Source organism: Blastomonas sp. (genome assembly GCF_046294995.1).
In the GTDB taxonomy this organism is placed as follows: domain Bacteria; phylum Pseudomonadota; class Alphaproteobacteria; order Sphingomonadales; family Sphingomonadaceae; genus Blastomonas.
This window is the reverse complement of the sequence record NZ_JBKBOG010000001.1, coordinates 864655-920499: the sequence shown is the minus strand read 5'-3', so window position 1 is coordinate 920499 and position 55845 is coordinate 864655. Positions and strand designations below refer to the sequence as shown.

Annotated in this window: 57 protein-coding genes (1 of these 57 only partly in view); 26 read left to right on the top strand and 31 right to left on the bottom strand. The window is 63.9% G+C overall.

Translation table 11 applies throughout. The features are described from left to right. The 5 genes from ACK4R0_RS04300 to rplI all read left to right on the top strand — a co-directional run. Window positions 1–1358 carry the 3' portion of a phosphotransferase family protein gene (locus ACK4R0_RS04300; protein ID WP_409670667.1) on the top strand. The gene continues 40 nt to the left of window position 1, outside the view, so 1358 of the gene's 1398 nt are visible here — the last part of the coding sequence; the start codon falls outside the window, past its left edge; it ends in the stop codon at window positions 1356–1358. A 115-nt stretch (window positions 1359–1473) separates the two neighbouring features. Further along, window positions 1474–2622, top strand: coding sequence for a GGDEF domain-containing protein (locus tag ACK4R0_RS04295; protein WP_409670664.1), 1149 nt, complete (start codon window positions 1474–1476; stop codon window positions 2620–2622). Between the two features lie 183 nt (window positions 2623–2805). Then, window positions 2806–3165: a 30S ribosomal protein S6 gene (gene rpsF, locus ACK4R0_RS04290; RefSeq protein WP_054134459.1), complete on the top strand. Its 360-nt coding sequence runs from the start codon at window positions 2806–2808 to the stop codon at window positions 3163–3165. A 20-nt stretch (window positions 3166–3185) separates the two neighbouring features. After that, a complete protein-coding gene (gene rpsR, locus ACK4R0_RS04285; RefSeq protein ID WP_017670246.1) occupies window positions 3186–3410 on the top strand; it encodes a 30S ribosomal protein S18 in 225 nt (74 codons plus the stop codon). A gap of 12 nt (window positions 3411–3422) precedes the next feature. After that, window positions 3423–4043, top strand: a complete 621-nt coding sequence (gene rplI, locus ACK4R0_RS04280; protein ID WP_409670660.1) for a 50S ribosomal protein L9 — start codon at window positions 3423–3425, stop codon at window positions 4041–4043. Between the two features lie 102 nt (window positions 4044–4145). Here the strand turns inward: rplI and ACK4R0_RS04275 are convergent, their stop codons facing one another. Further along, window positions 4146–4697 (bottom strand): YbjN domain-containing protein, encoded by a 552-nt coding sequence (locus ACK4R0_RS04275; RefSeq protein WP_409670657.1) that lies wholly within the window; start codon window positions 4695–4697, stop codon window positions 4146–4148. 141 nt (window positions 4698–4838) lie between these two features. Here ACK4R0_RS04275 and ACK4R0_RS04270 point away from each other — a divergent pair, with 141 nt between their 5' ends. From ACK4R0_RS04270 to ACK4R0_RS04250, 5 genes are all read left to right on the top strand, one after another. Then, on the top strand, window positions 4839–6278 hold the full coding sequence (locus ACK4R0_RS04270) for an AMP nucleosidase (protein ID WP_409670654.1): 1440 nt from the start codon (window positions 4839–4841) through the stop codon (window positions 6276–6278). 37 nt (window positions 6279–6315) lie between these two features. Further along, window positions 6316–6693 (top strand): ArsR/SmtB family transcription factor, encoded by a 378-nt coding sequence (locus tag ACK4R0_RS04265; protein WP_409670651.1) that lies wholly within the window; start codon window positions 6316–6318, stop codon window positions 6691–6693. Window positions 6694–6738: 45 nt separating this feature from the next. Further along, window positions 6739–7410: a carbonic anhydrase gene (locus ACK4R0_RS04260; protein ID WP_409670648.1), complete on the top strand. Its 672-nt coding sequence runs from the start codon at window positions 6739–6741 to the stop codon at window positions 7408–7410. Between the two features lie 40 nt (window positions 7411–7450). Further along, window positions 7451–9073, top strand: a complete 1623-nt coding sequence (locus tag ACK4R0_RS04255) for a SulP family inorganic anion transporter (protein ID WP_409670645.1) — start codon at window positions 7451–7453, stop codon at window positions 9071–9073. A 173-nt stretch (window positions 9074–9246) separates the two neighbouring features. Then, complete coding sequence (locus ACK4R0_RS04250) at window positions 9247–9816, top strand: hypothetical protein (protein ID WP_409670642.1); 570 nt, start codon at window positions 9247–9249, stop codon at window positions 9814–9816. A 160-nt stretch (window positions 9817–9976) separates the two neighbouring features. On the opposite strand, the gene ACK4R0_RS04245 is transcribed toward ACK4R0_RS04250, so the two are convergent. The 12 genes from ACK4R0_RS04245 to ffh all read right to left on the bottom strand — a co-directional run bounded on the left by ACK4R0_RS04245 (window position 9977) and on the right by ffh (window position 20844). Beyond that, on the bottom strand, window positions 9977–11830 hold the full coding sequence (locus tag ACK4R0_RS04245) for a M2 family metallopeptidase (RefSeq protein ID WP_409670639.1): 1854 nt from the start codon (window positions 11828–11830) through the stop codon (window positions 9977–9979). A 64-nt stretch (window positions 11831–11894) separates the two neighbouring features. Then, window positions 11895–12662 carry an alpha/beta fold hydrolase gene (locus ACK4R0_RS04240; RefSeq protein ID WP_409670636.1) on the bottom strand — a complete coding sequence of 256 codons (768 nt, stop codon included), beginning with the start codon at window positions 12660–12662 and terminating at the stop codon, window positions 11895–11897. Further along, complete coding sequence (locus ACK4R0_RS04235) at window positions 12659–13309, bottom strand: 2-hydroxychromene-2-carboxylate isomerase (protein ID WP_409670633.1); 651 nt, start codon at window positions 13307–13309, stop codon at window positions 12659–12661. The genes ACK4R0_RS04240 and ACK4R0_RS04235 overlap by 4 nt, the downstream gene beginning before the upstream one ends. A 21-nt stretch (window positions 13310–13330) precedes the next feature. Then, entirely contained in the window at window positions 13331–14356 is a 1026-nt protein-coding gene (locus tag ACK4R0_RS04230) for an aspartate-semialdehyde dehydrogenase (protein ID WP_054134472.1), read from the bottom strand. Window positions 14357–14505: 149 nt separating this feature from the next. After that, window positions 14506–16359: a tetratricopeptide repeat protein gene (locus tag ACK4R0_RS04225; protein WP_409670629.1), complete on the bottom strand. Its 1854-nt coding sequence runs from the start codon at window positions 16357–16359 to the stop codon at window positions 14506–14508. A gap of 95 nt (window positions 16360–16454) precedes the next feature. Beyond that, window positions 16455–16844, bottom strand: coding sequence for a 50S ribosomal protein L19 (gene rplS, locus ACK4R0_RS04220; RefSeq protein ID WP_409670626.1), 390 nt, complete (start codon window positions 16842–16844; stop codon window positions 16455–16457). A gap of 10 nt (window positions 16845–16854) precedes the next feature. Beyond that, window positions 16855–17586, bottom strand: a complete 732-nt coding sequence (trmD, locus tag ACK4R0_RS04215) for a tRNA (guanosine(37)-N1)-methyltransferase TrmD (RefSeq protein WP_409670623.1) — start codon at window positions 17584–17586, stop codon at window positions 16855–16857. Further along, the gene (locus tag ACK4R0_RS04210) at window positions 17583–17957 is read right to left on the bottom strand and encodes a type II toxin-antitoxin system VapC family toxin (RefSeq protein WP_409670620.1); all 375 of its coding nucleotides are present in this window, start codon (window positions 17955–17957) and stop codon (window positions 17583–17585) included. Before ACK4R0_RS04210 ends, trmD begins: the two co-directional genes overlap by 4 nt. Then, window positions 17954–18217 (bottom strand): hypothetical protein, encoded by a 264-nt coding sequence (locus tag ACK4R0_RS04205; protein WP_409670617.1) that lies wholly within the window; start codon window positions 18215–18217, stop codon window positions 17954–17956. The genes ACK4R0_RS04210 and ACK4R0_RS04205 overlap by 4 nt, the downstream gene beginning before the upstream one ends. A 45-nt stretch (window positions 18218–18262) precedes the next feature. Then, a complete protein-coding gene (gene rimM / locus ACK4R0_RS04200; protein WP_409670614.1) occupies window positions 18263–18736 on the bottom strand; it encodes a ribosome maturation factor RimM in 474 nt (157 codons plus the stop codon). Window positions 18737–18847: 111 nt separating this feature from the next. Further along, window positions 18848–19297, bottom strand: coding sequence for a 30S ribosomal protein S16 (gene rpsP, locus ACK4R0_RS04195; RefSeq protein ID WP_409670611.1), 450 nt, complete (start codon window positions 19295–19297; stop codon window positions 18848–18850). A gap of 35 nt (window positions 19298–19332) precedes the next feature. Then, entirely contained in the window at window positions 19333–20844 is a 1512-nt protein-coding gene (gene ffh, locus ACK4R0_RS04190) for a signal recognition particle protein (protein WP_409670608.1), read from the bottom strand. A gap of 424 nt (window positions 20845–21268) precedes the next feature. Between ffh and ACK4R0_RS04185 the strand changes: the two genes are divergently transcribed. From ACK4R0_RS04185 to ACK4R0_RS04160, 6 genes are all read left to right on the top strand, one after another. Continuing rightward, window positions 21269–22960: a putative bifunctional diguanylate cyclase/phosphodiesterase gene (locus tag ACK4R0_RS04185; RefSeq protein ID WP_409670605.1), complete on the top strand. Its 1692-nt coding sequence runs from the start codon at window positions 21269–21271 to the stop codon at window positions 22958–22960. 71 nt (window positions 22961–23031) lie between these two features. Beyond that, complete coding sequence (gene dapF / locus ACK4R0_RS04180; protein ID WP_409670602.1) at window positions 23032–23835, top strand: diaminopimelate epimerase; 804 nt, start codon at window positions 23032–23034, stop codon at window positions 23833–23835. Between the two features lie 5 nt (window positions 23836–23840). Beyond that, the gene (gene mtaB / locus ACK4R0_RS04175) at window positions 23841–25196 is read left to right on the top strand and encodes a tRNA (N(6)-L-threonylcarbamoyladenosine(37)-C(2))-methylthiotransferase MtaB (RefSeq protein ID WP_409670599.1); all 1356 of its coding nucleotides are present in this window, start codon (window positions 23841–23843) and stop codon (window positions 25194–25196) included. Further along, window positions 25193–26119, top strand: coding sequence for a signal recognition particle-docking protein FtsY (ftsY, locus tag ACK4R0_RS04170; protein ID WP_409670596.1), 927 nt, complete (start codon window positions 25193–25195; stop codon window positions 26117–26119). Before mtaB ends, ftsY begins: the two co-directional genes overlap by 4 nt. Further along, entirely contained in the window at window positions 26116–26760 is a 645-nt protein-coding gene (locus ACK4R0_RS04165) for an inner membrane-spanning protein YciB (protein WP_409670593.1), read from the top strand. Before ftsY ends, ACK4R0_RS04165 begins: the two co-directional genes overlap by 4 nt. Before the next feature lie 224 nt (window positions 26761–26984). After that, window positions 26985–27608, top strand: a complete 624-nt coding sequence (locus tag ACK4R0_RS04160; protein WP_409670590.1) for a hypothetical protein — start codon at window positions 26985–26987, stop codon at window positions 27606–27608. Window positions 27609–27668: 60 nt separating this feature from the next. Here the strand turns inward: ACK4R0_RS04160 and ACK4R0_RS04155 are convergent, their stop codons facing one another. The 4 genes from ACK4R0_RS04155 to glmM all read right to left on the bottom strand — a co-directional run bounded on the left by ACK4R0_RS04155 (window position 27669) and on the right by glmM (window position 31319). Continuing rightward, window positions 27669–28292, bottom strand: a complete 624-nt coding sequence (locus tag ACK4R0_RS04155; protein WP_409670587.1) for a superoxide dismutase — start codon at window positions 28290–28292, stop codon at window positions 27669–27671. Window positions 28293–28422: 130 nt separating this feature from the next. Next, window positions 28423–29637, bottom strand: a complete 1215-nt coding sequence (locus tag ACK4R0_RS04150; protein WP_409670584.1) for a bifunctional hydroxymethylpyrimidine kinase/phosphomethylpyrimidine kinase — start codon at window positions 29635–29637, stop codon at window positions 28423–28425. 108 nt (window positions 29638–29745) lie between these two features. Continuing rightward, complete coding sequence (locus ACK4R0_RS04145; protein ID WP_409670581.1) at window positions 29746–29976, bottom strand: DUF1272 domain-containing protein; 231 nt, start codon at window positions 29974–29976, stop codon at window positions 29746–29748. After that, on the bottom strand, window positions 29976–31319 hold the full coding sequence (gene glmM / locus ACK4R0_RS04140) for a phosphoglucosamine mutase (protein ID WP_409670578.1): 1344 nt from the start codon (window positions 31317–31319) through the stop codon (window positions 29976–29978). Before glmM ends, ACK4R0_RS04145 begins: the two co-directional genes overlap by 1 nt. A 154-nt stretch (window positions 31320–31473) precedes the next feature. Between glmM and ACK4R0_RS04135 the strand changes: the two genes are divergently transcribed. Both ACK4R0_RS04135 and ACK4R0_RS04130 read left to right on the top strand, forming a co-directional pair. Next, window positions 31474–32694 carry a dicarboxylate/amino acid:cation symporter gene (locus ACK4R0_RS04135; RefSeq protein ID WP_409670575.1) on the top strand — a complete coding sequence of 407 codons (1221 nt, stop codon included), beginning with the start codon at window positions 31474–31476 and terminating at the stop codon, window positions 32692–32694. Then, entirely contained in the window at window positions 32691–33680 is a 990-nt protein-coding gene (locus ACK4R0_RS04130) for an aldo/keto reductase (RefSeq protein ID WP_409670572.1), read from the top strand. Before ACK4R0_RS04135 ends, ACK4R0_RS04130 begins: the two co-directional genes overlap by 4 nt. 173 nt (window positions 33681–33853) lie before the next feature. On the opposite strand, the gene ACK4R0_RS04125 is transcribed toward ACK4R0_RS04130, so the two are convergent. The 4 genes from ACK4R0_RS04125 to ACK4R0_RS04110 all read right to left on the bottom strand — a co-directional run bounded on the left by ACK4R0_RS04125 (window position 33854) and on the right by ACK4R0_RS04110 (window position 38955). Beyond that, window positions 33854–34534, bottom strand: a complete 681-nt coding sequence (locus ACK4R0_RS04125; RefSeq protein WP_409670569.1) for an NnrU family protein — start codon at window positions 34532–34534, stop codon at window positions 33854–33856. A gap of 62 nt (window positions 34535–34596) precedes the next feature. Beyond that, window positions 34597–35904 carry an amidohydrolase family protein gene (locus ACK4R0_RS04120; protein ID WP_409670566.1) on the bottom strand — a complete coding sequence of 436 codons (1308 nt, stop codon included), beginning with the start codon at window positions 35902–35904 and terminating at the stop codon, window positions 34597–34599. An 8-nt stretch (window positions 35905–35912) separates the two neighbouring features. Next, window positions 35913–37328: an amidohydrolase gene (locus tag ACK4R0_RS04115; protein WP_409670563.1), complete on the bottom strand. Its 1416-nt coding sequence runs from the start codon at window positions 37326–37328 to the stop codon at window positions 35913–35915. Between the two features lie 43 nt (window positions 37329–37371). Continuing rightward, complete coding sequence (locus tag ACK4R0_RS04110) at window positions 37372–38955, bottom strand: peptide MFS transporter (RefSeq protein ID WP_409670560.1); 1584 nt, start codon at window positions 38953–38955, stop codon at window positions 37372–37374. A gap of 153 nt (window positions 38956–39108) precedes the next feature. Between ACK4R0_RS04110 and ACK4R0_RS04105 the strand changes: the two genes are divergently transcribed. The 3 genes from ACK4R0_RS04105 (at window position 39109) to ACK4R0_RS04095 (ending at window position 41218) form a co-directional block, all read left to right on the top strand. Further along, window positions 39109–39702 (top strand): nitroreductase, encoded by a 594-nt coding sequence (locus ACK4R0_RS04105; RefSeq protein WP_409670557.1) that lies wholly within the window; start codon window positions 39109–39111, stop codon window positions 39700–39702. 68 nt (window positions 39703–39770) lie between these two features. Continuing rightward, window positions 39771–40385 carry a methyltransferase family protein gene (locus tag ACK4R0_RS04100; protein WP_409670554.1) on the top strand — a complete coding sequence of 205 codons (615 nt, stop codon included), beginning with the start codon at window positions 39771–39773 and terminating at the stop codon, window positions 40383–40385. Beyond that, entirely contained in the window at window positions 40385–41218 is an 834-nt protein-coding gene (locus ACK4R0_RS04095) for a sterol desaturase family protein (RefSeq protein ID WP_409670551.1), read from the top strand. Before ACK4R0_RS04100 ends, ACK4R0_RS04095 begins: the two co-directional genes overlap by 1 nt. Window positions 41219–41221: 3 nt before the next feature. Here the strand turns inward: ACK4R0_RS04095 and ACK4R0_RS04090 are convergent, their stop codons facing one another. The 3 genes from ACK4R0_RS04090 to ACK4R0_RS04080 form a co-directional block, all read right to left on the bottom strand. After that, window positions 41222–41485 (bottom strand): hypothetical protein, encoded by a 264-nt coding sequence (locus ACK4R0_RS04090; RefSeq protein ID WP_409670548.1) that lies wholly within the window; start codon window positions 41483–41485, stop codon window positions 41222–41224. Window positions 41486–41671: 186 nt separating this feature from the next. Then, window positions 41672–42004, bottom strand: coding sequence for a hypothetical protein (locus ACK4R0_RS04085; RefSeq protein WP_409670545.1), 333 nt, complete (start codon window positions 42002–42004; stop codon window positions 41672–41674). A gap of 37 nt (window positions 42005–42041) precedes the next feature. Then, entirely contained in the window at window positions 42042–42425 is a 384-nt protein-coding gene (locus tag ACK4R0_RS04080) for a hypothetical protein (protein WP_409670542.1), read from the bottom strand. Window positions 42426–42634: 209 nt separating this feature from the next. Here ACK4R0_RS04080 and ACK4R0_RS04075 point away from each other — a divergent pair, with 209 nt between their 5' ends. After that, window positions 42635–44173, top strand: a complete 1539-nt coding sequence (locus tag ACK4R0_RS04075) for a M20/M25/M40 family metallo-hydrolase (protein WP_409670539.1) — start codon at window positions 42635–42637, stop codon at window positions 44171–44173. A gap of 25 nt (window positions 44174–44198) precedes the next feature. Then, window positions 44199–45320, top strand: a complete 1122-nt coding sequence (locus tag ACK4R0_RS04070; RefSeq protein ID WP_409670536.1) for a zinc-binding dehydrogenase — start codon at window positions 44199–44201, stop codon at window positions 45318–45320. A gap of 331 nt (window positions 45321–45651) precedes the next feature. On the opposite strand, the gene ACK4R0_RS04065 is transcribed toward ACK4R0_RS04070, so the two are convergent. Then, the gene (locus ACK4R0_RS04065) at window positions 45652–46533 is read right to left on the bottom strand and encodes a LysR family transcriptional regulator (protein ID WP_409670534.1); all 882 of its coding nucleotides are present in this window, start codon (window positions 46531–46533) and stop codon (window positions 45652–45654) included. Window positions 46534–46673: 140 nt separating this feature from the next. Here ACK4R0_RS04065 and ACK4R0_RS04060 point away from each other — a divergent pair, with 140 nt between their 5' ends. The 3 genes from ACK4R0_RS04060 to mmsB are packed head-to-tail and all read left to right on the top strand — an operon-like array spanning window position 46674 to window position 49471. Further along, entirely contained in the window at window positions 46674–48173 is a 1500-nt protein-coding gene (locus tag ACK4R0_RS04060; protein WP_409670531.1) for a CoA-acylating methylmalonate-semialdehyde dehydrogenase, read from the top strand. 17 nt (window positions 48174–48190) lie between these two features. Next, a complete protein-coding gene (locus tag ACK4R0_RS04055) occupies window positions 48191–48595 on the top strand; it encodes a VOC family protein (RefSeq protein WP_409670529.1) in 405 nt (134 codons plus the stop codon). Further along, a complete protein-coding gene (mmsB, locus tag ACK4R0_RS04050; RefSeq protein ID WP_409670526.1) occupies window positions 48596–49471 on the top strand; it encodes a 3-hydroxyisobutyrate dehydrogenase in 876 nt (291 codons plus the stop codon). 181 nt (window positions 49472–49652) lie between these two features. Here mmsB and ACK4R0_RS04045 read toward each other — a convergent pair whose 3' ends face one another. The 6 genes from ACK4R0_RS04045 to ACK4R0_RS04020 form a co-directional block, all read right to left on the bottom strand. Then, on the bottom strand, window positions 49653–50582 hold the full coding sequence (locus tag ACK4R0_RS04045; RefSeq protein WP_409670523.1) for an electron transfer flavoprotein subunit alpha/FixB family protein: 930 nt from the start codon (window positions 50580–50582) through the stop codon (window positions 49653–49655). Further along, window positions 50579–51328, bottom strand: coding sequence for an electron transfer flavoprotein subunit beta/FixA family protein (locus tag ACK4R0_RS04040; protein WP_409670520.1), 750 nt, complete (start codon window positions 51326–51328; stop codon window positions 50579–50581). The genes ACK4R0_RS04045 and ACK4R0_RS04040 overlap by 4 nt, the downstream gene beginning before the upstream one ends. Before the next feature lie 193 nt (window positions 51329–51521). Next, window positions 51522–52721, bottom strand: a complete 1200-nt coding sequence (sucC, locus tag ACK4R0_RS04035) for an ADP-forming succinate--CoA ligase subunit beta (protein ID WP_409670517.1) — start codon at window positions 52719–52721, stop codon at window positions 51522–51524. A gap of 162 nt (window positions 52722–52883) precedes the next feature. Beyond that, the gene (locus ACK4R0_RS04030; protein ID WP_409670514.1) at window positions 52884–53195 is read right to left on the bottom strand and encodes a hypothetical protein; all 312 of its coding nucleotides are present in this window, start codon (window positions 53193–53195) and stop codon (window positions 52884–52886) included. 26 nt (window positions 53196–53221) lie between these two features. After that, the gene (ppa, locus tag ACK4R0_RS04025) at window positions 53222–53761 is read right to left on the bottom strand and encodes an inorganic diphosphatase (RefSeq protein ID WP_409670511.1); all 540 of its coding nucleotides are present in this window, start codon (window positions 53759–53761) and stop codon (window positions 53222–53224) included. Between the two features lie 58 nt (window positions 53762–53819). After that, complete coding sequence (locus ACK4R0_RS04020; protein WP_409670508.1) at window positions 53820–55610, bottom strand: M61 family metallopeptidase; 1791 nt, start codon at window positions 55608–55610, stop codon at window positions 53820–53822. Between the last annotated feature and the right edge of the window lie 235 nt (window positions 55611–55845).

Below are 55845 nucleotides of genomic sequence, written 5' to 3'. Positions count from 1 at the left end.
GCCGCGATCGGCTCGGCGGCGCCGGGCCAATGGCACAACTGCAGCGCCTTTCGGGCGGCGCGAGCATGCAGAGCTGGCGCTTTTCATGGGGCGATGAAGCGCTGATCCTGCGCCTTATGCCCGAGGGGCTGACCGGTCAGGATGCCGCGATCGATTCTGCGAGCCTCTCGCTTGATGGCCAGGCAGATGTCATCGAGCGCGCGGGCGCGCAGGGCGTGATGGTGCCCGCGGTGCGCGCGCGACTGCGTCCCAGCGACGGGCTCGGGGAAGGGTTCATCATGGCCTGCGCGCCCGGCGAAGCGCTGCCGCAGGTTCTGCTGCGGGACCCGACTTATACCGCTGCGCTTTCCGCCCTGCCCCGCCAATGGGCAGAACAGCTGGCGGCCATCCACGCAATCCCGGTCGACACCCTCCCCGCCGAACTCCCCTGCCGCACTCCGGCGCAAATGGTGGCAGAGCTTGAAGAGAAGTGGCGCATTCTGGGAGGCGTTTCGCCGATCTACGCGCTCGCCTTCGGTTGGCTGGAGCGCGCGCTGCCCGATCCCGTCAAGCCTGCGCTATGCCACGGCGACTTCCGCATGGGCAATCTGCTGATCACCCCCGATGGCCTGTCCGCCGTGCTCGACTGGGAGCTCGCGCATCTGGGCGATCCCGTGCAGGACCTCGCCTTCGGCTGCATCCCCAGCTGGCGTTTCGGGCGGTATGACAAGGTGCTCGGCGGCTTTGCCCAGCCCGAAGACATGCTGCGGCATTACGAGGCGCTGACTGGCACAGCGGTGGATCGATCCCGGTTTGATTTCTGGCTGGTCTATTCGTGCCTGTGGTGGGGGGTGTGCTGTCTGGTGATGGCCGATATCTGGCGGCGCAGCGAGCGCGAAGGGCCCGAGCGGCTGGTGATCGGGCGACGGGTGTCGGAGGTCGAGATCGACCTTTTGCTGATGCTGTCCAATAGCCTGCCACCGCCCGATGCGCCCATATCCTGGCCCGCGACGGAAAGCCCGCCCGAGAACGGCGTTCCGGGAAGCGCAGCGCTGATCGAGGTGGTCAGCGGCTGGATCGACAGCGCGGTTGCGCAACCGGCCAGCGGTCACGCGCGGTTTGAAGCCAAGGTGGCGATCAATGCGCTGGGTATGGCGGCGCGCGATGCGGCGCTTGGGCCAGGATTTGCCGCTCTGCAGGATCAGCGGCTGTCCGCGATCGGCCACGACCGCGCGTCGCTCGCTGCCCTGCTGCGCACCGAGCCTGCCGAGGCGACCTCAGCCATCCACCACCACCTGCGGCGTCTGGCGGCCGAGAACTGCCTGATCGACCAGCCTCGCTATGCCGGGCTGGATGTCGCCCGCCGCCTCTGGTGCTGAACAATTGTACCTGCAGCTGACAAAATCTTCTCGACGTCGATATTCCGCTTAAAGATGCCTGTGCCCGGTCGTTAATGCTGGTGAACAGTTGATTAAGGACGATTGGGCTCAACCGATGGCGGAACAGGTACAGAGGGTCAATTTCAGGGACCGGATGAAGCTCGCAGCTTCGATCCTGGCCGGCCAATCCCAGGCTGAAGATGACGGCCCGTCCAAGGATGCCGCGTTCGAGAATATCAGCAAGCTCCAGTACCTCAAGGTTTTCTCGTTCCTCGAGCAGGTCCAACTTGATCCACTGCCCGACCATTACCGGCTGGCATGGGAATACCTCAACGGCGGCAACAGGATGCTGCGCGAGGCGGTGAACCGCAAACTCGATACCAATGGCCGTCTGTCGGCCGATATCGTCGCGGAGATCCTCGACGAGTGCGAAGGCCAGATGAAGGTCAAGGACCTCAACGCGCTGGTCGCCGAGAGTGAGACATTGATCGCAGGTGGCTTCAAGACGCTCAACAAGAGCGGCAAGGAAAGCCAGGCCTATGCCGAGGTGCTCCAGTCGAGGCTCGACTGGATGCGCGACCTTGACCCCGCGAACCACGCCGACATGCCGATCGAGGCGCAGTTCAAGGCGCTGCTCAAGATCACTTCGCAGATGCTGCAATCGACCAAGAAGGCGAGCGAGAGTCTGGACCAGAGCACCAAGATGCTCAGCCAGATGCGCAACCGGCTCGACGAGGCGAACGACAAGGCGCAGCGCGACCAGTTGACCGGCCTGCCCAACCGCTGGGCGTTCGAACAGCAGTTCTCCGCCGCCATCATCCGCGCCAAGGAGCGGTTCGAGCCGCTTTCGGTGGCGTTCATCGACATCGACCATTTCAAGCAGGTCAACGACACCCACGGCCACGAAGCGGGCGACCGCGTGCTGCAATTGGTCGCCAAGACGCTCGATGGCTTTGGCCGTGGCAACTGCCACCTCGCCCGGCATGGCGGCGAGGAATTCGTCATCGTGCTCGAAAACACCGACACCGACGAGGCCAAGCGGCAGATCGACGCGGTGCGCGAGGAGCTTGCCGAGCGGTCGCTGGTCAACAAGGACAACGGCCAGAACATCGGCCAGATCACCTTTTCTGCCGGAGTCGCTCCGTTCAACCCGGGTGAGCCCAACCGCCAGGTGCTGCGCAATGCCGATGCCGCACTCTATGCGGCCAAGCACAGCGGCCGCAACAAGGTGCTGATCTTCAACGCCTCCCACGCCTCCAACTAAGCAGGAAACCTTGTCCGATGCCCCTTTTTCTCGTCACCACGCTTGCTTTCTTCAAGGCTTTGGGTATTAGCCCGCGCTTGCCTTCGGACGATTGACCGTCCGTAGGCATTCGAAGAAAGCCGGAGGGGTGCGTTGCATGGTGCGCGCATCAGCGATCGGCAGATGAGTAAAGGAAGCCAATACATGCCGCTTTACGAGCATGTCTTTCTGGCGCGCCAGGACCTGTCACAGGCCCAGGTAGACGCGCTGGCCCAGACCGCCACCGAGATTGTCGAACAGAACGCAGGCAAGGTCACCAAGACCGAGACCTGGGGCCTGCGCAACCTCGCCTACAAGATTCAGAAGAACCGCAAGGCGCACTTCGTGATGCTCAACATCGATGCCCCCGCCGGCGTCGTTGCCGAGCTGGAACGCCAGACGTCGATCAACGAAGATGTCATCCGCTATCTGACCGTGCGCGTCGACGAGCTGGAAGAAGGCCCGTCGGTCATGATGCGCAAGCAGGACCGCGAACGTCGCCCCCGCCGCGACCGCGACGCTTGAGCCAGGAAGGATAAAGACACATGGCACGCCCATTTTTCCGCCGCCGCAAGTCCTGCCCGTTCTCGGGCAAGAATGCTCCTGCCATCGATTACAAAGATGTGCGCCTGCTGCAGGGCTTCATGTCCGAGCGGGGCAAGATCGTTCCCAGCCGCATCACTGCCGTTTCCGGCAAGAAGCAGCGCGAACTTTCCAAGGCCATCAAGCGCGCACGCCACGTCGGCCTGCTGCCGTACATCGTGAAGTAAGGAGCAAGAGACATGCAGATCATTTTGCTCGAACGGATCGAGAAGCTCGGCTCGATCGGTGACGTCGTCACCGTGAAGGACGGCTATGCCCGCAACTTCCTGTTGCCCAACAAGAAGGCCCTGCGCGCCAACGAAGCCAACCGCAAGGTCTTCGAAGCCAACCGCGAGCGCATCGAAACCGAAAACGTCGCCAAGCGTGACGAAGCCGCCAAGCGCGCCGAAACCGTCGATGGCATGCAGGTCGTTCTGATCCGCGCATCGTCGAACAGCGGCCAGCTTTACGGTTCGGTCTCGGTTCGCGATATCTCCGATGCGCTGAACGAGGCCGGTGCCACCGCCGTCACCAAGGCGATGATCATCCTGGAACGCCCGATCAAGACGCTGGGCGTGTTCCCGGTCAAGATCGCGCTGCACCCCGAAGTTTCGGTCAGCGTCACCGTCAACGTTGCGCGCAGCGATGACGAAGCTGAACTGCAGAAGGCCGGCGTCGACGTGATGCGTCAGATGTTCGAAGAAGACCAGCAGCCTGCCGGCTTCGTCGAAAAGTTCGACCCCAACGCCGAACCGGGCCTGATCCCGCAGGACGAGCCTGAAGAAGCCGAAGGCGAAGTCGCAGAAGACGACGACGCCTGATCGGGTTCGATACGATCAGACAAAAAGGCCGGGTTCCTGACAAAGGAGCCCGGCCTTTTTTGTGATCCAAACCCTCCCCTGCAACGGAAGGGTCTTCAAGGTTCACTGCGCAGGCGGTGAAACCACTTCAGCATTGAACCGCTGGGCCAAAACCACGAAATTGGTCACCTCGCGGCGAAGCGTGCCGCGCTTCACGCCGAAGTCGCTGATCAGGTACCGCGCCACGAACGGTTCTCCTGCCACCGACACGCCCGCCTTGCTGAATTCATAGAGCCGGTTGAAATCGCCTGCCGCCTGGGTGAGGTTGGCCAGGTTGCGCTCGGCCGGCTTGGGCCAGAAGGCGAGCAGGTACAGCCCCTGGCACTGGCCGGGCTGGCCCGGCGGGCATGCGGTGAAGAACATGTTGATCTTGAGTTGCCCGAAGCTCGCCTCGACGAAGGCGCGGCCTTCGGGGGTCTGGCGATCGGCGATGGTGATGCTGGTTCCGAAGGAGGACAGGATTTCGCGCACGCTGGTGGGGGTGAAGGCATTCACTTCGATCAGGTCGTCGGCATTGGCCGCCGGCTGGGCGATCGCCGCAGCCTGGAATCCCGCCAGAAGGACGCCTGCGAACAGCCCGGCTTTCAACGCTTTGATCCTGTCGTGCCCGTGCATGCCTGTCTCCTGCCCCACTGCTTTTTTACTGGGCGTCATCATAAGCGCTGTTTCGCGATGCTTGCAACCTCCTGAAATCGCCCGTCCCAGGCGTCATTTTCCGGTAATGACACTGTCGCGCAAAGCCGTTAAGCGACAAACATGAAAACTGTAGAGCACATCATCGCCGCGTTGACCGCCCATTATGAGCGGTCTGTAAGCAATCTTCAGGCCGCCATTCGCGCCTATGTCGACCATGGCACCGTGCCCGACCCCGAGCAGCGCCGCGCCGGCAGCTTCAGCTACCCTTTGCTGCGGATCGAGTATGACGGCGGCGACCGCCTGTCCTCGACCAGCCTGTCGTTTGGCCGTCTCAATGCGCAGGGCCTGTATACCACCACCATCACCCGCCCGCGGCTGTTTGCCGACTATCTCACCGAGCAGCTGACCTTGCTGCGCGAAAATTACGACGTCGAAATGTCGGTCGAAGCCAGCACGCAGGAAATCCCGTTCCCCTATGTGCTCGATGGCATCGCGGGCATGGATCTGGGCGGCATCACCCCGCTCGAACTCGCCCGCCACTTCCCGACCACCGAGCTCGCCGATATCGGCGACGAGATCGCGGACGGGTTCCTGCCGTTCGGCCAGAGCCTCGATCGCCCGCTGTCGCTGTTCGACGGCCTGCGCACAGATTTTTCGCTGGCGCGGTTGCGGCATTACACGGGGACACCGCCAGAGCATGTCCAGCGCTTCATCCTGTTCACCAACTATCACCGCTATGTCGATGAATTCGTTGGCTGGGCTTGCAGTCAGATTGGCGAGGGCCATTACACCGCTTTGTCCGGCGCGGGCGGCCTTTATACAGACCAGCCCGGATCGGATCCCAGCCAACTGGTCGCCGATAGCGCGTGGCGTCGGCACCAGATGCCGGCCTACCATCTGATCGCACCCGACTTTGGCGGGATTACGCTCGTCAACATCGGCGTTGGCCCATCCAACGCCAAGACCATTACCGATCACCTTGCGGTTCTGCGCCCTGAAGTGTGGCTGATGATCGGCCATTGCGGCGGCCTGAGGCCCACCCAGCGAATCGGCGATTACGTGCTCGCGCACGCCTATCTGCGCGACGACCACATCATGGACGACGTGCTGCCACCCGAAATCCCGATCCCGCCAATCGCCGAGATCCAGCAGGCGCTGGCAGGCGCGGCCGAAGAGATTTCGGGCACCAGCGGCGCCGATCTCAAGCGGCGGATGCGCACCGGCACCGTGGTCACCACCGACGACCGCAACTGGGAGTTGCGCTATTCGGCAAGCGCGCTGCGGTTCTCCCAGTCGCGGGCGGTGGCGATCGATATGGAAAGCGCCACCATCGCCGCGCAGGGCTATCGCTTCCGCGTGCCCTATGGGACGCTGCTGTGCGTGTCGGACAAGCCGCTGCACGGCGAACTGAAGCTGCCGGGCCAGGCGAACCGCTTCTACGAGGAGGCGATCGCGGCGCACATGCAGATCGGCATCCGCACCTGCGAGATGCTGCGCAAGGAAAGCAATTCGCTGCACAGCCGCAAGCTGCGGGCTTTCAACGAGCCACCTTTCCGCTGAGGTTACCGTAACATCTGCATATATTTGCAGATATGTATTGACGCAGATTGGCTCGGCCGTCAGGTATGGCACCATGCCGAAGCGTGTTCACATCGCCCGCGAGCTTGCCGAAGTGTTCAAGCTCATCGCCCATCCTGATCGGATCCGTCTGATCGAAGAACTGCGTACGGGCGAGTGCGACGTCAACACGCTTGCGCAACGGCTCGACCTGCCGCCGACCCGTCTGTCCCAGCATCTGAGCCTGCTTCGCGCAGCCCGGATGGTGGAAGAGCGGCGCAGTGGCAGGCAGCACCTCTACAGCCTGGCACAACCCAAGATCGCAGGTTGGATCACCGACGGCCTCGCATTCGTCGAAGCCCGGGCGCCAGCGTCGTTGGCCGGAGAATTGCGCGAGGTACGCGAATTGTGGTCGTGAACCGCTGAACCCCAACCCCCTATCCATCAAACAAGGAGCCTCCCCATGCCCCATTTCGCCGCAGGCGTTGTCCGCTTCCAGACCGAAGTCTTTCCGGAGAAGCAGGAACTGTTCGAAAGCCTCGCCAAGGGTCAGTCGCCCGAAGCTCTGTTCATCACCTGCTCGGATTCGCGCATCGAAACCGCGATGATCACCCAGACCGAACCGGGTGAGCTGTTCATCTGCCGCAATGCCGGCAACATCGTTCCTCCGCACACGCAGCAGACCGGCGGCATGACCGCATCGATCGAATTCGCTGTCGCGGCGCTCAAGGTCCCGCACATCGTGATCTGCGGCCACACCGAATGCGGCGCGATGAAGGGTGCGATGAACCTCGACGGGCTCGATGGCCTTCCCCACGTCCGCGAATGGCTGGGCTATACCCGCGCGGCTGTCGAAGTCGTCAACCATCTCGGCGCCGATCTCGATGATGCCGGCAAGATGAACCTGCTGCTGCAGCAGAACGTCATTCTGCAACTCAACCACCTCAAGACGCACCCCTCGGTCGCGGCGCGCATGGCTGCGGGCGAACTTCAGCTGCACGGCTGGGTCTACGACATCCGCACCGGCGACGTCGCAGCCTATGATGCCGCCCAGGACAAATTCCTGCCCGTGCATGAACATTACGCGAGCGAAATGGCCGCAATCGCCTTGGCCAAGCACGAATGCACGGCCTGATTTCCGTTAGCCTACCCTCCCTGTCCCCAGGAGCATCAAGATGACTGCGACTACAGCCCCGTTGGGCGAATTCGAGACGATGAAGAAGAGCTGGCCGCAAGACCTGCTCGCCTCTGTCGTCGTGTTCCTGGTGGCATTGCCGCTATGTCTTGGCGTCGCCATCGCCTCGGGCGCACCGCCTGCGCTCGGGCTGATCACCGGCATTATCGGCGGTCTCGTCGTTGGATCGCTTGCTGGCTCGCCGTTGCAGGTCAGCGGCCCCGCCGCCGGGCTTGCGGTGTTGTGCTACCAGCTGGTCAGCGAACACGGGCTGATCATGATGGGTGTCGTCGGCTTCATCGCTGGCGCCCTGCAGCTGCTGGCGGGCGTCGCCCGGTTGGGACAATGGTTCCGAGCGATTTCGCCCTCGGTCATCCACGGGATGCTCGCGGGCATCGGCGTCCTGATCCTGGGGTCTCAGTTCCACGTGATGATCGATGACAGCCCGCGCGGCAGCGGCCTTGAAAACCTGCTCTCGATCCCCGAGGCGATCTACAAGGCGGTATTCCCGATGGCGATGGACAGCCATCACCTCGCCGCTATGGTCGGCATCGCGACGATCGCTGCGATTTTGATCTGGAACCAGTTCAAGCCCAAGTCGCTCGCGATGGTGCCTGCCCCGCTGATCGCGGTGATTGTCGGCACGCTCGTTGCCGGCCTTGCGGGCTTTGATATCAACCGTGTGGTGGTGCCAGACAACATCGTCGCGTCGCTCAACATCCCGACCATGGAAGCGCTGCAGCGCGGTCTGGCGATGGATATCATCCTGCTGGGCGTGGTCTTCGCCTTTGTCGCCAGCGCGGAGACGCTGCTGTGCGCCACCGCAGTCGACCAGATGCACACCGGACCGCGTACCAAGTACGACAAGGAGCTGCGTGCGCAGGGCATCGGCAACATGCTGTGCGGATCGGTCGGCGCCTTGCCGATGACCGGTGTGATCGTGCGTTCGTCGGCCAACGTCCAGGCCGGCGGCAAGACCCGGCTGTCGGCGATCATGCATGGCGTCTGGATCCTCGGAACCGTCGTCGCCCTGCCCTGGCTGCTGGCGCTTATCCCCACCGCCGCCCTGGCTGCCATCCTGGTCTATACCGGGTACAAGCTCGTCAACATCGCGCAGATCAAGAAGATCGCCACTTATGGGCGTGTCGAACTGGTCATCTATTTCGCGACGCTGCTGGGCATCGTGGTGTTCGATCTGCTGACCGGCGTGATCATCGGCTTTGTCCTGGCGACCGCCAAGGTGGTCTACACCTTCACCCACGTCCGGGTTGATCTGGAAGACGACGAGATGGCGGGCCGCACTGACGTGTTTCTGCATGGATCGGCGACCTTCTTCTCGATCCCCCGGCTCGCCAGCGTGCTGGAAACGGTGAAGTCCGGTCGTGCGGTCCACGTCCATGTCGAACATCTCGACCATATCGACCATGCCTGTCTCGACATGCTGGGTGCCTGGGAAAAGCAGCACAATGCAACCGGCGGCACCATGGTGATGGAATGGAAGGACCTGCGCGATCGCTACGCATCGCCCTACCAGAAAATGCAGGACGAGGCAGGCGACGGTCCCGACAAGCCGGGGGGCGGGTCCAACAAAGCCCCGCCGGTGCTTGAACCGGCAGCCCGCTAACCCACCGCCGATACGGCGCAAACGCGGCCACCGGAGCAATCCGGTGGCCGTTTTGCGTGGATCGGCCCAAATTGCCTGACGATATGCCCGATACAAGGAACAATCCGGTTTGAGCCGCGTAATGCCTCCATCAACGCACCGATAACCTCGGCGTTGGACACAAGGAGATTATTATGAGCGACGCCATCAAGACTGCTGCTGCACGCATCAAGGAAGATGCGCTCAACCTGGCCGAGCGTGCACGCGCCGAGGCCGCGAGCGCCTTTGGATCGGTTAACGAACATCGCGACGAACTGCGCGTCAAGGCAACCGAGACCGCCAAGCTGGCCGGCGAAGTCCTGTCCGAGAACGCCCGTATCGCGTCCGATCTGGCGCGCCGCAATGCCAACGCGGCGGCATCGATGCTGTCGGAAAACGCCAAGGCGCTGGGCACCGAAATGGGCCCGCTGCGCGAAAAGGCTGAAGAGTTCGCCCACGACGCGTCCGAGCGCCTGAGCATTGCTGCGCGCGAACTGTCCGAGAAGGTCAGCCAGAACAGCAAATATGCTGCAGAGCAGGCCCGTGCGCATCCTGCCATGGCGATCGGCCTGGCCGCAGGCGGCGTCGCTTTGATCGCGTTTGCGATCGCACTGTCGCGCAAATCCGATAAGACGCCGACCGTCGATGAAAACAGCGATTATGTCGATCAGAACGCTGTTCCGCCGGCAACCGGCGCCACTGGCGGCAAATACAACACGTATTGATCAACACAACCGGATAGGTGCCGTGCGCGATTCCCTCATGCGCGGCGCCTCGGGTTCTGTTTTCCGACAAGAGGCGCCCCCCGCTTCAGGAAGGCAGGCCCCATCGTTTATGGGGCTAGCATATCCCCCGACGAGCTGACCACAGGGCAAGCAGCGCGGATCACCATCCGCATTGCTTGCCCTTGTTCTGTACTTTCAGCCAGGTCTGCAATGGCGCGAAATACTCGACCATTGCGGTTCCATCCATCTCGCGCGTTCCCGTGAACGCCTCGAGCGCGTCGGGCCAGGGCTTGGACGCTCCCATTTCCAGCATGGCGTTGAGGCGATTGCCGACCTCCTTGTTGCCATAGAAAGTGCAGCGGTGCAGCGGGCCGGTCCAGCCCGCGATATCGCATGCGGCCTTGTAGAACTGGAATTGCAGGATGCGCGCAAGGAAATAGCGGGTATAGGGCGTGTTGCCTGGAATGTGATATTTTGCGCCCGGATCGAAGGCGTCCGCAGGCCGGTCAACCGGCGGCGTGATCCCCTGATACTGCAGCCGCAGCGCGGTCCACGCCTCGTTATAGCCTGCAGGCTTTATGCTGCCATCGAACACGCCCCAGCGCCAGCGATCGACCAGCAGCCCGAACGGCAGGAAGGCAAGCTTGTCCATGCCCTGCCGCAACAGCAATCCCAGATCCTTGTCCGGGCCCGGCACCTTCGCCTGATCGAGCAGGCCGATCTCCACCAGATAATCGGGCGTGATCGACAGCGCGACCATGTCGCCGATCGCTTCGTGGAAGCCATCATTGGCCCCGTCGAGATGCAGCGTATCCTGCTTGTTGTAGGCGCGCTGGTAGTAATTGTGTCCGAGTTCGTGATGGATGGTGGTGAAGTCGTCGGCATTCACCTTGATGCACATCTTGATGCGGATATCGTCCTTGTTGTCGATATCCCATGCCGAAGCGTGGCAGATGACCTCGCGGTCGGCGGGCTTGACGAACTGCGAGCGCTGCCAGAACGTCTCGGGCAGCGGCGCAAAGCCCAGCGAGGAGAAGAACGCCTCGCCGCCCTTGACCATCTTGAGCGGATCATACTGCTTGGCCTTGAGCAGTTCGGTGACGTCATAGCCAATGTCGCCTGCTCCGGCTGGCGCGACGATGTCGTAGATGTTGCCCCATTCCTGCGCCCACATGTTGCCGAGCAGGTCAGCGCGGATCGGGCCGGTCCTGGGCTGCACCGCATCGCCGTATTTCTCGTTGAGCTTGGTGCGGGTGTGGCAGTGCAGATCGTCATACAGCGGCTTGACCTGCTGCCACAATTTCTCGGTCAGCGCGGCGAATTCGTCGGCGCTCATGTCGTATTGCGAGCGCCACATCGCGCCGACATTCGTGAAGCCGAGCTCGCGGGCGCCCTGGTTGGCGATATCGACCATGCGGACGTAATCGTCCTTCATCGGTGCACCGACGTTGTAGTGCCAGCTCGCCCACATTTCCTTGAGCTGCTCAGGGTCTCGGTTGTCGCCCATCGCTGCCTCGATGTCCGATCCGTTGACCGGCTTGCCGCCGAGCGTGCCCCTGCCCTTGCCATAGATCGACTGCAGGTTGGTCGCGATGGTGTTGAGCTCGGTCGCGGCTCCCTCGGTCGTCGGCGCGGGCAGCACGATGCCGCCGCGCAACTTGTCGAGCTTGCGGCGGGTCTCGTCGCTCAGCCCGGCGACATCGTTGAACTTCGCCGCCTCCAGTGCGAACCGCACCTGCATTTCGGTACCCTGGGCACCGACTTCCGCAGCGAGCGCATTGGTGTCGTCGGTCAGATAGGTGGAGTTGATCCAGAACACCCGGCTCGCCGACACGATATAGTCGAACATCTCCTTTTCGGCCGACGCAACAAAGGCTTCGGCATCAGCAGCGGTTGGCTTGGCCGCCTGTCTGGCAGGCGCGGTCTGCGCTGCGGAGGCCTCGGCATAAGCAGGCACGCAGAGCGTCGCGATCGACAGGGCGACCACGGAGGCGACGGATTTCAGACATTTCATTGCGGGCGACCCCTTGTCGTTCGGCTTTAATTGGCGCGAACGATGGAACCGCCGTGGCGCAGCGTCAAGTGGTGAGAAATGAAACCATCTCATCGGCCAGCGCCGGCTCGAGCACGCTCGACATGTGCGTGCCCTTGATCTCGCGATACGTCGCGTCGGCCAGACGCCGCGCCAGTTCGGGCGCAGAGCCATTGTCCTGATCATCCGCGCCGCAGACCACCAGCACCGGAACGTGGCGCGCGATCAGCGCATCGGTATCGACATCGCCAAAGCTGTCGAGCAGCAGCCTGGCCGCAATCGGATCGATCCCCTGCGTCTTCATGAAGGCTACCGCCATGAAATGCGGATCGCCGCGCTTGACCTCGTCGCGCCGGTCGATCGCGGTGACGAAGAAGTCGCGTCGCCGACCCCAGCCGGTCAGCCCTTCCCAGCCCATGCCCGCAAGGATCGCGCGGCGCGGCGTGACGCCTGCGCCCAGAAGCTTGGCCGTGGTCCGCGCTCCCAGCGAAAAGCCGCCGAGATCGAAATCATCAAGCCCCAGCGTCTCGATCAGCGACAGCGCGTCATCGACCAGCACATCGCGCGGGTACGCCGCCGGATCATGCGGCGCATCGCTTTGGCCGTGCGCGCGCAGATCGGGCATGATCACGCGAAAGCCGGCATCTGCCAGACGTGCCGCATGGCCAAACTTGATCCAGTTGGTCTCAGCGCTCGAAAACAGCCCGTGGAGCAGCACCAGCGCCCTGCCCTCGCCGGTTTCGTGCACGGCAAGCTCGGTGCCGTCGAACGAGCGGATGCGGGTGGTGGTGATGCTGGGGGCGGTTGCGGTCATTCCCGCTCTTTAAGGCCTGCCTGCTCCATGCGCCAGATGGCAAGATCGATCCGGTCCTGGCCAAAAAACGGTTCGCCATCGAAGACCAGGGTGGGAACGCCCCAGTGGCCCGCCATCTCGAGCGCTTGCTGGTTGGCGGCGAGTTCGGCGTCGAGTGCTTGCGCGTCGGATACCGCGACAGCTTCGAGCGTCGCCAGATCAAGCCCTGCGCGCTCGGCCGCTCCTGCGAGGTGGTCGCCCTCGTGCCACTTCGCGGTGCCGCCCCAGATCAGCTGCGAAACTTCGTCGCAGAACGCGAGCCCCTTGCCCTGCCGCGCTGCGGCCTGCCCCATGCGGGTGATCCGGTAGATGTATGGCTGTTCAGCGGCGATCGTGCGGGTCGCGATGTCCTGAACGATCGGATCGGGGTTGGGCGGCGCGAACGGAATGTCCAGATACTGCGAGAGCCGGAACACATCGGTCAGCGTGTAGCGCAGCCAGCCCGGCTGGCTCTTCTCGAAGAAATCGGGCTGCCGCACCGCAAGCGGATAGACCGGGCGCAGGTTGAGCGTCAGGTCATAACGCTCGCCCATCGCGCGATAGCGCCGCATCGCGAGATAGCTGTACGGCGAGCGAAACGACCAGAAGATGTCGGCTGTCAATGTCATGACACTGACAGTGACATAAGGTCAGCCCTTTTTCAAATGTCTTCTGCCCAGCAGTTCGGCGATCTGCACCGCGTTGAGCGCAGCGCCCTTGCGCAGATTGTCAGACACGCACCACAACGAGATGCCGTTCTCGACGGTGCTGTCGTCGCGCACGCGGCTGATGTACGTCGCGCCATCGCCGACGCATTCGACCGGGGTGACGTATCCGCCGTCCTCGCGCTTGTCGACGAGCATGATGCCCGGCGCTTCGCGCAGGATCTTCTGCGCATCCTCGGCGCTCAGCTCGTTCTCGAACTCGATGTTCACCGCTTCGGAATGGCCGACGAACACCGGCACGCGCACGCAGGTCGCGACCAGCTTGATCTTGGGATCGAGGATCTTCTTGGTCTCGACCACCATCTTCCACTCTTCCTTGGTCGATCCATCGTCGAGGAAGACATCGATATGCGGGATGACGTTGAAGGCGATCTGCTTGGTGAACTTCTTGGCCTCGGCGCTATCTCCGACGAAGATGTTGCGCGACTGCTCGAACAGCTCGTCCATGCCTTCCTTGCCCGCGCCCGAAACCGACTGGTAGGTCGCAACGACGACGCGCTTGATCGTCGCGGCATCGTGCAGCGGCTTGAGCGCCACGACCAGCTGCGCGGTCGAGCAATTGGGGTTGGCGATGATGTTGCGCGCCTTGTAGCCGTCGATCGCGTCGGGGTTCACTTCGGGCACGATCAGCGGAACGTCGGGCTCCATGCGATAGAGCGACGAGTTGTCGATGACGACGCAGCCCTGCGATGCGGCCTTGGGGGCATAGATCTTGGTCGCGGCAGACCCTGCCGCGAAAAGCGCGATATCCCATCCGGTGAAATCGAAATGCTCGATGTTCTGCACCTTGATCATCTTGCCGGTATCGCCGAACTCGACCGTGGTGCCCGTCGAACGCGACGAGGCAACAGCGGCGATTTCATCAATCGGGAACTCGCGCTCGGCCAGGATGGCCAGCATTTCGCGACCGACATTTCCGGTCGCGCCGACAACGACTACTCGATAACCCACGGATCAATTCCTCCAGTGCAATGCACCGGCGCGCCTAGCGGCTAACCCCCCGCATTACAAGACGCGAGTGGCAATCGGGCGGCATAACCAACAGGATTGTTACGCAGCTGCGCCGCGTGATGAAATAAACAGCCCGCGCGATACCGTCGTCAGACCAGAATGTTCGTGTCCTGTCGGCTTGCGAGCGGCAATGCATCGAATGCCACCGTCAACCGGTGCGCATTGCTCTCGAACGGCAAGGTGCCGTGCCACAGATAGCTGGGGAAGATCACCAGTCGCCCTTCAGCTGGCGCAATGATCCGCCGCGGTGCCAGATCTAGCCCGAAGGCACTATCGGGCGAGCCGAATTGCAGCGCTCCCGATGTATCGCTGCCATTGGCCACTTCGGGTGGCAGCGCGATGTAGCATGCCGAACTGAGCCAGCCCGATGCGTGAACATGGCTGACGTGAAAGCCTTCGCTCGCCAGCCGCACCGACCATGATCCGGCAAACGCAATGTCGTCGGTCATCCGGCGCAGGAACGGGTGGTCCATATCGAAGGCGAGGCCGCCCAGCGCCGCGTTGACCGCCGCGCGGATCGACGAGGCCAGCCCCTGGATCGCTGCGTCACGCCGGTTGAACAGGATGCCGCGGGTCTGCGTGCCACCGCGAAGCGTCTGCTCGGCCGGGTGCATCTGCGTGGTGTGCAGCGCCTCGAGCGCTGGCCGCAGATCGGCGAGGAACGCTGCCATGCTGCTCCATTCCACGGGCGCGGCAAGATCGACGGGCATGACGAACCGCTCGTAATCCGCCAGCCAGTGCTCGCGCGGGTCATTGAGCAGCCGCCAGATGACGGTGAGCAATGCCCAGGCGGACTGGTCGTCGCGGTTGAGCTCGCTCGCCGCCAGCGCATGGGTCTCGGCGCCCTTGGCGTCACCTTGGGCGAGCAGGACATGCGCCAGGTTGAGCCGCGCGCTGTGGCTTTCGGGATGCGCGCTGGCGAGTTCCTCGAGCCGGGGCCGTGCGGCGTCCCAATCGCCGGCGGCGATATCGGCAGACGCGCGCAGCATCTTCATGTCGGGCGTGGCGCCAAAGCGCTGCAGCGCCGCGTCGGCCCATTCGCGCATCTGGTCGGGCTTGCCCAGCGCCTTGGCCGAGGCGATCGCCGAAAGCCACAAGGGCTTGGACCCTGGCCGGTCGGCGAGCGCAGCACGGTATCCGTTGAGCGCCACCGGCTCTCCACCGCCCAGCTGCGGCATCAACCGCGCCAGCGTTTCGTGCGCATCGAGAAAGTCGGGGTGACGGGCAATGACATCGCGATACTGATCGACCGCTGCTTCATAGTGCCCCAGCTCGGCGAGCAGATGCGCGCGCAGCGTGAAGCTTGCCGGATTGTCGATCCGGTGACGGATCGCCTCGTCCACCGCCGCCAGCGCTTCCTCGCGCCGGTCGATCTCGCGCAGCGACACCGCAAGATTGTGCAGCGCGCGCCGGTCGTTGGACTTGGCAGCCAGAACCTGTTGGAAGCCTGCCACCGCCGCATCATGATCGCCCCGCGCTTGCGCGAGCGCGGCGTGTAACGGTGTGAGGCGGGCATCGTCGGGCTTCAGGTTTGCCAGGTTGACCAAAGCCTGCTCGGCCAGATCGGGCTGCCCGGTCTTCAACGCCAGCACCGCCATATCGTGCCACGCGTCGATATAGCCCGGCGCGATCGCCGCTGCCCGGTCGACCGCGCGCAGCGCCTCCATCGTGTTGCCGAGATCATCAAGCACTTCGGCATACAGCTTCCAGATCTGCGGGACCATCGGCTCCGCCTCGATCGCAGCAGCCAATGCCTGCCCGGCCTCGGTCAACCGCCCCCCTGCCCGGTCGATCAGCGCGCGGACGAACAGGCAGTCAGGGTGCGCCTGATCGGCCGGCGGGAGTGCATACCACTCCAGCCGGGCGGCGGCGGCGTTGCCGCCACGCAAATGCGCCATCGCGCGCGGAATGATCTGTTGAGCGGGTCCGGGAGGTAAAGCCATGCCCCTTCCCTGCGCAAAGCGTTGGCGGAGCGCAACGAAAAAGGGCGGCCCGTGCGGACCGCCCTTTGACGATTTTCAGCAACTGCAACGAAGGTTCAGCCTTCGGTGCTGCCCTTGGCGGGACGGTTGTCGCGGCGCTCGGCGATGCGAGCGCGCTTGCCGGTCAGACCGCGCAGATAATAAAGCTTCGCACGACGCACGACACCGCGGCGGACCACGGTGATCGAATCGATGTTGGGCGAATACAGCGGGAATACGCGCTCGACGCCTTCACCGAACGAAATCTTGCGCACGGTGAAGTTCGAGCCGAGGCCACGGTTCGAGCGTGCAATGCACACGCCTTCGTAGTTCTGGACGCGGGTGCGGTCGCCTTCGACGACGCGTACGCCAACGCGGATGGTATCGCCAGCCCGGAATTCGGGGATGGTCTTGCTAGCCTTGAATGCCTCGATAGCTTCAGCTTCGAGCGTCTGGATGAGGTTCATGTGACCTGTCCTATCTTTTTCGCCGCGCACCAGAGGGCGACTGATCCGGAGTGCCCCCATGGCGCTCCCAAAGATCCGGCCGCCTTAGCCGTGTTATCTCCGCAGCCTGGCTGTCACGCCATGCCCGGATTTTCGCGTGATCCCCCGATCGCAGCACTTCGGGGATCGCACGCCCTTCCCAGATTTGAGGTCGGGTGTAGTGCGGATATTCGAGCAAACCGTTCTCGAACGATTCTTCGTCTCCGCTTGAAGAGGCGCCCATTACATCGGGCAACAGCCGAACGCAAGCGTCCAGCAGCACCAAAGCCCCGGTTTCTCCGCCCGAAAGCACGTAATCACCGATCGAAATCTCCTCGATCGGCCGCGCCTCGAACAACCGTTCGTCGAACCCCTCGAATCGCCCGCACAGGATCGTGACCCCGGGGCCGTCCGCGAGCTGACGCACGCGGCCTTGCGTGAGCGGCGCGCCACGCGGCGTCATCGCGATCACCGGTGCGTCCGGCGCGCGCTCCAGCGCATGATCGACCGCCGATGCGAGCACATCGGCGCGCAACACCATCCCCGCCCCGCCGCCTGCAGGCGTATCATCGACGCTGCGATGCTTGTCGGTAGCGAAATCGCGGATCTGGATAGCCTCGAGCGACCAGCGTCCCTCGGCGAGCGCACGCCCCGCGATGCTGTGGCCGAGCGGCCCGGGGAACATTTCGGGGTAGAGCGTGAGGATCTGGGCTGCGAAGGTCATTGGGTCCAGTTCTCGACCTGTAGCCCCGGCACTTGGCGAAAGTGTTTCATGTTATCCGTGATAACCGTCAGATTGAGCGACAAGGCATGCGCTGCAATTAACCTGTCGTAGCTCGCGCGCTCAAACGGAAGAGTCGAATACGCAGAGGCTGCGGCCATATCGAAATCAAGCACCGGCACGACCTGCAGAAAGCCCTCAAGCTGATCCAGCGTTGGCGGCTTATCGTTGACCGACCCGTAGAGCACTTCTGCAATCGCAATGCTCGAAGTTACCATGTCACCGTCCAGGCATTCCGCCGCGCGAATACGCAAAGGCTCACTTTGTGCCATCGTCAACTTTATGATGATGTTCGTATCGAGAAGATACTTCACGTAGACTTATCGTCCAACGCCGATGGCCGGTCTTCAAACAACCGATCTTCGGGCTTTATTGGCTTCAGATTTATCGCGCTACCCCAAACCTTTTCGATGTTGAACTTCCGCCTGGGAACTTCAACCTCTCGGACGACGTATTCGCCGTTCTGCTCGATGATAGTCCACTCGCGATCAGGTTCGATCCCCAGCGCAGCAGGCATGCGAATGGCCACGGAATTGCCCGACTTGAAGCTCTTTGCGCGGTATTCCTTGCCCATCACGGCCTCCCGGCTATACGCCCCCGTATATACATCATGTATATACTATTCGGCCCAGACAGGGTCAATCACGATGCGGTCTTCGCCGATGTCGGCGGCGGCGACGGGGGCCATGAAGGCTTTGCCATCGGGCGTGGCGATATCGAGCAGATCGCCAGCGCCAAAATCCTCGATCGCCCGGACGGTGCCCAAGGGTTCGCCCGCGTCGGATACCACGGGCAGCCCGACCATATCAGCGTGATAATACTCATCCTCGCCCAGAGGCGGGAGCGCCGATCTCGGCACGGTGAGTTCGGTGCCGCGGGCGGCTTCGGCGGCGTTGCGGTCGGTGATCTCGGCAAACCATGCGATGCCGAGGTCCTTTTGTGGACGCAGCGTCTTGAGCGTCAGCGCGCCATTGTTGAAGGTCTTGTGCGCCTTCACCCCGTCGAGGCCTGAGCCGAAAAGCTTGAGGCGCACTTCGCCGGTGATGCCGTGCGCGCCGATAATGACGGCCAGGGTTATCGGGCGGTCAGGCATGCGTGTACCAATAGTGGGGGAGGAAGCGGGGACCTGCAACTGCAGGCCCCACCCCCAACCCCTCCCCTGAGCCGCAGACGGGCGCAGCCCAACGGGAGGGGCTTTTTTCCATCAACCTTCAGCCGGTTCGGCAGCGGCCTCTTCAGCGGGTGCTTCTTCGGCGGCAGGTGTTTCAGCCGGTGCATTCTTGGCTTCTTCGGCAGCGCGGGCGGCTTCTTCAGCTTCGGCGATCTTGGTCGTCTTTTCTTCAGCGCGTTCCTTGGCCTTCTCGCCGGGCTCGCCCTTTTTCAGGTTCACGGTCGCCTTGCGTTCCTTGATGCCCATGGAGTCGAGGAAGCGGGCAACGCGATCGGTGGGCTGTGCGCCGACCGACAGCCAGTGCTTGGCGCGCTCTTCGTTGATCTTGACGCGCTCGCCCGAATCCTTGGCGAGCAGCGGGTTGTAGATGCCGATCTGCTCAAGATACTTGCCGTCGCGCGGTGCGCGGCTGTTGGCGACGACGATCTTGTAATAAGGGCGCTTCTTGGAACCGCCACGCGACAGACGCATTGAAATAGACATTTGAACCTTACCTTTCTGAAATATTTAAACTGAAATCACTTTTTCTTGAAATTCTGAAAACCGGGGGGAAGCCCGTTGGGCAGGCCCGGAGGTCCGCCGGACATGCCCCCGGGCATGCCCTTGCCGCCGCCACCGCCGAGCAGCCCGGCAATATCGTCCTCGCTCGGCATCTTGCCGCCGCCCAGACCACCCATGCCGCCTGCACCGCCGCCGCCGCCGAACATCGCAGCGAGACCCTTCAATCCGCCCATCTTGCGGATCTTCTTCATCGCGCCTTCCATCTCCTGGTGCATCTTGATCACCCGGTTGACGTCCTGCACGGTGGTTCCCGATCCCTTGGCGATACGGATCTTGCGCTTGGCGTTGAGCAGAGCGGGCTTGTCGCGCTCCTTGGGAGTCATCGACCCGATGATGGCGTCCATATGGACCAGCACCTTGTCCTCGACACCGCTCGCGCTCATCGCCGCCTTGGCCTTCTTCATGCCCGGCATCATGCCTGCCAGCGCGCCGATGCCGCCCATCTTGGTCATCTGGCGCAGCTGCGTGCGCAGGTCGTTCATGTCGAACTGACCCTTGGACATCTTGGCGGCGAGCTTGTCGGCGTCTTCCTTCTCGACCGTCGCTGCGGCCTTCTCGACCAAGCTGACGACATCGCCCATGCCCAGGATGCGGCCTGCGACCCGGCCCGGATGGAACGGCTCGATCGCGTCCATCTTTTCGCCCATGCCGACGAACTTGATCGGACGCCCGGTGACCGCACGCATCGAGAGCGCCGCCCCGCCACGCGCATCGCCGTCCATACGGGTCAGCACGACGCCGGTCAGCGGCACCTGCTCGGAGAAGTTCTGCGCGACGTTGACCGCGTCCTGACCGGTCAACGAGTCGACGACGAGCAGGATTTCCTTGGGCGTTGCCTCGGTGGCGACCGCCTTCATCTCGTCCATCAGCTGCTGGTCGACGTGCAGGCGGCCTGCAGTATCGAGCATCACGACATCGAACGACTGGAGCTTGGCCGATTGCAGCGCGCGGCGCGCGATATCGACGGGCATCTGGCCCGCGACGATCGGCAGCGTGGCGACACTGATCTGCTCGCCCAGAACCTTGAGCTGCTCCTGCGCGGCGGGACGCTGAACGTCGAGCGAGGCCATCATGACCTTCTTGCCGTGCTTTTCCTTGAGCAGCTTGGCGATCTTGGCGGTGCTGGTGGTCTTGCCCGAGCCCTGAAGGCCGACCATCATGATGACGGCAGGCGGGGCTACGGCCAGATCGAGCTCGCTGGCTTCGGAACCCAGCATCTCGGTCAGCGCGTCGTTGACGATCTTGACGACCTGCTGGCCTGGCGCGACCGACTTGAGCACCGACTGGCCAACGGCCTTTTCGGTGACGGTATTGACGAAATCGCGGACAACGGGAAGCGCGACATCGGCCTCGAGCAACGCGATGCGAACCTCGCGCATCGCCGAGCGGACGTCTTCTTCCTTCAGCGCACCACGGCCGCGCAGCTTGTCGAACACGCCGCCAAGGCGATCAGTCAGATTATCGAACATATCCGCTTCTCCTTCTGCCCGCCCACATGGCCCGTCAAACCTTTCCGATCAAGCCTGCCTAGAAACACACAAAACGCCGGTGGGCGAAACCTCGCCGACCGGCGCACGCATGGACCGACAACGCGGCTCTAGCGGCTGGACTGGATGCTTTTGCCACACCTGAATGTGCCAAAGCTGGGCGGGCTGATAGCGCAGGCGACACCAAGTGGCAACCCCCTGCACGGCGGTCTAACCGTGTCGCCTGCCGTATGCTCGCCTGGACTAACTGGCTTAAGACGATCTTTACCATCGTGTTCCGCAGATTGACTGACAATTTGCTTTGACACTTATGCCGACCGTAAACTTTGTTTTAACGATCCCGCCGTACCTTCCCGGCATTCAATCGGGTGCTCCACGCCGGTTGGGGGGAATGATGGTGCAACGCATGAAAACCGATCCCGCGATCCACAACCGAGCGGAGGTGCTGACCGAACGCGCCGAACGCGGTCGTGATTTCATCGCCGGCGGCATCATGACCGCGGCCATCCTGATGTTCGTCGGCACCGCCGGCAGCGTCATGCCCAGCGTCGTCCAGCGGTTGAACGGCATGGCAGTCTCCCCCGACAACATCGCCGTGACCGCTCTGCTGCTCAATATCGCGCTGATTATTTTCGGATGGCGAAGGTACAGCGAACTTCACCAGGAAATCGCGCACCACAAAAGCGCGGAGGAACAGGCCAAGACGCTGGCGGTTACCGACCCGCTCACCGGCTGCCTCAATCGCCGCGCGATCGGCGAGGCGACATCGAGCCTGATTGCGCAGGCGGCGCGCCGCGACATGACCGTGGCGTACCTGATGCTCGATCTCGACAACTTCAAAAACATCAACGACATCCAGGGCCATGACGCAGGCGACAAGGTGCTCGTCGAGGTTGCCCAGCGGCTGAAGGCGACGATGCCGCCCAACAGCCATGTCGCCCGGCTGGGTGGCGATGAATTCGCCTGCACCTTCATCTTCGATGCCGATTTCCCCGAGACCGTTCAGCGCGTTGCGGAGGACATGATCGAGCAGGTCAGCCACCCGATCATCGGCCCGGCCATGAACGGCGATGCCGAACTGACTGTCACCGCGTCGATCGGCGTCGCGCGTGCGGACATGTGCGACAACAGTCTCGATGTGCTGATGCGCCGCGCCGACATCGCGATGTACGCCAGCAAGAAGCACGGGCGGAACCGCTATTGCTGGTTCGATCCGCGCATGGAAAGCGAAGTCCAGTTCCGCAACAAGATCGAATCCGGAATGCGCATCGGCATCGGCCGCGGCGAGTTCGTGCCTTATTACGAGCAGCAGATCGATCTCGCCTCGGGCACGCTGATCGGCTTTGAGGTTCTCGCACGCTGGAATTCGCCGGAGCTCGGCCAGATCGCCCCTGACATCTTCATCCCGATCGCCGAAGATACCGGCATGATCGGCGACCTTTCCGCCTGCGTCATCCGCCAGGCGATGGAAGACGCGCGCAACTGGGACCAGAGCCTGACGATCTCGGTCAACATCTCGCCGGTGCAACTGCGCGACCCGTGGCTGGCGCAGAAGATCGTCAAGCTGCTGGTCGAGACCGGATTTCCCGCCAGCCGGCTGGAGATCGAGATCACCGAAAGCTGCCTGTTCGAGAACATGGGGCTGGCCCAGTCGATCATCGGCAGCCTCAAGAACCAGGGCGTACGCGTCGCGCTCGACGATTTCGGCACCGGGTACAGCTCGCTCGCGCATTTGCGCGCGCTGCCGTTCGACCGGATCAAGATCGACCGCAGCTTCGTCACATCGATGAACGAGAGCAAGGAAAGCCGCGCCATCGTCCAGACGATCGCGCTGCTGGGCGAATCCATGGGTCTGCCGATCACCGCCGAGGGCATCGAGGACGGCGACCTGATCGAACACCTCACCGCTATCGGTTGCGCCAAGGGCCAGGGCTTCCATTTCGGCCAACCCTTGTCGGTCGAACAGGCGCGCCGCCTGCTCGCCGATCGCAACATGCTGGGCCACCCGGTGCGGCCCCGCACCGAGGATGAGGCCGAACCGTTCGACGGCCTGGCGGGCCTTACCGGACCCCAGCTCCGCGCCGCGCTGGGCGAATAACCGCCCGCCTGCGGGCCGTCGCCACCCCGTTGGCCCTTCTCAAGCCGGTCCGCAGCGTCTAAAGCGCGGCCATGGCGCACCACCGCTTTCACAAGATGCACGGCCTCGGCAATGACTTCGTCATTTTCGACGCCCGCGAGCAAGACCTGTCGCTGACCGGCGAGCAGGTCCGCGCGCTTGCCGACCGGCACCTGGGGATCGGCTGCGACCAGCTGATCGTGATGCGGCCTGCCGACGCCGCCAGCACCGCCGACATGGCGATGCAGATCTTCAACCATGACGGCAGCGAAGTCAGCGCCTGTGGCAACGCCACCCGCTGCGTCGTCGCGCTCGCCGGCCGCGACGTGCTGATCGAAACCGGCGCGGGGCTGCTGCGCGGCACGCTGGGCGATGGCGCGGTGACCATCGACATGGGACTTCCCGGGCTGGAGTGGGATGCGCTCCCGCTCGCTTACCCGATGGATACCACCCACCTGCCCGTCGGCTGGGAGGATCTGACCGATCCCGCCGCAGTCAGCATGGGCAACCCGCATGTCGTCTTCTTTGTGGATGAAAGTTCAGCGGCCGATCTGGAGCGGCTGGGGCCGCTGATCGAGCATGACCCGCTGTTCCCCGAGCGCGTCAATGTCAACGTCGCGCAGATTGCCGATGACGGCATCCATCTGCGCGTCTGGGAGCGCGGCGCGGGGCTGACGCTCGCCTGCGGCACCGGGGCATGCGCGACAGCCGTCGCCGCGATCCGCCGCCGGCTGGTGACAGGACCGGTGCAGGTGTATCTTCCCGGTGGCACGCTGACCATCGACTGGCAGCCCGGCAGCACAGTGACGATGACCGGGCCGACGACGCATGTGTTCAGCGGCGAGATCGAATTCTGACGCCGATGCCCGACACTGTTCAGCCTGCGACCGGCCCCGAGATCATCTCGATGGGCTGCCGCCTCAATATCGCCGAGGGCGAGGCGATGCGCGGGCTGCTCGGCGGGCGCGACGACGTCATCGTGATCAACAGCTGTGCGGTGACAAACGAGGCGGTACGCCAGACCCGCCAGGCGATCCGCAAGGCGCGCCGGGCGCGGCCGGATGCGCAAATCGTGGTGACCGGGTGCGCGGCACAAACCGACCCTGCCATGTTCGCGGCGATGCCCGAGGTCGACCGTGTGCTGGGGAATGTGGAGAAGCTTCAGGCGGGTTCGTTCACGTCCCCCCTTCCGCCTGGCCCGAGCGAAGTCGAGGGACGTGCGCGCGAGGGCAGCGAAAGGTCCCTCGACTTCGCTCGGGACCTCGGAAATGTTGGTGACCGGGTCCACGTCTCCGACATCATGGCCGTCCGCCAGACCGCGCCGCACATGGTCACCAGCTTTGCCGAACACGCCCGCGCGTTTGTCGAGGTGCAGAACGGCTGCGACCATCGCTGCACCTTCTGCATCATCCCTTATGGCCGCGGCAACAGCCGCTCGGTCCCCGCAGGCGCGGTGGTCGATGCGGTGCGCGCACTGGTCGAACGCGGCTATGCCGAAATCGTGCTGACCGGGGTAGACGTCACCAGCTATGGCCCAGACCTGCCCGGATCGCCGACCCTCGGCATGCTGATCGAACGCATCCTCAAGCTGGTGCCCGAGCTGCAACGCCTGCGCCTTTCCTCGCTCGACGGGGTCGAGGTCGATGACCGCCTGTTCGACCTGATCACCGGCGAGCCCCGCATCATGCCCCACGTTCACCTCTCGCTGCAATCGGGCGACGACATGATCCTCAAGCGGATGAAGCGCCGGCACAGTCGCGCGCAGGCTATCGCTTTGGTCGAGCGGCTGAAGGCCAAGCGCCCCGAGATCGCGATCGGGGCCGACCTAATCGTGGGCTTCCCCACCGAGGACGACGCGATGCATGCGCAGAACCTGTCGATTCTCGATGCCTGCGATGTCGTCCACGGCCATATCTTCCCGTTCTCGCCGCGTGCCGGAACCCCCGCAGCACGGATGCCACAGCTCGACCGGGCATTGGTCAAGGCCCGCGCCGCCGAGATGCGTGGCGCAGCGCAAGCCCGCGCCGCCCGATGGCGGAGCGGGCTGGTCGGAACCCGTCAGAACCTGCTGGTCGAGCGCGACGGACGCACCGGCCATGGCGAAAACTTTGTGCGCATCGCTTTGCCTGAGACCCAAGCTTCCCATATCGGAAGGATCGTGCCAGTGGCGATCACGGGCCAGCACGGCGATACGCTGACAGCGGAGATGCATACATGAGCGAGAATAGCTGGAGCGAGCGCCTGCTCGGCGGCTTTCGCAAGACGTCGGACAAGCTGACCCAGAACATCACCGGGCTGGTCACCAAGTCGCGGCTTGACGAGGACCAGCTCGACGAGATCGAGGAAGCGCTGATCGTCAGCGATCTGGGGCCGCAAATGGCGGGCAAGGTGCGCGCGCGCCTCTCCGAAGGCAGGTTCGAGCGCGGGCTCGACGAGGATGGCCTGCGCGCAATCGTCGGCGAGGAAATCGCGAAGTCGCTGCGCACCGTCGCCGAGCCGCTCGACATCATCGCCTTCCCGCGCCCGCAGGTGATCCTGGTGATCGGCGTCAACGGATCGGGCAAGACCACCACCATCGCCAAGCTGGCGCATCTGTTCCAGGAACAGGATTACGGCGTGATGCTCGCGGCGGGCGATACCTTTCGCGCGGCCGCGATCGGCCAGCTCAAGATCTGGGCGGAGCGGCTGGGCATTCCGATCGTCAGCGGCAAGGAGGGCGGCGATGCTGCGGGGATCGTGTTCGACGCGGTCAAGCAGGCCACCGCCACAGGCATCGACGTGCTGATCGTCGATACCGCAGGCCGACTGCAGAACAAGCGCGAGCTGATGGACGAATTGTCCAAGATCCGCCGGGTGTTGGGCCGGCTCAACCCTGCCGCGCCGCACGACGTGGTGCTAGTGCTCGATGCGACCAACGGGCAGAACGCCCTGTCGCAGATCGAGACCTTCAAGGAGGTCGCAGGCGTTACAGGTCTGGTGATGACCAAACTCGATGGCACCGCGCGCGGCGGCATTCTGGTCGCTGCGGCGGAAAAGTTCGGTCTACCCATCCATGCGATCGGCGTCGGAGAAACCATCGACGATTTGCGTCCTTTTGACCCTGAATATCTGGCGCATGTGATCGCCGGAGGAGCGAAATGAGCGAAGAAATGCCCGGCGTGACCGAGGTCGCCGCCCCCAAGAAATCCGAGAGCAGCTGGCTCCCGCTGCTGCTCGATTTCGGCCCGTTGCTGATCTTCTTCGCGGTGTTCAAGCTGACCCAGAGCGATGGTGCGGCACTTGCCTCGACCCGCGCCGCGATCAATGGCACGCTGGCGTTCATGGCCGCGATCCTGGTTGCTGTCGCAGTCTCGAAATGGAAGCTCGGCCGCGTCTCGCCGATGCTGTGGCTCTCGGCGGTGCTCGTCGTCGGCTTCGGCGCGCTGACCGTGTATTTCAACGACGAAAGCTTCATCCAGATCAAGCCGACGATCATCTACACCGCGTTTGCCGTGCTGCTGCTCGGCGGCTGGATGACTGGCAGGCCGCTGCTGCGCTATCTGCTGCAGGCGGCATATGACGGGCTCGACGAGACCGGCTGGATGAAGCTGTCGCGCAACTGGGGGCTTTTCTTTGCCGCTATGGCGCTGATCAATGAAGGCCTGCGCTATGGCCTTGACTTCGAAACCTGGCTGACGGTCAAGGTCTGGGGCGTCACCGCGCTGTCGTTCCTGTTCGCGATGAGCCAGATCCCGATGCTGATGAAGCATGGACTGGCGATCGAAGGCGCGACGGGGGAATAAGGCTCCCGATCCACCCTGCCCCCCTGCCTGCGCAGGGGATCGGGCTAGACACCGGAACCGCGGTGGTACTGGCCGACGCTCATCATATCTTAACCGGCGCATGGCTAGACTTGGGCACCACCGCACAACAAGTCTTGCGACGCGCTGGCTGAGAGACTGTGGAGCGCTCCCGCTAATCCGGGAGAACCGACATTTTCAGCTTCAGCCTCGAACCGACCATTCCGATGCTGACCGTGACGCGCACCGGCCAGTGGTCGGTTGCCACGGTCGGCGCGCATGAAATCCTGTTCCGCCAAGAGCTCGAGGCACTGCGGCTTGCCGGCAGGACCCGGAACCTGATCGTCGATATCGGCGGAACATGGCCGCAGGAACGCGATGTCGTCTGGGCCCTTCGCCGGATGGAAGCGCGGCTCGGTGATCTGCGGCCTGAACGGATTGCAGTGGTGTCATCGTTCGGCACGGCACGGCTTCACGCGCGCCACCTCAAGCAGGCGGACACCCAGATATTTGCATCGATGAGGTTCGCCCGCGAATGGATCATGCGGCAGGCCGGGGTCGGCGGGGCACACAGCGAGATCCATGACAAGCCGAGCTTTGCCGATGCCGAAGGCATGCACGTTCATATTCATGGGCCAACGGCCGCAACCGACATCGTACTGACACCCGCCGCTGCGCTGGAAACCGCAAAGCGGATCGGCGACGCAGCGGTCGAGGTGATCATCGAAAACGCCATGGCAGAAGGCGGGCGCGCGTCGATTGCCCTGCTGACCGAAACCGCCGACGCTAGCCTTGCCAACGCCCGGCTGCAGTTACAGCAACTGCCCGATACAAATCAGTTAAGCCACTAAGTTAAGCTACCAGGGCGCCCTGCCCCCCGGCCTTCGCCGGAGAGCAGGGCACAAGATTGGTCAGCCTTCCTGATCGGCGCGTTCCACGCCCTTGCCGTCGAGGTTCTGTGCGACGAATTCCCAGTTGATCGCCTTGTCGAGCACGGTGCCGGCATAATCGGGGCGCGCGTTGCGATAATCGATGTAATAGGCGTGTTCCCAGACATCGAGCGTCAGCAGCGGCTTCATGCCTTCGTGCGCGACCGGCGAGTCCGCGTCGTGCAGCGAGGTGATTTCGAGCTTGTCGCCGTTGAGCACCAGCCATGCCCAGCCGCTGGCGAAATGGCCGACGGCCTCTGCCTTGAGCTTTTCCTTCATGTCGGCGACCGAACCGAAATCGGCGTTGATGCGCTCTTCGAGCGAGCCGGGGATGGTCTGGCCTTCGGGGCTGAGGCAATGCCAGAAGAAGGTGTGGTTCCAGATCTGCGCGGCGTTGTTGAACAGGCCCTTGTTACCCTTGTCCTTGGCGGCGACGATCACCTTGGAGAGGCTCGCGCCTTCCAGATCAGTGCCCTTGACCATGTCGTTTGCCTTGCCGACATAGGCATTGTGGTGCTTGCCGTGGTGATAGTCGAAGGTTTCGGCCGACATCACGTCGCCAAAGGCGTTCTTGTCAAAGGGAAGCGGGGGAAGGACGAAAGCCATGGATCATCTCCTGTTTGGGAAGGTTTAAACGCTTGCCGCAACGCATATGGGCAATTGCCGGGTCTGGTAAAGGGTCAATCGCGGGTAATGCGCCAAAGCATGCGGGGTCAGCGCATTTACGGGGCGATGATCAATCGGTTGCGATGCGCCAAGGCGGATAGCGTCGGTTCTCTCCGCCGAAATACAGGCATATGATGTTGCCAGCCGGGTCGCAGAGCCGTGCTTCGCGCCAGCCCCAGCTCTCGTCCTGCGGCATCTGATCGAACGCAAAGCCTTCCGACGCCAGTGCGGAAACCCGAGCATCGAGATCGGCGCACTCGAGATACGCCATCGCACCGCCTGCGGCTGCGCCGACATGGATCGACAGCGTGGCGCCGTTATCCGCCTCGAACCGCGCATAGCCGTTGCCCGGGCTATCGACGATCTGGGTCAGACCAAGCGTGCGGTAGAATGTCACCGAGGCGGCATAATCGGTCGCGCCCAGCGCGATCTGGTTGAGATGCCAGCCCGACGAAATCGCATCGTTGCGCACCGACTGGTGCCCCATCGGGCCGTTGCTTTCGACCAGCGCGGGCGCATCGCGCAGCGCCAGCCGGATGAACAGCCGCGCGCGCTCGACCGCCTGCTCCATCGGCACCCCCTGCCCCAACAACGTCGCGATCGCGCTCGATAGCGTGCAACCGGTGCCGTGGCTGTGCGGGCTTTCTATGCGCGGATCGTCCCAGCGAGCGGCCTCGCCGTCGCGCGTGATCAGCCGATCGGTGACCGTCTCGCCTCCGGCATGCCCGCCCTTGATCAGCAGCGCGGGCGCTAGTTCGAGCACTGCGTCCTCGCCACCCAGCGCTTCGAGCTCGGGCAAGTTGGGCGTGACGAGGCTCGCGCAGGCCATCAGCCGTTTGAACGCGCAGATGGTGGCGGGATCGGCCAGCACCGCGCCGCTCGATGCAATCATGACGGGATCGAAGATGACAGGTACTCCGTCATTCCCGCGAACGCGGGAATCCCGCTCCTGCTGGGCCTCGGCGCCAAAGTGGGATTGCCGCGTTCGCGGTAATGACGAAAGCCAGTCGGCCAGCGCCTCGGCGATCTGCGGCGAGCCCAGCATGCCGATCTTGATCGCATCCAGCCCGAAATCGCGCGCCACCGCGTCGATCTGAGCGATCACCATGTCGGCGCTGAGCACCTGCACCGCATCGACGCCGCGCGAGTTCTGCGCGGTGATCGCGGTGATCGCGGTCATCGCATGCCCGCCGAGCATGGTGATGGTCTTGATGTCCGCCTGGATCCCTGCGCCTCCGCCCGAGTCCGAGCCTGCGATCGTGAGGATGCGGGCGGGTTTGGTCATGCCCCTCTCCGTCTGTCCCGAGCGAAGTCGAGGGACGTATGCGCAACGGTAGCGCGCGCGTCCCTCGACTTCGCTCGGGAATGCGGGATAGGCATGGTCAGGTGGATATCACCCATGCTGCGTAAACTTCCGCACAGCCGATCCCGGAAACTTGGCGAGCAATTTCTTCGGTCGCACCGCACGGTCGACCAGTTCGCCGCCGCAATTGGGGCACCTATCGTCCAGCTCCTCGCTGCATTCGGCGCAGAAGGTGCACTCGAACGAGCAGATGAACGCGCCGGGGGCCTCGGGCGGGGTATCAGCACCGCAGCGTTCGCAATCGGGTCGCATCTCGAGCATCAGGCGGTCACCTCCTCGATCACCGCGCAGATGCGGTCCACCACCGCCTCGACCTGGCCCGCATCGTCGCCCTCGGCCATCACGCGGATCACCGGCTCGGTGCCAGAAGGCCGGATGACCAGCCGCCCATGCCCGGCAAGCTCGGCTTCGGCATCGGCAATCACCTTCTGGACCCGCGCATCATCGAGCGGCTTGCCGCCGGCAAAGCGCACGTTCTTGAGCAATTGCGGAACCGGATCGAACAGGTGGAGCAGTTCGCTCGCCGGCTTGCCCTCGCGCACCAGCTCGGCCAGCACCTGCAGCGCAGCGACCGTGCCGTCGCCGGTCGTTGCATGGTCGAGCAGGATCATGTGGCCCGATTGTTCGCCGCCGACATTGTAGCCGCCCGCGCGCATCGCGCCGAGCACATAGCGATCACCGACCTGGGTGCGGATCAGTTCGAGCCCCTGCGCATTGAGATAGCGCTCGAGCCCCAGGTTCGACATCACCGTGGCGACCACGCCACCGCCGCGAAGTCGCCCCTGGCGCGCCCAGCACGCGCCGATCAGCGCCATGATCTGGTCACCATCGACGACGCTGCCCTTTTCGTCGACCACGATCAGCCGGTCGGCGTCGCCATCGAGCGCGATGCCGATATCCGCTCCTGACGCCACGACCCGCTCCTGCAGCGTCTCGACATGCGTCGATCCGACGCGGTCGTTGATATTGAGGCCGTTAGGAGTCACGCCGATCGCGATCACCTCCGCACCCAATTCCCAGAACGCCGACGGGGCGACCTGATACGCCGCGCCATTCGCGCAATCGATCACGATCTTGAGACCATCGAGCCGCACCCGGTCGGGCAGCGATTCCTTGACCGCATGGATATAGCGCCCGCGCGCATCCTCGATCCGGCGGGCACGGCCGATCGCGGCCGAGGCGGCAAGCTTGGGCGATGCCGCATCGAGCAGCGCCTCGATCCGCAATTCGTCCTCGTCGGACAGCTTGAAGCCATCTGGGCCGAACAGCTTGATGCCGTTGTCCTCATAAGGGTTGTGGCTCGCCGAGATCATCACACCGAGGTCCGCGCGCATCGAGCGCGCCAGCATCGCCACCGCAGGCGTCGGCATCGGCCCGACCAGCACCACGTCCATGCCCACGCTGGTGAAGCCTGCAACCAGCGCGTTTTCCATCATATAGCCCGAAAGGCGGGTGTCCTTGCCGATAACGACGCGGTGCTTGTGGGTGCCGCGCAGGAAATGCTCGCCCGCCGCCTGGCCCACCGCCATCGCCATCGCCGCGGTCATATGGCCGCTGTTGGTGCGCCCGCGAATTCCATCGGTGCCGAAAAACTTGCGTGTCACGAATGCTTTTCTCCGTTTGCAGCGTATGGCACCTAACCGATTGCGTTGCCGCTTGCCAGCCATCCGCGCGCATCTATGGTGACACAACGTTGTAAACAAACATGCAAAAACATCCCCGCCCCGCGCAGGATGGAAAGATGACGGGGGCTTCGGAATGCTGAAAACACTGCTGGTGCTGGGCGCCCTCATCATCGGCATCTCGATCGGGATCGCGATCGGCAACGGCGCACCAGGCGTGGTCGATGCGGCAGACGTCATCGGATCATTGTGGCTGCGCGGCTTGCAGATGACGGTGATCCCGCTGGTCGTCGCGCTGCTGATCACCGGCATCCTGCGCACCGCCGAGATGGCGAGCGCAGGACGGCTGACCGTCCGTGCGATCGTCACCATGATCGTGCTGCTCTGGGCGTCGGCGGCGATGGCGACGCTCGTCACCCCCGCCCTGCTCGGCGTGTTTCCACTCCCCGAGGCTGCGCGCGTCGCGCTGCAGGGCGCATTGCAAGGTGCGCAATCGACCGGCGACATCCCGCCGTTCACCGAATTCCTGCGCGCGCTGATCCCGACCAACCCTGTCGCGGCGGCCGCCAACGATGCTATCCTGCCGCTGATCATCTTCACGCTCGCCTTCGCCTTTGCGCTGACGCGGCTGCCCGCTGAGCGCCGGATGCCCGTGCAGGGGTTCTTCGGCGCAACCGGTGATGCGATGATCATCCTGATCGGCTGGGTGCTCGCGCTTGCGCCGATCGGCGTGTTCGCTTTGGGGCTGGTGGTCGGATCGCGCGCGGGCGGCGCGGCATTCGGCGCGCTGGGGCATTATGTTCTGATCGTGGTCAGCGTCGGATCGGTGATCTGGTTCAGTGCCTTCGCGCTGGCCGCTATCGGGGGCCGGATCAGCCCGCCTGCGTTTCTGCGCGCCTCGATCCCCGCGCAGGCGGTGGCGATCTCGACGCAATCCTCGCTCGCCTCGCTGCCGACGATGCTCACCGGCGTGCGCAGCCTGGGGGTGGGTGAGCGCACCGCAGATGTCGTGCTGCCGATCGCGGTCGCTTTGTTCCGCGCCACCGGCCCGGCGATGAACATGGCGGTTGCGATCTATGTCGCGCACCTGATGGGGATCGAACTTGGTCCCGTGGCGCTGGCCGCAGGGCTGGCCGCCGCTGCCATCACCACGATGGGTTCGGTCTCACTCCCCGGATCGATCAGCTTCATCAGCGCGATCGCACCGATCTGCTTTGCGATGGGCGTGCCGATCGAGCCGCTGGCGCTTTTGTTGGCGATCGAGGTGTTTCCCGATATCATGCGAACGCTGGGCAATGTAACCATGGACATGGCGGTCACCACGACGATCGCGCGTGCAGAAGGAGACACCCAATGATCTATCGCAAGCTCGGCGGGCTGGAAGTTTCCGCACTCGGCCTCGGCTGCATGCCGATGGCCGGCATGGGTCCCAACATGTACGGCAAGACCGATCACCGCGAATCCGTCGCCACGCTCGAACGCGCGATGGAGTTGGGCGTGACCTTCTTCGACACCGCCGAGGTCTATGGCCCTTATGTCAATGAAGAGCTGCTCGGTCAGGCGATCCGCGGCCGCCGCGAACGGCTGGTCATCGCCACCAAGTTCGGCTTCGACATCGAGGACGGCAAGGTGACCGGGGTCAACTCGTCACCCGATAACGTGCGCCGCGCATGCGAGGGGTCGCTCAAGCGGCTCGGAGTCGAGACCATCGATCTGTACTATCAACACCGCGTCGATCCGAACGTGCCGATAGAAGAGACGGTGGGCGCGATGGCGCGGCTGGTCGAAGAAGGCAAGGTGCGTTATCTTGGCCTGTCCGAAGCGGGAGCGGACAACATCCGCCGCGCACACGCCACCCACCCGATCGCCGCTTTGCAGTCGGAATATTCGCTGTGGGAGCGCGGTGTGGAAAACGAGATCCTGCCGATGTGCCAGGATCTGGGAATCGGTTTCGTGCCCTATAGCCCGCTGGGCCGCGGCTTCCTCACCGGGCAGATCACGCAGCGATCTGACCTTCCCGAAGGCGATTACCGGCTGAAGGATCCGCGATATTCGGAAGAGAATTTCGCCGCCAACCTGCGGATCGTCGATGCCGTGCGCTCTGTCGCTGCCGCACACAGCGTAAGCCCGGCGCAGATCGCGCTCGCCTGGCTGCTGGCGCAGGGCGAAGACGTGGTGCCGATCCCCGGATCGAAGCGCCGCGCGACGCTCGAGGATTCGATGGCGGCGGTGACGGTCAACCTCACCAGCGCCGATCTCGACGCGCTGGATGCCGCCGCGCCGAGGGATGCCACCGCCGGCGAGCGTTATGGTGAAGTTGGCATGAAGATGGTGCGGATTTGACTGTGGAATGCTCTCTCCCCTTTAGGGGAGAGACACGCAACCTTGCGGGCTTGCCCGCTAGGTGAAGTTGAGAGGGGGATGCTCGGCCGTACGGCCCCTCTCTACTGCGACTATGCGGCAAGCCGCCAAGTCTCGCTTCTCTCCCCTGAAGGGGAGAGAGCAACCCTTGCGCATCACCACCAGCGAAACACACCCGCGACGCCGACGCCTAATGGCAGGTGCGCCCACTGCGCGGCGAGCCACAGCACAACGCCGCCGATAAGTGCCAGCCCGCCCGGAAAGGCGAACCCCCGCCCGAACGGCACGAAACTGGTGCGCGATTGCCAATGCAGCCAGGCATCGCCCATCACGATGAACTTCTTGCGGTCCTGGAGCCGCGATCCGACCAAAGCGAGGACGATGATCGCACCGCACAGGATGAAGGTGTCGATGCGCGGCGCGACGAGGATGTGGCTGACGCCCCACAGCGCAAAGCTCCACATCATCGGGTGGCGGGTGATGCGGAAGACTCCGCCCGGCTCCTTGACCGCGATCTTGCGCGCAGCAGCCTCCGGCACCGGAAGCGCAGGGTTGCCGACCAGCGATCCGACGAACAGGATCGAGGCGATCAGCATCAATACGGTGCTCAGCCCCCAGAGCACATCGCCCGCGGGCCAGAACGCAGCGCCAACCGGGGCTCGCTGAAACCCGCGTACCATGAGGAAGAAGGTCGCGAACGAGACAAGCACATAGAGCAGCTGAAAGCCCTTTTCCCCCAACCGTGCCACCAGAGGCGCGCGCAGCGGGTGCGACATCGCAAAATGACTTCCGACAAACCCGATGGCCCCCGCCAACAGCATCGCATAGCCCTGCATCAGCCGCTCTCCCCCAGCCTCACCGGTCGTCCCTGCGACGACCGGGCCTTTATTGCGCTATACTAGCGCTCGTACGCCTTGGGCAAAGCCCCTTCTTGCGGGGTGCGATAACGATCACGCAACTTGGCCTGACGGTTGTCGAGCGGCTGCTGCACGCCATCGATCATCACCGCCACCGGCGCGGAAGAAAGCTCGAGCGGATCGCCGTCCCAGATCACGACATCGGCCTGACGACCGGGCTGCAGGCTGCCCAGCATTGCATCGACACCCATCGCCTGGGCCGGGCCCGAGCTGATCGAGGCAAAGGCCTCGTCCCAGGTCAGGCCGGTTGCCCCGGGCACGCGCTGCAGGGCGACCAGATTGCCCGCATATTGCGGCGAATAGTGTAGCCGGTGTGCTTCGTTGTCGTTGATCATGCCGATCGCCACCGTTACCCCTGCCCGCTTCATCCGGCCGATGTTCGACTGGGTGGCGGCGGTCTTCTCGAAGTCGGAAGGAAGATCGTTGAGCGCCGATGCGATCACCGGAACGCCCGCCGCCGCGATCTGGCTGGCGACCAGCCATCCTTCCGACACACCGACCAGCACCAGCTTGAGCGCAGGAAACTCCTCGCGCAGCTTGATGACGTTGAGGATATCGGCTGCGCGTTCGACATGTACCATCAGGCGGATGTCGCCGTTGACCACGGGGAGCAGGGCTGCGGCGTCCTGCCGGTTGAGCAACGCATCGTGCGGATGCGCCGCGACCCCGCGCTGGCCGTTTGCCATGGCGCGCGCCTCGATCAACCCGTTGCGGAATTCGAGGAACGCCGATGCGCGGCTGCCGCCTGCCTTGGCGGCTCCGGTTTCGCCAAGCTCGACGAACTGGAACGCGCGCGGCTTGGTGACCGCGTTATAGTCATCGCCAAGGTCGATCACCGCCCCCATGCCTGCGAAAATCGACGCAGGCGCGGCAGGCGCGACGGTCGCGCGGGTAATGCCAGCGGCTCGGTTCACCGCAATCGGGGTGACCTTGGGGTTGATCGCCGGTGCAATGTCGATTGCTGCGGAAAATGCGCCGCTGCCCGCAGTGCTGTCGTTGGTCTCGCGCACAGCGTCGACCTCGATCAGCCCCAGGCGGCTGAAGCCCGCGAACAGTCCGGGGGTGACCCAGCGCCCCGTGGCATCGACCACCTGCGCACCGGCAGGAACGGCAACGCCGGCGCCTGCGGCGACGACCTTGCCATCGCGCAGCACCACGGTGCCGCCTTCGATCGGCGCGCTGCCGTCACCGACGACGACCTTGCCGCCGGTGATTGCGATGGTCTGGGCGGCGACGGGCGCTGCGAACAGCGTTGCGGCGGCGGAGACGAAAAGAAGCGCCTTTGTCATGTTACGGCTCATTTCGTGTCTCCCTCACCCGGCTGGCCGAGCTCGAAATCGCTCACCGGACGGCGCTTGGGATCGTTTGCATCATACAGCATCGCACCATCGATCCAGACCTTCTCGGGCCGGGCATAGACTGACAGCGGGTTGGCGTTCCACAGCACGACATCGGCCATCTTGCCGGGCTTCAGGCTGCCGGTCTTGTCGGCGATGCCCATCGCCTTGGCGGGGTTGTAGGTCAGCCAGCTGATCGCGGTGGCATCGGTGATATTGAAGCCCATGCGGCGGCCATCGCCCAATGCCTTGGCAGCTTCCTGGTTCAGCCGCTGGATCTGGTCCTGATCGTCCGAATGGATGATCGTGCACGCGCCTGCGTTCTGGATGATCGCGGCGTTCTCGGGGATTCCGTCATAGGATTCCATCTTGAAGCCCCACCAGTCGGCCCAGACGGCGGAACAGATGCCGTTTTCCTTGAGCAGGTCGGCGATCTTGTAGCTTTCCACCGCGTGGTGGAAGGTCGAGACGGTGTAGCCGAACTCCTTGGCCATATCGACGACGATCGCCATTTCATCGGCGCGGTAGCAGTGGTTGTGGATCTGGATCTTGCCTTCGAGCGCGCCTTTCAGCGTATCCAGGCCGATGTCGCGCGCAGGCGCCGTGCCGCCCTTGCGATCATATTCGTCCCAGCGCGCCTTGTATTCGGCGGCACGTGCCCAGGTCTGGCGGTTGAGCGCCAGATTGCCCATCCGGCTGGCCGGCTTCTGGTTGCGGCTGCCGTAGACGCGTTTGGGGTTCTCGCCGCACGCCATCTTGAGGCCGTAGGGCGCATCGGGGAACTTCATCGCCTGCATGGTGCGCGCAGGCACATTCTTGAGCGTTACCGAGCGACCGCCAAACAGGTTGGCCGAGCCAGGCAGGATCTGCAACGACGTGACGCCGCCATTGGCGAGCGCACGGCTGAAACCAGGGTCCTGCGGCCAGACCGCGTGTTCGGCCCAGACATCGGCGGTCACCGGGCTGGTCGCCTCGTTACCATCCGAGTGCGCCTGCACGCCGGGCGAGGGATAATTGCCCAGATGGCTGTGGATATCGATAATGCCGGGTGTGACGAACTTGCCGGTGCCGTCGATCACCATGACATCCGCTGGGATCGGCGTGCTGGCATCGCCCACCGAGGTGATCTTGCCCTCTGCGAAGAACACCACGCCATTATCGATCTGTCCGCCCTCGCCATCGAAGATGGTGACGTTGCGGATCACGGTCGGCGCGCCGCCATAGGGCCGATAGGTGCTGGGAAACGGGTTCTCGCTGAAGCTGACCCTTTCCCGGGATGTCGTGTTCCCGGTGCTGGCTGGTCGCTCGGCGGTCGCAGTATTCGCGCAACCGACGACCAGAATGGCCGCCAGAGGCGCAGTGAACCCGTATTTCATATGCGTATCCCCGTTATGTATTCTTGTCTTTGCGTAGTGCCGATCAAACGCCGCGCGTAGCCGGATGGACGCCCGCCGCCTGGTTTTCGGCCAGCTCAGCTTCGCCTGCCAGAGGCTCTGCATCCTGAAGCGTATCGAGGTGCATCAGCTTCTTGATCAGCGGGGACACAACCATCACGGCAACGCCGACGCCGATCGCGATCCAGCCGATGTTCGAGTAGACATCGAGCACCGTCTGCTGGCCCGCGCCTTCGCCGCTGGCCGCTTCAGAGCCTGTCGCCGCAGCGATCAGGCCGGCAACGAAATTGCCCGATGCCGACGCGAAGAACCAGGTGCCCATGATCAGCGAAGCCATATGCGCCGGCGCCAACCGGTTCATCGCGCTGAGGCCAACCGGCGACAGGCAAAGCTCACCGGTGGTGTGCAGCAGGTAGATCAGGAAGATGAACAATACCGGGGTCGGCACGCCAGCCCCGGTCGCTGCCGCGCCAGCCACCAGCACCAGGAACCCGGCGCCAAGCTGGACCATCGCCAGACCGAATTTGGCAGGGGCGGAGGGCTCGAGCCCCTTGCGGCCAAGCCAGGTCCAGATCGCCGCGAAGAACGGTGCAAGCAGCACGATGTACATCGCATTGACCGACTGGAACACCGACGCGGGAACCCCGCCGCGATCGACGTAGCGATCGGTGTAGAGGTTGAGCGATGAGCCTGCCTGTTCAAACAGCGCCCAGAACAGGATCGAGCCGAGGATCAGGAACATCGCCGCGAAGATGCGGTCGCGGTCATGCGGCTCGAGCTTGGTGACCGCTGTGATCAGCACATAGCCAACCAGAATGATGCCCGACACCAGCAGCAGCCAACCGACCACCGACTGGTACTGGATCAGCGCCCAGATGCCGAGAACGGCGGCAATGCCGACGCCGTAGATCAGCCATTCCTTCTTGATGCCCATCACAGGGGCCCTCAACGCTGCCGGATCGGGTGCTTCACCCCGGCCGCACAGCAAGGGCTTGCCGAGGATGAACACGACCAGGCCAAGCAGCATGCCGACGCCGGCGGCGCCGAAGCCATAGGACCAGCCATAGGTTTCGCCCAGATAGCCGCAGGCCAGCGATCCGAGGAACGCGCCGAGGTTAATGCCCATGTAGAAGATCGTGTACGCGCCATCGCGGCGGACGTCGGTGCGCGGGTAAAGCTGGCCGACGATCACCGAGATGTTCGCCTTGAGGAAGCCCGAGCCAACGATAATGAATGCCAAAGCCAGCCAGAAGATGCTGAGCGATGCCGCATCCTGTCCGCCGGTGCCCTCAAATCCCATCAGCGCGTGGCCGAAGGTGAGGAGCACTGCACCGAATGTCACCGCCTTGCGTTGGCCGAGGTAACGATCGGCCAGATAGCCGCCCAGCACCGGGGTGATATAAACCAATGCCGTATACGCGCCATAGATGACGCCCGAGCTCTCGTCCGAAAACAGCCAGTGCTTGGTGAGGTAGAAAATCAGCAGCGCGCGCATGCCGTAATAGGAAAAACGTTCCCACATTTCTGCGAAGAACAGCACGTAGAGACCCTTGGGGTGGCCCAGAAACGTGCCTTTGGAATCGCCGCTGACGGCATAACCGCTGGCCATAATCGCTTTGCTCCCGTCGATTTTTATATTGGCGGCCTGTCCCCGGGTCCGCCATAGCATGCGCGCCAACCTAGACAAAAATGCGCGGCTGTGAAGCGCCTTGTTGCAGATGATACCGCCTGCCTGCTTTCACGCCGATGACCGGAGCCAGACTTGACCGACTTCAACGACCTTTCCAGCGTTACCGCCTATCTCGCCAGCCGCCGCTCGGGCCGCCCTCGCGACATGATCGCCCCCGGCCCCGATGCGGCGCAGATGCGCGAGATCGTCGCCATTGCATCGCGCACGCCCGATCATGGCAAGCTCAACCCCTGGCGCGTGGTGCATATCGCGGCCGGCCAGCGCGACGCGCTCGCCAATGTTCTGACCACCGCCTATCGCGCCGAGAAGCCCGAGGCAGGGCGGCTTGAAATCGAAGCGATGGAGACTTTCGCGCGTCAGGCGCCTGAACTGCTGGTGGTGCTGTACTCTCCCCGCGAATCGAGCAAGATTCCGTTGTGGGAGCAGGAGTTGTCGGCAGGCGCATTCGTGATGAACCTGCTCCACGCGATCCACGCGCACGGCTTCGTCGGCGGCTGGATCACCGGCTGGCCGAGCTACAGCGATGCGGTGCGCGATCATTTTGGCGCCGCGCCGGAAAGGATCGCCGGGTTCGTATTTCTTGGCACGGCCGGCCAGCCGCTGGAGGAACGCCCCCGCCCCGATCTCGATGCGGTGTTCAGCAACTGGAATCCTGCGTCCATCTGATTGCAAAACCGGGTCGATCGGCGCGGACTTTTAACCAAGTCGTAACCACGCCCGGATAGCGTTGCGGCATGATCGACACCGACAGCGCACGCAAATTTCGTCTTCTGCTCGATCTGTTCGAGCGGGCGGTGATCGTCCTGCTGTTCGCATGGCTGTGCTATCGCATCGTCGGCAGCCTCGAAGAGACGCCGTTCAACATCGTCTTCCTGCTTGCCGAAGGCGCTGTCGCGCTGTTCGTGCTGTTGCGGCGGCCGACCGATGCGATCAGCGTCAAGCCGTTCGACTGGGTGATCGGTATCACCGGCACCATGCTGCCGATGCTGCTGATCCCGTCGGGCAATGGCTGGATCGGCGGCGCGGCGTTGCTGATGTTCGGCACCGTGATCTCGCTCGGCGCCAAATTTTCGCTGCGCCGCAGCTTCGGCGTCGTCGCCGCCAACCGCGGGATCAAGAGCAAAGGGCTTTACGGCGCGGTCCGGCATCCGATGTATCTGGGCTATTTCCTGTCCTATACCGGCATGTTCATCCTCAATCCTTCGCTGTTCAACGCAGCATTGCTGGGCCTGTGGGGTGCCTGCCAGATCGCGCGGATTCATGCCGAAGAGCAGGTCCTGCTGCGGGACGCCGCCTACCGGGCGCACGCACAGAAGGTCCGGTTCCGGCTTATGCCGTACGTTTACTGATGTTCAGCCTGGACGAACTGATGTTCCTCGTCGGAGCGGGGAGCGCGCTGATTCTGCTCGAACGCCTGCTGCCGCTGCATCCGGGTCAGAAGATACTGCGCCAGGGCTGGAAGATCGACATCATGCATGTGTTCCTCACCGGGATCGTCATCCGGCTGGGCATCGTGTCTGCGGCCATCGTCGCCAGCGTACTGGCCGTGTCCGTGGTGCCCGAACCCGTGCGCGAAGCGGTGCGTGCCCAGCCCGACTGGCTCGAATTCATCGAGCTGCTGATCCTGTCCGACCTGTGTTTCTACATCGCGCACCGGTTGAGCCACGCCGTGCCGATGCTGTGGCGTTTCCATGCGGTGCACCATTCGAGCGAACAGCTCGACTGGCTCGCCACTTATCGCGTGCACCCGGTCGACCAGATCTTCAATTCCACGATGATCGCGCTGCCCGCGCTCGTCTTGGGGTTCTCCCCGCTGCCGCTGCTGGTTTATGCGCTGGTCTATCGCATCCATTCACCGCTGCTGCATTCCAATGTGCGGGTCGATCTGGGGTGGTTGGGCCGGCTGATCACGACCCCGCGTTTCCATCATTGGCACCATGCCGACCAGGTCGAAGCGCACGATCACAATTTCGGCGGACAGCTCACGATATTCGACCGGCTGTTCGGCACCGATTATCGCGCGGGAATATCCAGCCTGCCCGAGCGCTATGGCATCGATGGCGCCATCCCTTTGCGATACGCCAGTCACCTGCTCCAGCCATTCGCGAAGGCCCCCGCAGCCGACAAGGCTGCGGCTGCGGTGCCGGTGAACATGGCAAACGGAGCCGCTGCCGAAACCTGAAGATCAGGCCGGGTCGGTATCGGCCTCGCCATCGCTGTCATCTGCCAGACCGGCGGCTTCCTCTTGAGCAAACTCCAGGGTGATGGCGGCATCGAGCTTGTCGAGCGGTTCGAGCTTCGATTCCTGCTTGTGCGCCAGTTGCGCGGCTGCGTCCCACGCCTTTGCGGCATCCAGCGCAATGCCCTGCCGGTTCTTCAGCGGTTCGGCCGCCGCTTTTGCCAGTTGGAGGCCTTCCTGCTCGCGGCAGAATTTTTCGGTAACGCGCATCTCATGCCCTCCCTCGGATCGAAGTTCGCGGCATCAGGCGCAATGAGCGCGCGGGGGCGCATCATCGGCGCTCATCCCGGCGAACGGTAAGTGCAACCGTAGCACTCCGCTGTCGGTAAGGCGAGCGATCATGCCGGTGTCGTGCGGCAGATATGCCAGCCCTCACAACGCCGGGCTGTGGCGATGCTATCGATGCGCTGAACGGATCGTCGCTGCAGGAAACCGTTTCGCCGTCCAGGCGTAATCATCTGCATGCACATGAGGAAACAGGACATGACGATGCATTTCCCCCGGCTCGCTTTTGACTCCGGCAATGCCTTCGCCACCGGCCACGCTTTCGCGCGCCGCATCGGGCAGCGGGGTTTCCTGCCGCTGTATCATGCAGGCGACGTGAATCATTGCCCCGGATGTGGCGGAAAGAGCTGGCATGTCGGTCGGATGAGCGCCGAATGCGCCACCTGCGAAACCGCGATTCCGCTGGCCGATGTCGCGGCGCAACCAATGCAGCCGCTGTTTCACGTCACTCGCAGCCGGACGGCGTGGGTGGAGTGATTGCTCAGCGCGGTTGGGGTGTACCGAAAATCGCAGGGTAGAACTCGCGCTCCTCCCACTGGATACGGTCGCGCAACTGCTTGACGAGCTGGCCGAACACGGCCCTGAAACCAGCCGGGTTTTCGACGATGTTCTTTGCGGGCCAGTTGGCGTTGCACTCCATCAGCGCACCGCGCCAAGCCAGCAGATCACCATAAAACTTGCGCATCAGCGCCGCCTTTTGCGGATGGTTGTTCTGCGCCTGATGCTTTTGCAGATACGCGGTCTCGACCGCACAGTGGTCGGCGATCAACCTTGAAAATTCGATCCGCGTGGATTGCAGCAGCGCAATTTCCGCAGGCGACCCGGCGGTTGCCAGGTTGAGTATCGCATCGGCAAGCTGGGTCATCTGGTCGTGGTGGGTAGTGAAATTCCTGATTGGCATTTTTTTGCGACTCGTAAGTGGTGCCGGGATCGGTGAACTGCGAGGCGATTGACGAACGGGGTAGATCAGCATTCGTAATCGAGTGGTTAACGTCTTGCTTAACGATCGTGGCTGATCCAGTCTTGGCGGCACGGACCTGTCACCGGGAGGCAGGCCACAGGGGAGCACAGACAATGCCAGGCATCGATCCAGCCGCGCCCAGCCGGCGCGCCCTTATCCGTTCGGCAGCCTTGATCGGCGGTGGCATGGCGCTCACCGGAGGATCGGGCGCGGCGATCGCGGCGGACGGCGACATGGCGCGCATCCGCAAGGCGGCACAGGCCAACCGCGATGCCGATATCAAGCGCATCCAGGACTGGATCGCCCTGCCCTCGATCGCTGCAGAAAACCTCAACATGGCGCAAGGCGCGGCGTATATGGCCGAGCTGATGAAGGATGCGGGGTTCGCCGGGATCGAAACCGTGCCATCCGATGGTCATCCCGGGGTGTTCGGCACGATCGACGTCGGCGCCAAGCGGACTTTGGGCATCTACTTCATGTACGACGTCAAGCAGTTCGATCCCGCCGAATGGTCCTCGCCGCCGCTTGAGGCAAGGATCGTCGACAAGCCCGGCTGGGGCAAGGCCATCGTCGGGCGCGGCGCGATCAACCAGAAGGGTCCGCAGGCGACCTTCCTCGCCGCATTGCACGCGATGAAATCGGCAGGCGTCAAGCTTCCGGTCAACATCGTGCTGCTGGCCGAGGGCGAGGAAGAGATCGGCTCGCCCAACTTCAAGCAGATCGCGACCACCCCCAAGGTGCTTGCCGCGCTCAAGCGCTGCGAGGGCATCTTCATCCCAGCCTGCTGGCAGGGCGCGAACGGCGAGGTTCAGGTCAATCTGGGTTCGAAGGGCATCATCGAGCTCGAGCTGATCGCCAGCGGCGAAAAATGGGGGCGCGGGCCCAAGGGCGATGTGCACTCGAGCTACAAGGCGATGATCGATTCGCCGACATGGCGGCTGGTGCAGGCGCTGCAGACTTTGGTCTCGCCCGATGGTAACAACGTCGTGATTGGCGGCTGGTCGGACAACGTCCGCCCACTGACCGCGCGCGAAAAGGCGCTGATCGCGCAGGCCGCCAAGGGCATGGACGAGGCGCAGATGAAGGCGTCGTTCGGCGTCACCCACTGGATCGACGACCTGCCGCTCGAACAGGCGCTGGTGCGGCTGGCGCAGGAGCCGACCGCGAACATCGAAGGGCTGGTCGCGGGCTATACCGGCCCAGGCGGCAAGACCGTGCTGCCCGGCAAGGCGGTCGCCAAGCTCGACTTCCGCCTCGTCCCCAACCAGACCCGCGCCGAGGCCGAGCAGAAGTTGCGCGCGCATCTCGACAAAAACGGCTTCAGCGATGTCGAGGCGATCGTCTCGGGCGGGTACGACCCCACAGAGGTCGCCGAGGACAGCCTGCTGATCAAGGCGGAGCTCGCCACTTATGCGAAGATGGGGGTGAAGGCGAACCTCAATCCACGGCTTGCAGGCTCCTGGCCGGGCGCGGTGTTCACCGCCGCGCCAGTCAGCATCCCCGCCGGCCATTTCGGCATCGGCCATGGCAGCGGCGCGCACGCGCCCGACGAGTATTTCGTGGTGGATTCGACCAACCCCAAGGTCGCCGGGATCACCGATGCGACGATGGGCTTTGTCGAGATGCTCTATCAGATGGCGGCTGTGCGTTGAGCGGACGTTCTGGCAGGACCCACCCATGAAGATCACCGCCGCCATTCTCGATAGCATCGGCCATACCGGGCCGTTCGCCGACACCCGCCCGTTGCGCCTCGCGCAGATCGACCTCGCTCCACCGGGCGCGGACGAGATGCTAGTCAAGATCGAGGCGGCAGGGCTGTGCCACAGCGACCTCTCGGTCATCAACGGCGACCGCCCGCGCCCGATGCCGATGGCCTTGGGGCACGAGGCGGTGGCGACGGTGCTCGAACCGGGTGCGATTGCTGCGCAGCATTTTGCCCCCGGCGACCGGGTGGTGCTGAGCTTCCTGCCCCTGTGCGGATATTGCCCGAGCTGCCATTCGGGCGAGGGATACCTGTGCGGCAACGGCGCGGCGGCGAATGGCGCGGGCACGTTGCTGGGCGGCGCGCGGCGGCTGTCCGAGAACGGGCATCCGGTGCAGCATCACCTGGGCTCATCGGCGTTCGCGACCCACGCAGTGGTCGACCGGCGCTCGGCGGTGAAGATCGACGCCGACATTCCGGTCGAGATCGCCGCGCTGTTTGGTTGCGCGGTGCTCACCGGCGCGGGCGCGGTGCTCAACGGCGGAGCCTTGCGCGCGGGCGAAAGCGTGGTGGTCTATGGCCTCGGCGGCGTCGGCCTCGCCGCGCTGATGGCCGCGATCGCCGGCGGCGCACACCCGGTGATCGCGATCGACCCCGTCCCCGCCAAGCGCGCACTGGCGATGGAGCTGGGTGCGCTCGCCGCCGTGCCGCCCGAGGATGGCGAGGACGCGGTGATCGCGGCGCTGGGCCGCAAGCCCGATCTGGTGATCGAAACCGTCGGCAAGGCGGCGGTGCTGGCCAAGGCCTACGGGCTGGCGCGGCGCGGCGGGCGGATCGTCACCGTTGGCCTGCCCAACCCCGCGGACATGCTCTCAATCCCTGCGGTCTCGCTGGTCGGCGACGGCAAGACTCTAATGGGCAGCTACATGGGCAGCGCCATCCCCTCGCGCGACATCCCCCGCTACATCGCCCTGTGGCGCGCCGGACGGATGCCGGTGGAGAAACTGCTGAGCTCGGTGAGCCCGCTCAGCGAGATCAACGCGCTGTTCGATGAACTGGCGATCGGGACGGCGATAAGGCAGGTGGTGGTGCCGTAGGAAGAGCACCCCCTCCGCTCAGCCTGAGCTTGTCGAAGGCCCCGCTATACGGCCAGCGTGGGCGCGGGTCCTTCGACTTCGCGGGCTGCGCCCGCGGCTCAGGATGAGCGGGGGTGGTTGGGCTGGGCCTTAAGCCCTCTCCCCTTGCGGGAGAGGGAGGTTGGGGGGGGGGCGCATTACGCCCTCCCCCCTTGGTGGGCCTGGGGAGTTGCCGCGGTCGGCGCGGGGGGGAGAGGGGGATGCGTGGTCGCTGGCCCCTCTCAACTTCGCCTAGCCAGACAAGCTGGCAAGGCTTCGTATCTCTCCCCTGAAGGGGAGAGAGCGGACCCCTCTATTCCCCCGGCGCAATCTTCCGCGCGACATCGTCCAGCCAGCCGATAAACGCATCCACCCGCGCCAGCTTGCGCATGTCGCGGTGGACGACCAGCCAGAAGCTGCGGTGGATCGTCACGCTGTCCGCCAGCACCCGCTCCAGCCGCGGGTTCTGCTGCCCGATGAAGCACGGCAGGATGCCCACCCCTGCCCCGTTCGCGATGAGGCTGTGTTGCACGTTGATGCTCGAGCTGGTGAGCACCGGTTCCAAGCCCGGGCCGATCTCGTCGAGGTAGCGCAGTTCGTCGGCATAGATGAAATCGGGGATATAGCCGATCAGCGGGTGGCGGCGGAGGTCCTCAACGCTGGCGATCGGCCCGGCGGCGGCGAGGTAATCGCTGCCCGCATAGACGCCGAGCTGATAGTCGACCAGCTTGCGTACCTTGAGCGGCCCCGCAGTGGGCCGCGACAACATGATCGCGAGGTCCGCCTCGCGCTTGGAGGGGTTGAGGAAACCGTTGGTGGCGACCAGCTCGATGCGGATCGCGGGGTGGCGGCGGTGGAAATCGGCGAGATTGCGGGCGATGATCCAGGCGGCGAAGCCCTCGGCGACGCTCACCCGGATGGTGCCAGCGAACACCGTCTGCTCGCCGGTCAGCTCGGTGCGCGCATCGACCAAGGACTGCTCGGCACCTTCTGCATAGACCAGCAGCTTGCGGCCATGTTCGGTGAGCGCGATGCCCTTGCCGCTCGCCTCGAACAGCGTCGATTGCAGATCGCCCGACAGCCGCGCCAGCCTGCGCGCCACGGTGGTGGGATCGATCTCGAGCCGCCGCGCCGCCTCTGCCACCGATCCGGCGCGCGCGAGCATCAGGAAGATGCGCAGATCGTCCCAGTTCATGATGCTGGCCAGTTCATAGTTATCCGCTCCCCGGCTATTGTATTTATGCAGCCTGTTGTGACGTTTTTACGCAATTGATTGCAGTTATGCCAGGGGCTAATGCGGAGACCAAGCGACAAGCACCATTTAGGAGAGCGATCATGCGCACCGTAACCCACCGTCTGGCAGGCGGCACCACCACCCCCGCCAGCGTCCGCCAGTCCGACATTTTTGATCCCAACAGCGGCGCGGTGCAGGCCAGGGTTGACCTGGGCGGGAAGGCCGTGCTCGATGCTGCGGTCGATGCCGCGCTGGCCGCGCAGCCCGCCTGGGCCGCAACCAACCCGCAGCGCCGTGCCCGCGTGATGTTCAAGTTCAAGGAACTGGTCGAGGCCAATATGGACGAGCTCGCAGCCCTGCTGTCGAGCGAGCACGGCAAGGTCCACGCCGATTCCAAGGGCGATATCCAGCGCGGTCTGGAAGTCATCGAATTCTGCTGCGGCATTCCGCACGCCTCGAAGGGCGAATACACCCATGGCGCAGGCCCCGGCATCGACGTCTATTCGATGCGGCTGCCGATCGGCATCGGTGCCGGGATCACCCCGTTCAACTTCCCCGCGATGATCCCGATGTGGATGTTCGGCCCCGCGATCGCCACCGGCAACGCCTTCATCCTCAAGCCTAGCGAGCGTGACCCTTCGGTGCCGGTGCGTCTGGCCGAGCTGATGAGCGAAGCTGGCCTGCCCGATGGCATCCTGCAGGTCGTGCATGGCGACAAGGAAATGGTCGATGCGATCCTCGATCACCCCGCGATCGCCGGCGTGTCGTTCGTCGGATCGTCCGATGTCGCGCATTATCTCTACCAGCGCGGCGTTGCCGCCGGCAAGCGGGTGCAGGCTATGGGCGGCGCGAAGAACCATGGCATCGTGATGCCCGATGCCGACCTCGACCAGGTGGTCAAGGATCTGGCGGGCGCCGCCTTTGGCTCGGCTGGCGAACGCTGCATGGCGTTGCCGGTGGTCGTGCCCGTGGGCGACGAGACCGCAGAGCGTCTGCGCGCCAAGCTGATCCCTGCGATCGAGAAACTGCGCCTCGGCGTCTCGTCCGATCCCGATGCCGATTACGGCCCCGTCGTTACCGCCGCGCACAAGGCGAAGGTCGAAGGCTGGATCCAGACCTGCATCGACGAAGGCGGCGAGCTCGTCGTCGATGGCCGCGGCTTCACGCTGCAGGGGCACGAGAACGGCTTCTTCGTCGGCCCGACTTTGTTCGACCACGTCACCACCGAGATGAGCAGCTACAAGGAAGAGATCTTCGGCCCCGTGCTGCAGATCGTCCGCGCTGCCGATTTCGAGGAAGCCGTCGCCCTCCCCAGCAAGCACCAGTATGGCAACGGTGTCGCAATCTTCACCCGCAACGGCCACGCCGCGCGCGAGTTCGCCGCGCGCGTCAATGTCGGCATGGTCGGCATCAACGTGCCGATCCCGGTGCCGGTCGCCTACCACACCTTCGGCGGCTGGAAGCGCAGCGCGTTCGGTGACACCAACCAGCACGGCATGGAAGGCGTGAAGTTCTGGACCAAGGTCAAGACGGTCACCGCGCGCTGGCCCGATGGTGCGGTCGATGGCAGCAATTCCTTCGTCATCCCGACTATGGGCTGATCTTGGGGGCTAACGCCATGCGGCTTGCCTATTCCGCCTATCTGGTCCGCGAGTATGACGAGGCCATCGCCTGGTTCGTCAGCGCGCTGGACTGGAAGGTGGTGGAAGACACCGACTTGGGCGGCGGCAAGCGCTGGGTCAGGGTCGGCGCACGCGACGGCGGCGAGCTGCTGCTCGCGCGCGCCACCTCGCCCGAGCAGACCGCCGCGATCGGCAAGGAAGCGGGCGGACGCGTCGCGTTCTTCGTGCACACCCGCGATTTCGACCGCGATTATGCACGGATGCTCGCGGCAGGCGTGACGTTTGCCGAAACCCCGCGCAACGAAGTCTATGGCCGGGTGGTGGTGTTCGCGGACCTGTATGGCAACAGGTGGGATTTGATCGAAGCGCGCGCAGTCGCGCCGGACAACGGAGAGATTTGAATGGCAACCATCGGATTTATCGGCCTGGGCAATATGGGCGGCGGCATGGCGGCGAACCTGGCCAAGGCGGGGCACAAGGTCATCGCGTTCGACCTTTCGGGCGAGGCGCTCGCGCGTGCAGGCGCAGCGGGTTGCACGCCTGTCTCCGATCCGGTGCAGGCGGTGAGCGATGCCGATGTCATCGTCACGATGCTGCCCGCAGGCAAACATGTCGCATCGGTCTATAACGACACCGTATTCGGGGCAGCGCGATCGGGCACGCTGCTGATCGATTGCTCGACGATCGACGTCGATACCGCGCGCGAAGTCGCAGCCGCCGCCAAGGAGCGCGGACTCGAGGCGGTCGATGCGCCGGTTTCGGGCGGGATCGCGGCGGCCAATGGCGGCACGCTCACCTTCATGGTCGGCGGCAGTTCGGGCGGGTTCTCGCGCGCGGCACCGATCCTGTCCGACATGGGCAAGGCGGTGATCCATGCGGGCGACAATGGCGCAGGCCAGGCGGCGAAGATCTGCAACAACATGCTCTTGGGCGCGACGATGGCCGCAACCTGCGAGACCTTTGCGCTGGCCAAGAAGCTCGGGCTCGACCTGCAGACCTTCTACGATATCTCGTCCAAGGCCTCCGGCCAGAGCTGGTCGATGACGAGCTATTGCCCCGTCCCCGGCGTCGGCCCCGCCAGCCCTGCGGACAACGGCTATGCCGGAGGCTTTGCCGCCGCGCTGATGCTCAAAGACATGCGGCTCGCGCTGGAGGCGGCCAAGGCCAACGGCGCGCAGATCCCAATGGGCGAGCGCGCCGAGGCGATCTACGCCGCGTTCGTGGAAGCTGACGCGCAGGGTCTCGACTTCTCGGCGATCATCACCGCTCTGGAGTAAGCGCCGCAAACTGAATTTCATTCGTCATTCCCGCGAACGCGGGAATCCCGCTTTCTCGCCGCGCCGGCGCAGCAAAGCGGGGGCCCCGCCTACGCGGGGGTGACGAGATAAAGCCCGACTACACAGCAAAAACCCCGGCGGTCGCCCGCCGGGGTTTTTGTTTGTCGTAAGCAGCAGGCGATCAGAGCTTGCTGGTCAGTTCCGGAACCGCAGTGAACAGGTCCGCGACCAGGCCGACGTCTGCCACCTGGAAGATCGGGGCGTCCTCGTCCTTGTTGATCGCGATGATGGCCTTGGAGTCCTTCATGCCGGCAAGGTGCTGGATCGCGCCGGAAATGCCGACTGCGACATAGATTTCAGGGGCGACGATCTTGCCGGTCTGGCCGACCTGATAGTCGTTGGGGACATAGCCCGCATCGACCGCAGCGCGCGAGGCGCCGATGCCGGCACCGAGCTTGTCGGCGAGCGGGGTGATGATTTCCTCGAACTTCTCGCCCGAACCCAGCGCGCGGCCGCCCGAGACGATGATCTTGGCACTGGTCAGTTCGGGCCGCTCGCTCTTGGCCATCTCGGCGCTGACGAAGCTCGAAAGACCTGCATCCGACGCACCGCCGATCGATTCGACGGTACCCGAACCGCCGTCAGTCGCGGCCTTGTCAAACGCGGTGCCACGCACGGTGATGACCAGCTTGGCATCCGACGATTCGACGGTGGCGATCGCGTTGCCGGCGTAGATCGGACGGGTGAAGGTCTTGGGACCTTCGACCGAGAGAATGTCCGAAATCTGCATCACGTCGAGCAAGGCTGCGACGCGCGGCGCGATGTTCTTGCCGGTGGTGGTGGCGGGCGCGAGGAACGCGTCGTGATGGCCCATGAGATCGGCGATCAGCGGCGCGACGTTTTCAGCGAGCCCATGTTCGAGCGCGGCGTCGTCAGCCAGATGCACGGTGCTGACACCGGCGACCTTGGCAACCTGATCGGCGACCGCAGCGCAGCCCGATCCTGCGACCAGCGCGTGCACTTCGCCCAGCTGGCTGGCGGCGGTGACCACAGCCAGCGTTGCATCCTTCATGACCGCATTGTCATGTTCAACCCATATGAGCGTCTTCATGCGCCAACTCCCATTACCTTGAGCTTTTCGACCAGAGCGTCGACATCTGCCACCTTCACCCCGGCGCTGCGCACCGCAGGCTCAGCGACCTTGAGCGTCTTGAGGCGGGCGGTGATGTCCACGCCGTAATCAGCTGGGGTCTTGGTATCGAGCGGCTTTTTCTTCGCCTTCATGATGTTGGGCAGCGAGGCATAACGCGGCTCGTTGAGGCGAAGGTCGGTGGTGACGATCGCGGGCGTATTGAGCTTGACCGTCTGCAGGCCGCCATCGACATCGCGCGCGACGGTGATGCTGCCCGCTTCGACCGTGACGGTGTTGGCGAACGTTGCCTGGCCCCAGCCGAGCAATGCCGCGAGCATCTGGCCGGTCTGGTTGCTGTCGTCGTCGATCGCCTGCTTGCCCAGCAGGATCAGCCCGGGGGCTTCTTCTGCAGCGACCTTGGCGAGCAGCTTGGCAACAGCCAGCGGCTCGACGGCTTCGTCGGTTTCGATCAGGATCGCGCGGTCGGCACCCATGGCGAGCGCGGTGCGCAGCGTTTCAGCGGCCTTGGCAGGTCCGACCGAGACGGCGATGACCTCTTCGGCGTTGCCCGCTTCCTTGATGCGCAGCGCCTCTTCGACGGCGATTTCGTCGAACGGGTTCATGCTCATCTTGACGTTGGCGAGATCGACACCCGACCCATCCGCCTTGACGCGCGGCTTCACGTTGTAATCGATAACCCGTTTCACGGGCACAAGGATCTTCATGGCGCTTCCTTCCTAATGATCGTGAGACGAATTTAGTTTCCGTTCACGTAAACGTCAAGTGGTGCTATTCGCGCTGTCGCACCCTGATCAAGCCGGATCCCCCGCGAAGGCGGGGGGCCATCTCCTGAAGGTTGCACCAGACGCAAGCTGAGGAGATGGGCCCCTGCCTTCGCAGGGGACCGTGTTTCATTCATCAAGCCGCCTGCTTGACCTGTGCGACGATCTTCTCGGCAGCATCGCCCAGATTGTCGGCGCTGACGATCGGCAGGCCGGAGTTGGCGAGGATGTCCTTGCCCTGCTGCACGTTGGTGCCCTCAAGGCGTACGACCAGCGGCACCGAAAGGTTCACTTCCTTGGCCGCAGCCACGATGCCCTCGGCGATGATGTCGCACTTCATGATGCCGCCGAAAATGTTGACGAGGATGCCCTTCACCGCCGGATCGGACAGGATGATCTTGAACGCCGCGGTCACCTTTTCCTTGCTCGCGCCGCCACCGACATCGAGGAAGTTGGCGGGGAACATGCCGTTGAGCTTGATGATGTCCATCGTCGCCATGGCAAGGCCTGCGCCATTGACCATGCAGCCGATGTCGCCGTCGAGCTTGATATAGGCGAGGTCGTACTTGGAGGCCTCGACCTCCATCGGGTCTTCCTCGGTCTCGTCGCGCAGCTTTTCGACATCGGGGTGGCGATAGAGCGCGTTCGAATCGAAGCTCATCTTGGTGTCGAGCACCAGCAGCTTGCCATCCTTGGTTTCGACCAGCGGGTTGATTTCGAGCATCGCGCAATCGAGGTCCATGAACGCGGTGTAGAGCTGCTGCGCCAGCTTGGCGGCCTGCTTGTTGAGATCGCCGGTCAGCTTGAGCGCGAACGCCACGGCGCGGCCGTGGTGCGGCTGGAAGCCCTGCGCGGGATCGATGGTGATCGTGGTAATGCGCTCAGGGGTGTCGTGCGCCACGGTCTCGATGTCCATGCCGCCTTCGGTCGAGACGATCATCGCGACGCGGCCCGATTTGCGATCGACCAGCATAGAGAGGTAATATTCGGATTCGATGTCGACGCCATCGGTGATGTACAAGCGATTGACCTGCTTGCCGGCATCGCAGGTCTGGATCGTCACCAGCGTGTTGCCGAGCATCTCGCCGGCATCCTTGCGGACATCGTCGATCGACTTGGCGAGGCGCACACCGCCCTTGGCGTCGGCACCCAGCTCGGTGAACTTGCCCTTGCCGCGACCACCGGCATGGATCTGGGCCTTCACGACATAAAGCGGTCCGGGCAGCTTTTCAGCGCCGGCCACCGCCTCTTCAACGGTCAGCGCGGCATATCCCGTGGGGATGCCGATGCCGTATTTCGCGAGCAGTTCCTTGGCCTGATATTCGTGGATGTTCATGAAGGATCCCATGCCTTTCTGAGCGGGCCGGGCGTGCGACTCACAAGCGGTCGACACCGGGCCGTTTAAGCGGTCGATGAACGGTTGTGAGGGGCGCTAAAGCATAGACGCGGCCTAAAGGAAACCCCGCAATCGCGTAACGGCACTTCTGTCGGGCGGAGGTCAGTTGCGTGCAGCGCAAACCAGCCCGGAAGAACTCACCACAGCCAGAATTTCCGCGTCGCGCAAGGCCCGGGTCAGGCGAAGGAACTCTTCGAAATCGCCCGCGCGTTGCAGCTGCCCCAGCCGACCGATGCGCTGGAGCTGCGCCAGCGACAGCCTGTCGACCATTCGCTCCGCCATGCACGCCGAGACAGGGCGGCTGAGGCCCGTTCTCTCGAGCGCGCTGCGGGTGCGTGCCTCTGGCGTCGCGCACCCGGCCAGCAGCGCGGCAGAGGCAGCCGCCACGATCCATGCCCGTGCAGACGGGATCATGCGCAATGCCCCTGCCGTGTACCGCATCAGGCGGCCTTGCCCGACTTGGCGCGCTCGATGGCTTCGATGATCACCTGGCGCGCCTCGGCGGCATCGCCCCATTTGCCGATTCGTACCCACTTTTCGGCTTCCAGGTCCTTGTAGTGGGTGAAGAAATGCTCGATCTGCGCGAACACGATATCGGGCAGATCGGATTTTTCGCGTACATCGGTGTAATACGGGAAGGTAGCTGTGTCGGGGACGCAGACGATCTTCTCGTCGCCGCCATGCTCGTCTTCGAGGTTCAGCACCGCGATCGGCCGGGCGCGAACCACGCATCCGGGGATGAACGGCGAGCGTGCCACCACCAGCGCATCGAGCGGATCGCCATCGGGCGACAGCGTGTGCGGGATGAAGCCGTAATTGGCAGGATAGCGCATTGGCGTGTGCAGGATACGGTCAACGAACAGCGCGCCCGACCCCTTGTCGAACTCGTACTTCACCGGTTCGCCGCCGGTGGGCACCTCGATGATGACGTTGACGTTGTTCGGCGGGTTCTTGCCGATCGAAATTTCTTTGATAAACATAAGGAAGAAGGCCTTTGTTCTGGTTTTTCGCTGAACGGACGCGCCCGTAAATCAGCGTTCAGCGGGTTTGCGGCGCAAGCAGCCGGTCCAGGCCGGTTTCGCCCTGTCCCGTCTTGCGGAGCGCCGGATAGCGCAAGCCGCCGGTATAGGAAAGCGTGGTTTCACGGTATCTTTTGCCGCGCTTGACCAGCAATGAGACCTTGCCCCCCTGGCTGGTCGCCGCGACTGCGGTCTTGAGCGCCTCGCCCGAATAATCGCGGCCGCCGACCCCGGTGATCTGGTCGCCCACGGTCATCCCGGCATCGAACGCGGGGCTGTCCCACATGACTTGCGACACCTTGCCGTCCTTGTCGACGATCAGGCCGATCGAGTGGCTGAGATCGCTTGTGCCCGAAGCCGCCTCGCCCGATTTGATGAACGCGCTGGGCTCGGTACCATAGACCAGCTCATAGCCGCCCAGCACGAACCCCTGCTTGGGCACCTCCGGTGTCACTTCGTAGACGCGCGTCTGCAGGAAGCCCTGCCAGTCATAGGGCTGCACCGCGTTGAGTGCGGCGACGACGTCAGGAAGCTCATAGGTCACCACGCCCCAATCGCCATCGCGCCCGCCAAAGAAGCTCTGCGCAAAGTCCTGCAGCGACTTGGTGTTGCCCGATTCGCGGCGGATGATCTGGTCAGCCTCGAGCCACACCAGCATGCCCTCGTTGTAGTAATCCTCGCTGCGCTGCCAGCTCGCCCAGGCCTTGGGGCGGCGCGCTGAGATGATCGGATCGTGCGCGGTATCGATCAGCGGCCGCCAGTTGCGTCCCGCCCGGCGATCGAGCCCGGCAGCGATGGTAGCGAACGCGTCGAGCGTCTCCTGATAGCTGAACAGCCCCGATCGCGCGCCGAGCACATAACCCCAGAACTGGGTCTGGCCCTCGTACACCCACAACAGGTCGTCGCGGCTGGGCTGGCGGAAATCGGGTGCCCAGATGCCCTGCGGACGGCGGAACTTGCCGTTCCAGCTGTGCGTCATTTCGTGCGGCAGCAGGTTGCGCGACCCCGGACCCTTCGCCCAATCGGTGAAATAGCCGGTGCCGACGCCGTTCTCGCTGCTGCGATGATGCTCGATGCCGATGCCGCTCATCTCGTCGGACAGCGACAGCAGGAAATCGTAGCGATCGTAATGCCGCACGCCGAACAGGTGCTCTGCCTCGGCCACCAGACGTTTGTGCGCCTCGATCTGGTCCGGGGTCGCAGCAAGGAATTCGGGCGCGTCAGCGACGACGTTGAGCGTGACCTTGTCCGACAACGGCCAACTCCTGAAGTGCGCGCCCGCGAACATCGGGCTGTCGACCAGGGTATCGAAGTCGACCCGCTCATAGCTGACCTTGGAACCGGTGGTGCGCTTGGCGCGCATCGCGCTGCCCGCATGCCAGCCGGTGGGCCAGGTGACGCTGGCTTCGACCGGGATGTTGCGTGCGAAATAGCCCGCCGGATACAGCGCGACGTTGTTCCAGCGCAGGTTCATCATCTTGGGCGCCATTACCACCCGGCCCTGGTTCGACGCAGTCGGGCTGACGAACTGGAAGCTGGCGACGATGTCGCGCGCGCCTGCCGGAACGGTGACGTGGAACGCGTTTACATCGAGCGAATCGCGCTGCCAGGCAAGCGGCTTGCCGGCGGCGGTGAACGTGAGGCCGACCACCTTTTCGATCTCGCCGCGCGGGGCATGGTTGCCGGGCAGCCATTGCGGATACAGCACCGTGAACCGCCCGGCCGTACGCGCCTCGGGTGGCACGGGGATGGTCTGCTTGACCGAGAAGATCGCGCGATCGACATCGGTCGCGTCCACCTCCAGCGTCATGACGCCCGGGAAGGCGACGTCGCGCGCAGCCGGCACGATATCGACGATCGGCTGCGGCTGAGGCGCGCTGTTTTGGGCTGACGCAGATGATGCGACCAGGGAAAGTGCAAGGCAGGTGGAGGCGAGGAAATGACGCAAGTTTCAGACCCTTTGTTGACAGTCGTTCGCTTCAAATCCCCCCCTGCAAGGGGAGGTGGCAGTCCGCAGGACTGACGGAGGGGTGTCCACGTTCGCG

Coding starts and splice junctions, on each gene's coding strand:
- ACK4R0_RS04295 (WP_409670664.1), top strand. CDS start 1,474: ATGGCGGAACAGGTACAGAGGGTCAATTTCAGGGACCGGATGAAGCTC.
- rpsF (WP_054134459.1), top strand. CDS start 2,806: ATGCCGCTTTACGAGCATGTCTTTCTGGCGCGCCAGGACCTGTCACAG.
- rpsR (WP_017670246.1), top strand. CDS start 3,186: ATGGCACGCCCATTTTTCCGCCGCCGCAAGTCCTGCCCGTTCTCGGGC.
- rplI (WP_409670660.1), top strand. CDS start 3,423: ATGCAGATCATTTTGCTCGAACGGATCGAGAAGCTCGGCTCGATCGGT.
- ACK4R0_RS04275 (WP_409670657.1), bottom strand. CDS start 4,697: ATGCACGGGCACGACAGGATCAAAGCGTTGAAAGCCGGGCTGTTCGCA.
- ACK4R0_RS04270 (WP_409670654.1), top strand. CDS start 4,839: ATGAAAACTGTAGAGCACATCATCGCCGCGTTGACCGCCCATTATGAG.
- ACK4R0_RS04260 (WP_409670648.1), top strand. CDS start 6,739: ATGCCCCATTTCGCCGCAGGCGTTGTCCGCTTCCAGACCGAAGTCTTT.
- ACK4R0_RS04255 (WP_409670645.1), top strand. CDS start 7,451: ATGACTGCGACTACAGCCCCGTTGGGCGAATTCGAGACGATGAAGAAG.
- ACK4R0_RS04250 (WP_409670642.1), top strand. CDS start 9,247: ATGAGCGACGCCATCAAGACTGCTGCTGCACGCATCAAGGAAGATGCG.
- ACK4R0_RS04245 (WP_409670639.1), bottom strand. CDS start 11,830: ATGAAATGTCTGAAATCCGTCGCCTCCGTGGTCGCCCTGTCGATCGCG.
- ACK4R0_RS04240 (WP_409670636.1), bottom strand. CDS start 12,662: ATGACCGCAACCGCCCCCAGCATCACCACCACCCGCATCCGCTCGTTC.
- ACK4R0_RS04235 (WP_409670633.1), bottom strand. CDS start 13,309: ATGACATTGACAGCCGACATCTTCTGGTCGTTTCGCTCGCCGTACAGC.
- ACK4R0_RS04225 (WP_409670629.1), bottom strand. CDS start 16,359: ATGGCTTTACCTCCCGGACCCGCTCAACAGATCATTCCGCGCGCGATG.
- rplS (WP_409670626.1), bottom strand. CDS start 16,844: ATGAACCTCATCCAGACGCTCGAAGCTGAAGCTATCGAGGCATTCAAG.
- trmD (WP_409670623.1), bottom strand. CDS start 17,586: ATGACCTTCGCAGCCCAGATCCTCACGCTCTACCCCGAAATGTTCCCC.
- ACK4R0_RS04205 (WP_409670617.1), bottom strand. CDS start 18,217: ATGGGCAAGGAATACCGCGCAAAGAGCTTCAAGTCGGGCAATTCCGTG.
- rimM (WP_409670614.1), bottom strand. CDS start 18,736: ATGCCTGACCGCCCGATAACCCTGGCCGTCATTATCGGCGCGCACGGC.
- rpsP (WP_409670611.1), bottom strand. CDS start 19,297: ATGTCTATTTCAATGCGTCTGTCGCGTGGCGGTTCCAAGAAGCGCCCT.
- ffh (WP_409670608.1), bottom strand. CDS start 20,844: ATGTTCGATAATCTGACTGATCGCCTTGGCGGCGTGTTCGACAAGCTG.
- ACK4R0_RS04185 (WP_409670605.1), top strand. CDS start 21,269: ATGAAAACCGATCCCGCGATCCACAACCGAGCGGAGGTGCTGACCGAA.
- dapF (WP_409670602.1), top strand. CDS start 23,032: ATGGCGCACCACCGCTTTCACAAGATGCACGGCCTCGGCAATGACTTC.
- mtaB (WP_409670599.1), top strand. CDS start 23,841: ATGCCCGACACTGTTCAGCCTGCGACCGGCCCCGAGATCATCTCGATG.
- ftsY (WP_409670596.1), top strand. CDS start 25,193: ATGAGCGAGAATAGCTGGAGCGAGCGCCTGCTCGGCGGCTTTCGCAAG.
- ACK4R0_RS04165 (WP_409670593.1), top strand. CDS start 26,116: ATGAGCGAAGAAATGCCCGGCGTGACCGAGGTCGCCGCCCCCAAGAAA.
- ACK4R0_RS04160 (WP_409670590.1), top strand. CDS start 26,985: ATGCTGACCGTGACGCGCACCGGCCAGTGGTCGGTTGCCACGGTCGGC.
- ACK4R0_RS04155 (WP_409670587.1), bottom strand. CDS start 28,292: ATGGCTTTCGTCCTTCCCCCGCTTCCCTTTGACAAGAACGCCTTTGGC.
- ACK4R0_RS04150 (WP_409670584.1), bottom strand. CDS start 29,637: ATGACCAAACCCGCCCGCATCCTCACGATCGCAGGCTCGGACTCGGGC.
- ACK4R0_RS04145 (WP_409670581.1), bottom strand. CDS start 29,976: ATGCTCGAGATGCGACCCGATTGCGAACGCTGCGGTGCTGATACCCCG.
- ACK4R0_RS04135 (WP_409670575.1), top strand. CDS start 31,474: ATGCTGAAAACACTGCTGGTGCTGGGCGCCCTCATCATCGGCATCTCG.
- ACK4R0_RS04130 (WP_409670572.1), top strand. CDS start 32,691: ATGATCTATCGCAAGCTCGGCGGGCTGGAAGTTTCCGCACTCGGCCTC.
- ACK4R0_RS04125 (WP_409670569.1), bottom strand. CDS start 34,534: ATGCAGGGCTATGCGATGCTGTTGGCGGGGGCCATCGGGTTTGTCGGA.
- ACK4R0_RS04120 (WP_409670566.1), bottom strand. CDS start 35,904: ATGACAAAGGCGCTTCTTTTCGTCTCCGCCGCCGCAACGCTGTTCGCA.
- ACK4R0_RS04115 (WP_409670563.1), bottom strand. CDS start 37,328: ATGAAATACGGGTTCACTGCGCCTCTGGCGGCCATTCTGGTCGTCGGT.
- ACK4R0_RS04110 (WP_409670560.1), bottom strand. CDS start 38,955: ATGGCCAGCGGTTATGCCGTCAGCGGCGATTCCAAAGGCACGTTTCTG.
- ACK4R0_RS04100 (WP_409670554.1), top strand. CDS start 39,771: ATGATCGACACCGACAGCGCACGCAAATTTCGTCTTCTGCTCGATCTG.
- ACK4R0_RS04095 (WP_409670551.1), top strand. CDS start 40,385: ATGTTCAGCCTGGACGAACTGATGTTCCTCGTCGGAGCGGGGAGCGCG.
- ACK4R0_RS04090 (WP_409670548.1), bottom strand. CDS start 41,485: ATGCGCGTTACCGAAAAATTCTGCCGCGAGCAGGAAGGCCTCCAACTG.
- ACK4R0_RS04080 (WP_409670542.1), bottom strand. CDS start 42,425: ATGACCCAGCTTGCCGATGCGATACTCAACCTGGCAACCGCCGGGTCG.
- ACK4R0_RS04075 (WP_409670539.1), top strand. CDS start 42,635: ATGCCAGGCATCGATCCAGCCGCGCCCAGCCGGCGCGCCCTTATCCGT.
- ACK4R0_RS04070 (WP_409670536.1), top strand. CDS start 44,199: ATGAAGATCACCGCCGCCATTCTCGATAGCATCGGCCATACCGGGCCG.
- ACK4R0_RS04065 (WP_409670534.1), bottom strand. CDS start 46,533: ATGAACTGGGACGATCTGCGCATCTTCCTGATGCTCGCGCGCGCCGGA.
- ACK4R0_RS04060 (WP_409670531.1), top strand. CDS start 46,674: ATGCGCACCGTAACCCACCGTCTGGCAGGCGGCACCACCACCCCCGCC.
- ACK4R0_RS04055 (WP_409670529.1), top strand. CDS start 48,191: ATGCGGCTTGCCTATTCCGCCTATCTGGTCCGCGAGTATGACGAGGCC.
- mmsB (WP_409670526.1), top strand. CDS start 48,596: ATGGCAACCATCGGATTTATCGGCCTGGGCAATATGGGCGGCGGCATG.
- ACK4R0_RS04045 (WP_409670523.1), bottom strand. CDS start 50,582: ATGAAGACGCTCATATGGGTTGAACATGACAATGCGGTCATGAAGGAT.
- ACK4R0_RS04040 (WP_409670520.1), bottom strand. CDS start 51,328: ATGAAGATCCTTGTGCCCGTGAAACGGGTTATCGATTACAACGTGAAG.
- sucC (WP_409670517.1), bottom strand. CDS start 52,721: ATGAACATCCACGAATATCAGGCCAAGGAACTGCTCGCGAAATACGGC.
- ACK4R0_RS04030 (WP_409670514.1), bottom strand. CDS start 53,195: ATGATCCCGTCTGCACGGGCATGGATCGTGGCGGCTGCCTCTGCCGCG.
- ppa (WP_409670511.1), bottom strand. CDS start 53,761: ATGTTTATCAAAGAAATTTCGATCGGCAAGAACCCGCCGAACAACGTC.
- ACK4R0_RS04020 (WP_409670508.1), bottom strand. CDS start 55,610: ATGACGCTGGAGGTGGACGCGACCGATGTCGATCGCGCGATCTTCTCG.